Origin of the sequence: Paraburkholderia fynbosensis (assembly GCF_902859935.1) — a bacterium.
GTDB lineage: Bacteria > Pseudomonadota > Gammaproteobacteria > Burkholderiales > Burkholderiaceae > Paraburkholderia > Paraburkholderia fynbosensis.
On sequence record NZ_CADIKI010000010.1, the window covers coordinates 230,687 to 288,099 of the forward strand.

General features: G+C 64.5%; 48 protein-coding genes and 1 pseudogene (2 of these 49 running past the window's edge). 25 read left to right on the forward strand and 24 right to left on the reverse strand.

What is annotated here, in order from left to right; genetic code table 11:
* A protein-coding gene (dnaE, locus tag HV770_RS18650) for a DNA polymerase III subunit alpha (protein WP_175161875.1) crosses the window boundary here: on the reverse strand, positions 1 to 1,348 show its 5' portion. The gene continues 2,225 nt to the left of window position 1, outside the view; the window shows 1,348 of its 3,573 coding nt (coding positions 1–1,348); the start codon lies at positions 1,346 to 1,348; the stop codon falls past the left edge of the window.
* 389 nt (positions 1,349 to 1,737) lie between these two features.
* Between dnaE and HV770_RS18655 the strand changes: the two genes are divergently transcribed.
* Both HV770_RS18655 and gluQRS read left to right on the forward strand, forming a co-directional pair.
* Positions 1,738 to 2,601: a sulfurtransferase gene (locus HV770_RS18655; RefSeq protein WP_175161877.1), complete on the forward strand. Its 864-nt coding sequence runs from the start codon at positions 1,738 to 1,740 to the stop codon at positions 2,599 to 2,601.
* Positions 2,602 to 2,632: 31 nt separating this feature from the next.
* The gene (gene gluQRS, locus HV770_RS18660; RefSeq protein ID WP_175161878.1) at positions 2,633 to 3,520 is read left to right on the forward strand and encodes a tRNA glutamyl-Q(34) synthetase GluQRS; all 888 of its coding nucleotides are present in this window, start codon (positions 2,633 to 2,635) and stop codon (positions 3,518 to 3,520) included.
* Between the two features lie 116 nt (positions 3,521 to 3,636).
* On the opposite strand, the gene HV770_RS18665 is transcribed toward gluQRS, so the two are convergent.
* From HV770_RS18665 to purT, 6 genes are all read right to left on the reverse strand, one after another.
* Positions 3,637 to 5,106: a DEAD/DEAH box helicase gene (locus tag HV770_RS18665; RefSeq protein ID WP_175161880.1), complete on the reverse strand. Its 1,470-nt coding sequence runs from the start codon at positions 5,104 to 5,106 to the stop codon at positions 3,637 to 3,639.
* 394 nt (positions 5,107 to 5,500) lie between these two features.
* Positions 5,501 to 6,937: an aldehyde dehydrogenase family protein gene (locus HV770_RS18670; protein WP_175161882.1), complete on the reverse strand. Its 1,437-nt coding sequence runs from the start codon at positions 6,935 to 6,937 to the stop codon at positions 5,501 to 5,503.
* A 117-nt stretch (positions 6,938 to 7,054) separates the two neighbouring features.
* Positions 7,055 to 8,707: an acetolactate synthase large subunit gene (locus tag HV770_RS18675; RefSeq protein ID WP_175161883.1), complete on the reverse strand. Its 1,653-nt coding sequence runs from the start codon at positions 8,705 to 8,707 to the stop codon at positions 7,055 to 7,057.
* A gap of 266 nt (positions 8,708 to 8,973) precedes the next feature.
* On the reverse strand, positions 8,974 to 9,342 hold the full coding sequence (locus HV770_RS18680; protein WP_175161885.1) for an MliC family protein: 369 nt from the start codon (positions 9,340 to 9,342) through the stop codon (positions 8,974 to 8,976).
* Between the two features lie 130 nt (positions 9,343 to 9,472).
* Positions 9,473 to 9,685, reverse strand: coding sequence for a DUF6726 family protein (locus HV770_RS18685; RefSeq protein ID WP_121316920.1), 213 nt, complete (start codon positions 9,683 to 9,685; stop codon positions 9,473 to 9,475).
* Between the two features lie 165 nt (positions 9,686 to 9,850).
* Positions 9,851 to 11,065: a formate-dependent phosphoribosylglycinamide formyltransferase gene (gene purT, locus HV770_RS18690; RefSeq protein ID WP_175161886.1), complete on the reverse strand. Its 1,215-nt coding sequence runs from the start codon at positions 11,063 to 11,065 to the stop codon at positions 9,851 to 9,853.
* 292 nt (positions 11,066 to 11,357) lie between these two features.
* Between purT and HV770_RS18695 the strand changes: the two genes are divergently transcribed.
* From HV770_RS18695 to HV770_RS39770, 3 genes and pseudogenes are all read left to right on the forward strand, one after another.
* Positions 11,358 to 11,897 carry an META domain-containing protein gene (locus HV770_RS18695; RefSeq protein WP_175161887.1) on the forward strand — a complete coding sequence of 180 codons (540 nt, stop codon included), beginning with the start codon at positions 11,358 to 11,360 and terminating at the stop codon, positions 11,895 to 11,897.
* A 298-nt stretch (positions 11,898 to 12,195) separates the two neighbouring features.
* A pseudogene (locus tag HV770_RS18700) lies at positions 12,196 to 16,291 on the forward strand (FtsK/SpoIIIE family DNA translocase); the annotation flags it as partial.
* A gap of 38 nt (positions 16,292 to 16,329) precedes the next feature.
* Positions 16,330 to 16,554, forward strand: a complete 225-nt coding sequence (locus HV770_RS39770; RefSeq protein ID WP_425497451.1) for a DNA translocase FtsK — start codon at positions 16,330 to 16,332, stop codon at positions 16,552 to 16,554.
* A gap of 166 nt (positions 16,555 to 16,720) precedes the next feature.
* Here the strand turns inward: HV770_RS39770 and HV770_RS18705 are convergent, their stop codons facing one another.
* Positions 16,721 to 17,881 (reverse strand): lactonase family protein, encoded by a 1,161-nt coding sequence (locus tag HV770_RS18705; protein ID WP_425497450.1) that lies wholly within the window; start codon positions 17,879 to 17,881, stop codon positions 16,721 to 16,723.
* Between the two features lie 381 nt (positions 17,882 to 18,262).
* Between HV770_RS18705 and HV770_RS18710 the strand changes: the two genes are divergently transcribed.
* Positions 18,263 to 18,415, forward strand: coding sequence for a DUF3096 domain-containing protein (locus tag HV770_RS18710; protein WP_007175701.1), 153 nt, complete (start codon positions 18,263 to 18,265; stop codon positions 18,413 to 18,415).
* A gap of 285 nt (positions 18,416 to 18,700) precedes the next feature.
* On the opposite strand, the gene HV770_RS18715 is transcribed toward HV770_RS18710, so the two are convergent.
* Positions 18,701 to 18,946: a hypothetical protein gene (locus tag HV770_RS18715; RefSeq protein ID WP_121316915.1), complete on the reverse strand. Its 246-nt coding sequence runs from the start codon at positions 18,944 to 18,946 to the stop codon at positions 18,701 to 18,703.
* 229 nt (positions 18,947 to 19,175) lie between these two features.
* Here HV770_RS18715 and HV770_RS18720 point away from each other — a divergent pair, with 229 nt between their 5' ends.
* The gene (locus tag HV770_RS18720; RefSeq protein ID WP_175161892.1) at positions 19,176 to 21,065 is read left to right on the forward strand and encodes a glycoside hydrolase family 15 protein; all 1,890 of its coding nucleotides are present in this window, start codon (positions 19,176 to 19,178) and stop codon (positions 21,063 to 21,065) included.
* Between the two features lie 180 nt (positions 21,066 to 21,245).
* Positions 21,246 to 22,523: a polyhydroxyalkanoate depolymerase gene (locus HV770_RS18725; protein WP_175161894.1), complete on the forward strand. Its 1,278-nt coding sequence runs from the start codon at positions 21,246 to 21,248 to the stop codon at positions 22,521 to 22,523.
* 110 nt (positions 22,524 to 22,633) lie between these two features.
* On the opposite strand, the gene HV770_RS18730 is transcribed toward HV770_RS18725, so the two are convergent.
* Positions 22,634 to 23,266 (reverse strand): TetR/AcrR family transcriptional regulator, encoded by a 633-nt coding sequence (locus tag HV770_RS18730; protein ID WP_175161896.1) that lies wholly within the window; start codon positions 23,264 to 23,266, stop codon positions 22,634 to 22,636.
* 239 nt (positions 23,267 to 23,505) lie between these two features.
* On the opposite strand from HV770_RS18730, the gene rsxB reads away from it, so the two are divergent.
* The 3 genes from rsxB (at position 23,506) to HV770_RS18745 (ending at position 25,568) form a co-directional block, all read left to right on the forward strand.
* Complete coding sequence (gene rsxB, locus HV770_RS18735; protein WP_175161899.1) at positions 23,506 to 24,360, forward strand: electron transport complex subunit RsxB; 855 nt, start codon at positions 23,506 to 23,508, stop codon at positions 24,358 to 24,360.
* 20 nt (positions 24,361 to 24,380) lie between these two features.
* A complete protein-coding gene (gene nth / locus HV770_RS18740; RefSeq protein ID WP_175161900.1) occupies positions 24,381 to 25,025 on the forward strand; it encodes an endonuclease III in 645 nt (214 codons plus the stop codon).
* Between the two features lie 108 nt (positions 25,026 to 25,133).
* Complete coding sequence (locus HV770_RS18745; RefSeq protein ID WP_121319308.1) at positions 25,134 to 25,568, forward strand: DUF1841 family protein; 435 nt, start codon at positions 25,134 to 25,136, stop codon at positions 25,566 to 25,568.
* A 118-nt stretch (positions 25,569 to 25,686) separates the two neighbouring features.
* Here HV770_RS18745 and HV770_RS18750 read toward each other — a convergent pair whose 3' ends face one another.
* Both HV770_RS18750 and HV770_RS18755 read right to left on the reverse strand, forming a co-directional pair.
* Complete coding sequence (locus HV770_RS18750; protein WP_121316910.1) at positions 25,687 to 26,070, reverse strand: c-type cytochrome; 384 nt, start codon at positions 26,068 to 26,070, stop codon at positions 25,687 to 25,689.
* A gap of 60 nt (positions 26,071 to 26,130) precedes the next feature.
* Positions 26,131 to 26,499 carry a c-type cytochrome gene (locus tag HV770_RS18755; RefSeq protein ID WP_175161902.1) on the reverse strand — a complete coding sequence of 123 codons (369 nt, stop codon included), beginning with the start codon at positions 26,497 to 26,499 and terminating at the stop codon, positions 26,131 to 26,133.
* A gap of 492 nt (positions 26,500 to 26,991) precedes the next feature.
* On the opposite strand from HV770_RS18755, the gene HV770_RS18760 reads away from it, so the two are divergent.
* From HV770_RS18760 to HV770_RS18780, 5 genes are all read left to right on the forward strand, one after another.
* A complete protein-coding gene (locus HV770_RS18760) occupies positions 26,992 to 27,834 on the forward strand; it encodes an AAA family ATPase (RefSeq protein ID WP_020065319.1) in 843 nt (280 codons plus the stop codon).
* A gap of 97 nt (positions 27,835 to 27,931) precedes the next feature.
* Positions 27,932 to 29,107: a vWA domain-containing protein gene (locus HV770_RS18765; RefSeq protein WP_175161903.1), complete on the forward strand. Its 1,176-nt coding sequence runs from the start codon at positions 27,932 to 27,934 to the stop codon at positions 29,105 to 29,107.
* Between the two features lie 62 nt (positions 29,108 to 29,169).
* Entirely contained in the window at positions 29,170 to 30,390 is a 1,221-nt protein-coding gene (locus HV770_RS18770) for a benzoate/H(+) symporter BenE family transporter (protein WP_175161905.1), read from the forward strand.
* Positions 30,391 to 30,640: 250 nt separating this feature from the next.
* Positions 30,641 to 31,594, forward strand: a complete 954-nt coding sequence (tal, locus tag HV770_RS18775; protein WP_175161906.1) for a transaldolase — start codon at positions 30,641 to 30,643, stop codon at positions 31,592 to 31,594.
* Positions 31,595 to 31,844: 250 nt separating this feature from the next.
* Positions 31,845 to 32,264 carry a VOC family protein gene (locus HV770_RS18780; protein ID WP_121316905.1) on the forward strand — a complete coding sequence of 140 codons (420 nt, stop codon included), beginning with the start codon at positions 31,845 to 31,847 and terminating at the stop codon, positions 32,262 to 32,264.
* A gap of 23 nt (positions 32,265 to 32,287) precedes the next feature.
* Here HV770_RS18780 and HV770_RS18785 read toward each other — a convergent pair whose 3' ends face one another.
* The 4 genes from HV770_RS18785 to HV770_RS18800 form a co-directional block, all read right to left on the reverse strand.
* Entirely contained in the window at positions 32,288 to 33,412 is a 1,125-nt protein-coding gene (locus HV770_RS18785; protein WP_175161908.1) for an FUSC family protein, read from the reverse strand.
* A gap of 162 nt (positions 33,413 to 33,574) precedes the next feature.
* On the reverse strand, positions 33,575 to 35,125 hold the full coding sequence (mctP, locus tag HV770_RS18790; protein ID WP_175161911.1) for a monocarboxylate uptake permease MctP: 1,551 nt from the start codon (positions 35,123 to 35,125) through the stop codon (positions 33,575 to 33,577).
* Positions 35,125 to 35,364 (reverse strand): DUF3311 domain-containing protein, encoded by a 240-nt coding sequence (locus HV770_RS18795; RefSeq protein WP_175161913.1) that lies wholly within the window; start codon positions 35,362 to 35,364, stop codon positions 35,125 to 35,127. Before HV770_RS18795 ends, mctP begins: the two co-directional genes overlap by 1 nt.
* Before the next feature lie 589 nt (positions 35,365 to 35,953).
* Positions 35,954 to 36,877: a class I SAM-dependent methyltransferase gene (locus HV770_RS18800; RefSeq protein WP_175161914.1), complete on the reverse strand. Its 924-nt coding sequence runs from the start codon at positions 36,875 to 36,877 to the stop codon at positions 35,954 to 35,956.
* 298 nt (positions 36,878 to 37,175) lie between these two features.
* On the opposite strand from HV770_RS18800, the gene HV770_RS18805 reads away from it, so the two are divergent.
* On the forward strand, positions 37,176 to 37,361 hold the full coding sequence (locus HV770_RS18805; RefSeq protein ID WP_175161916.1) for a helix-turn-helix domain-containing protein: 186 nt from the start codon (positions 37,176 to 37,178) through the stop codon (positions 37,359 to 37,361).
* 20 nt (positions 37,362 to 37,381) lie between these two features.
* Here HV770_RS18805 and HV770_RS18810 read toward each other — a convergent pair whose 3' ends face one another.
* Both HV770_RS18810 and HV770_RS18815 read right to left on the reverse strand, forming a co-directional pair.
* Positions 37,382 to 37,906, reverse strand: coding sequence for a DNA-deoxyinosine glycosylase (locus tag HV770_RS18810; protein ID WP_175161918.1), 525 nt, complete (start codon positions 37,904 to 37,906; stop codon positions 37,382 to 37,384).
* Positions 37,903 to 38,610 carry a chorismate--pyruvate lyase family protein gene (locus HV770_RS18815; RefSeq protein WP_175161920.1) on the reverse strand — a complete coding sequence of 236 codons (708 nt, stop codon included), beginning with the start codon at positions 38,608 to 38,610 and terminating at the stop codon, positions 37,903 to 37,905. The genes HV770_RS18810 and HV770_RS18815 overlap by 4 nt, the downstream gene beginning before the upstream one ends.
* A 169-nt stretch (positions 38,611 to 38,779) precedes the next feature.
* Between HV770_RS18815 and HV770_RS18820 the strand changes: the two genes are divergently transcribed.
* On the forward strand, positions 38,780 to 39,283 hold the full coding sequence (locus HV770_RS18820; RefSeq protein WP_175161922.1) for an OmpA family protein: 504 nt from the start codon (positions 38,780 to 38,782) through the stop codon (positions 39,281 to 39,283).
* Between the two features lie 205 nt (positions 39,284 to 39,488).
* Complete coding sequence (locus HV770_RS18825) at positions 39,489 to 39,761, forward strand: hypothetical protein (protein WP_175161924.1); 273 nt, start codon at positions 39,489 to 39,491, stop codon at positions 39,759 to 39,761.
* 129 nt (positions 39,762 to 39,890) lie between these two features.
* Here the strand turns inward: HV770_RS18825 and htpG are convergent, their stop codons facing one another.
* Both htpG and HV770_RS18835 read right to left on the reverse strand, forming a co-directional pair.
* A complete protein-coding gene (gene htpG / locus HV770_RS18830; protein WP_175161926.1) occupies positions 39,891 to 41,789 on the reverse strand; it encodes a molecular chaperone HtpG in 1,899 nt (632 codons plus the stop codon).
* A 126-nt stretch (positions 41,790 to 41,915) separates the two neighbouring features.
* Positions 41,916 to 43,370: an aminotransferase-like domain-containing protein gene (locus HV770_RS18835; RefSeq protein WP_175161928.1), complete on the reverse strand. Its 1,455-nt coding sequence runs from the start codon at positions 43,368 to 43,370 to the stop codon at positions 41,916 to 41,918.
* A 275-nt stretch (positions 43,371 to 43,645) separates the two neighbouring features.
* Between HV770_RS18835 and HV770_RS18840 the strand changes: the two genes are divergently transcribed.
* From HV770_RS18840 to HV770_RS18865, 6 genes are all read left to right on the forward strand, one after another.
* A complete protein-coding gene (locus HV770_RS18840; protein WP_175161930.1) occupies positions 43,646 to 44,374 on the forward strand; it encodes a VOC family protein in 729 nt (242 codons plus the stop codon).
* A gap of 76 nt (positions 44,375 to 44,450) precedes the next feature.
* The gene (locus tag HV770_RS18845; RefSeq protein ID WP_175161932.1) at positions 44,451 to 45,647 is read left to right on the forward strand and encodes an aminotransferase-like domain-containing protein; all 1,197 of its coding nucleotides are present in this window, start codon (positions 44,451 to 44,453) and stop codon (positions 45,645 to 45,647) included.
* Positions 45,648 to 45,699: 52 nt separating this feature from the next.
* Positions 45,700 to 46,164 (forward strand): RidA family protein, encoded by a 465-nt coding sequence (locus tag HV770_RS18850; RefSeq protein WP_121316893.1) that lies wholly within the window; start codon positions 45,700 to 45,702, stop codon positions 46,162 to 46,164.
* A 208-nt stretch (positions 46,165 to 46,372) separates the two neighbouring features.
* On the forward strand, positions 46,373 to 47,275 hold the full coding sequence (locus HV770_RS18855) for a PhzF family phenazine biosynthesis protein (protein ID WP_175161934.1): 903 nt from the start codon (positions 46,373 to 46,375) through the stop codon (positions 47,273 to 47,275).
* A gap of 451 nt (positions 47,276 to 47,726) precedes the next feature.
* Positions 47,727 to 50,081 (forward strand): bifunctional diguanylate cyclase/phosphodiesterase, encoded by a 2,355-nt coding sequence (locus HV770_RS18860; RefSeq protein WP_175161936.1) that lies wholly within the window; start codon positions 47,727 to 47,729, stop codon positions 50,079 to 50,081.
* Between the two features lie 142 nt (positions 50,082 to 50,223).
* Positions 50,224 to 51,432: a chromate transporter gene (locus HV770_RS18865; protein WP_175161938.1), complete on the forward strand. Its 1,209-nt coding sequence runs from the start codon at positions 50,224 to 50,226 to the stop codon at positions 51,430 to 51,432.
* A 142-nt stretch (positions 51,433 to 51,574) separates the two neighbouring features.
* Here HV770_RS18865 and HV770_RS18870 read toward each other — a convergent pair whose 3' ends face one another.
* From HV770_RS18870 to HV770_RS18885, 4 genes are all read right to left on the reverse strand, one after another.
* Positions 51,575 to 52,033 (reverse strand): CopD family protein, encoded by a 459-nt coding sequence (locus HV770_RS18870; RefSeq protein WP_121316889.1) that lies wholly within the window; start codon positions 52,031 to 52,033, stop codon positions 51,575 to 51,577.
* Positions 52,034 to 52,298: 265 nt separating this feature from the next.
* Complete coding sequence (parC, locus tag HV770_RS18875) at positions 52,299 to 54,620, reverse strand: DNA topoisomerase IV subunit A (protein WP_121316888.1); 2,322 nt, start codon at positions 54,618 to 54,620, stop codon at positions 52,299 to 52,301.
* Between the two features lie 75 nt (positions 54,621 to 54,695).
* A complete protein-coding gene (locus HV770_RS18880) occupies positions 54,696 to 56,681 on the reverse strand; it encodes a DNA topoisomerase IV subunit B (protein ID WP_175161940.1) in 1,986 nt (661 codons plus the stop codon).
* Between the two features lie 520 nt (positions 56,682 to 57,201).
* Positions 57,202 to 57,413 carry the final stretch of an ATP-binding cassette domain-containing protein gene (locus HV770_RS18885; RefSeq protein ID WP_175161942.1) on the reverse strand. 1,726 nt of this gene lie beyond the right edge of the window, so the window shows 212 of its 1,938 coding nt (coding positions 1,727–1,938); its start codon lies beyond the right edge, outside the window — the gene reads right to left on this strand; its stop codon occupies positions 57,202 to 57,204.

Genomic DNA, 57,413 nt, shown 5'->3' on the forward strand with positions numbered 1-57,413 from the left:
TGTCGCGCACCGCCGCTTTCGCGGCCATCGTGCCGAACGTCGCGATCTGCGACACGGCGTCCGCGCCGTATTTCTCCTTCACGTACTGGATCACACGATCGCGGCCGTGCTGGCAGAAGTCGATGTCGAAGTCGGGCATCGACACCCGCTCCGGATTCAGGAAACGCTCGAACAGCAGGTTGTAGCGCAGCGGGTCGAGATCGGTCACGCCGAGCGCGTAGGCGACCAGCGAACCCGCGCCCGAGCCCCGGCCCGGTCCGACCGGCACGCCGTTGTTCTTCGCCCAGTTGATGAAGTCCGCGACGATCAGGAAATAGCCCGGAAAGCCCATCTTGATGATCGTGCCGCACTCGAATTCGAGGCGCTGGTAGTAGGTTTCGCGCTGCGCGGCACGCTCGGCCTCGTCCGGGTACAACTGTTCGAGACGCTTTTCGAGGCCCTCTTTCGACAGCAGCACGAGATAGTCGTCGAGCGACATGCCATCGGGCGTCGGGAACAGCGGCAGCTTCGGCTTGCCGAGTTCGAGCGTGAGATTGCAACGCTTTGCGATCTCGACGGTGTTGGCGAGCGCCGACGGAATATCCGCGAACAGCGCGGCCATTTCCTCCTGCGTGCGGAAATACTGCTCGGCCGTGAAGCGCTTCGGGCGGCGCGGATTCGCGAGAATGTCCCCCTCGGAAATACATACGCGCGCTTCGTGCGCGGTGAAGTCGTCGGGCGTCATGAACTGCATCGGATGCGTGGCGACCACCGGCAATTTCAGCGATGCCGCGAGCGCAACCGCCTGTTGCACGTATTGCTCGCCGCCCGGCTGGCCGCAACGCTGCAGCTCGATGTAAAAGCCTCCCGGGAACACCTTCGCCCAATGCAGCGCGTTGCGCTTCGCCGCTTCCTCGTTGCCGGCCGCAAGCGCGAGGCCGACGTCGCCATGCTGTGCGCCCGACAACGCGAGCAGCCCAGCGCCCAGCCCGGATTCGAGCCAGCCGGCTTCGAGTTCCGCGCGGCCGCGATACTGGTTCGTGAGCGATGCCTTGCTGAGCAGTTCGCACAGATTCAGATAGCCGCGCCGGTCCTTGACCAGCAGCAGCAAACGGGAAGGCTTGTCGCGGTCGTCCGGATTGGTGATCCAGACGTCGCAGCCGGCAATGGGTTTGACCCCTTTGCCGCGGGCTTCCTTGTAGAAACGGACGAGGCCGAACGCGTTGCCGAGATCGGTCAGGGCGAGCGCGCCCTGACCGTCTTTGGCCGCGGCCTTGACGACGTCGTCAAGACGCACGATGCCATCGGCAATCGAGAATTCGGAGTGAACGCGGAGATGAACGAAGCGGGGATCTGGCATGGGCGACATTGTAACTCCACCCTTCCGCCCTGTTCAGCGCAAAACCACGCGTTAGCCGTCCGGCTTAGGACGCGAACGCGGCAGCGCCACGGCGCGGGCGTTTCAGCATGACGCGCCGCTTCAGCGGCAGGCTCGACGTGCGGCGAGCGCAGGAGACGGCACCACGCGGCACCTGGCGGCACCACAAATTGCCGGCCGATTTGAGCTGGCGCAATCGGCTGGCCATTCGGCAGAGTCCGGGGAAACGCCGGGTTGAGGGATAATAGCGCTTTCGCCCTTTTCGACGTGGCCGCGACACCCTGGCTTCGCCCGCCTGCCCCGGGCGACACGCGGCGGCTCATCGCCCCCGCGCTTCGCCACGCCGGCCACTTCATACCGCTGCTTACCGCTGAACACACATGAGTATCGTCAATCTCGCCGCGTATCAATTCGCGACCATCGAAGACACCGCCGCCTGGCGCCCGCTCGTCACTGAACGCTGCAACGCGCTCGGCCTGCGCGGCACCGTTCTGCTCGCGCCGGAAGGCATCAACCTGTTCGTCGCCGGCGCGCGCGAACACACCGACGCCTTCATCGACTACATCCGTCACGACGCGCTGTTCGAGGGCAAGTTCGCGAATCTGCAATTCAAGGAAAGCCTGTCGGACAAGCAGCCGTTCACGCGCATGCTGGTCAAGCTCAAGCGCGAAATCATCACGATGAAGAAACCGGCGATCCGTCCGGAACTCGGCCGCGCGCCGTTCGTCGACGCCCCCACGCTGAAGGCCTGGCTGGACCGCGGTCACGACGATGAGGGCCGCCCGGTCGTGATGCTCGACACGCGCAACGCATTCGAAGTGGACGTCGGCACGTTCGACGACGCGCTCGACTACCGCATTACGAAATTCAGCGAGTTTCCCGAGGTGATCGAGAACAATCGTGCCGATCTCGAAGGCAAGACGGTGGTGTCGTTCTGCACCGGCGGGATTCGCTGCGAGAAGGCCGCGATCCACATGAAGGAAGTCGGCATCGAGAACGTGTACCAGCTCGAAGGCGGCATCCTGAAGTACTTCGAGGAAGTGGGCGGCGCGCATTATCACGGCGACTGCTTCGTGTTCGACTACCGCACGGCGCTGAATCCGCAATTGCAGGCTACCGCGACCGCGCAATGCTTCGGCTGCCGCGCCGTGGTCACGCCCGAAGCGCAGCAATCGCCGCTGTACGTTGCAGGCAAGAGCTGCCCGGCGTGTCATCCGGACAGCAAGGCGGCACGCGCGGCGTGATGGTGGCGGCGCACGAGAACGCCACCCGGCCATGACCTATCGCGGACGCTTTGCACCGTCGCCTACCGGGCCGCTGCATTTCGGCTCGCTGGTCAGCGCGCTGGCAAGCTGGCTCGACGCCCGCGCGCATGAGGGCACCTGGCTCGTGCGGATCGAAGACGTCGACCGGCCGCGCACCGTGCCGGGCGCCGCCGACGACATTCTCGCGACCCTCGCGCGCTTCGGCATGCAGGCCGACGAGGCACCCATCTGGCAAAGCCGGCGCACGGCGCGCTACGAGCAGGCGCTGGAACAGCTGAAGGCGACCGGTCTGATCTATCCGTGCGGCTGCACGCGCAAGGAAATCGCCGACTCGCTGCTGCACGCGCACGCGCGCAACACGACCCTCGCGTATCCCGGCACCTGCCGTCACGGTCTGAACGGCAAACCGGCGCGCGCCTGGCGGCTACGCGTGCCTGACGGCGCTGCTGCCGTGATCGCGTTCGACGATCGCTGGCAGGGCGAGCAGACGCAAAACATCGCCACCGAGGTCGGCGACTTCGTCCTGAAGCGCGCGGACGACCAATGGGCGTATCAGCTGGCGGTGGTGGTCGACGATGCGGATGCGGGCATCACGCACGTCGTACGCGGCGTGGATCTGATGGATTCGACGGCGCGGCAGATTTATCTGCAACGCTGTCTCGGTGTGTCGACGCCGCGGTATCTGCATGTGCCCGTCGTGACGAACGAACTCGGCGAAAAGTTGAGCAAGCAGAACGGCGCCACCGCGCTCGACAGCGACAGGCCGCTCGAAGCGCTCAGCGCCGCGGCGCGCCATCTGGGACTCGGCGATCTGAACGGCCAGGCCCACACGACGCTGGACGGCTTCTATGCCGCCGCCACCACGGCATGGGCCCGGCGAATGGGCGTCACAAAATAAAAAGCGCTTCGCCGTTGAAACCGCGAAGCGCTTGAAATGCGTGAGACGTTAAACCGCCGAAGCGTCTGAAGAACCTTGCAAGGCGTCAAAGAGGCGCTAACTCTTCCGCGCCGGCATCACGACGACGAGGTCGACTTCCTCGGCATCCCAAACCCGCCCAGCAATGCCGCCAACGGCTGCTTCGAGCCCGACTTCTGCGGCGCGGCTGCTGCCGCTTCTTCGACCTTGCGCAGCGAAGACGGCGACGGCTCATACGGCTTGAGGAAAAAGTCATCCACCGGCTGCGCGCGATGGTGATGCGGCCGGTCGAACGAGCCCGATGACGGCGCGCCCGTGCGACGGCGGCTGCCGCGCTCGTCGCGACCTTCGCCGCTGCGCTCGCGGCGCGGCGCGCGCTCTTCGTGGTGATGACGCACCGGCGCTGCAACGGTCAGGCGTTGCACATCGAGAGGCCGCTTGATCAGCTTCTCGATATCGGCAAGCTGCTTGCGCTCGTTCGGGCTGCACAGCGACAGCGCGTCGCCCGACGCCCCGGCACGCCCGGTACGGCCGATCCGGTGCACGTAATCTTCCGCGTTGAACGGCAGGTCGAAGTTGATCACTGCGGGCAGTTCAACAATATCCAGCCCGCGCGCGGCGACGTCGGTCGCCACCAGCGCTTCGATCTCGCCGCGCTTGAACGCGTCGAGCGCCTGCATACGCTCGTTCTGCGAGCGGTCGCCGTGAATCGCGGTCGCCACCACGCCGTCGCGTTCGAGGCTGCGCGCCAGCCGGCTCGCGCCGATCTTGCTGTTGCAGAACACGATCACCTGCTTGAGGCTGCGCTCGCGGATCAGTTGCACGACCGCGCCGGTCTTGTCGCCCTCGGCGACTTCGTAGACGGTCTGCGTGACGTTGGTCGCGGTCGAGTTGCTGCGCGCGACTTCGATGGTCTGCGGGTTGCGCAGATACGTGGCCGCGAGCTTCTTGATTTCGCCCGAAAAGGTGGCCGAGAACAGCAGCGTCTGACGTTCCTTCGGCAGCAGGTTCAGGATGCGCTGCAGGTCCGGCAGGAAGCCCATGTCGAGCATCCGGTCGGCTTCGTCGAGCACGAGGATCTGCACCTGGCCCAGGTTGGCGGTTTTCTGCTGCACGTGATCGAGCAGACGGCCCGGCGTGGCGATCAGGATTTCGACGCCGCGGCGCAGTTGCTCGGACTGCGGATTCATATCCACGCCGCCGAATACCACGGCGCTGCGCAGCGCCGTGTGTTTCGCATACGACTGCACGTTGGCGGCGACCTGGTCGGCGAGTTCGCGAGTCGGCGTGAGGATCAGCGCGCGCACCGGATGGCGTGCGGGCGATGCGCTCGTGCTCGCCTGCGGCAGCAGCCGCTGGATGATCGGCAGCGAGAAGCTCGCGGTCTTGCCGGTGCCGGTCTGCGCGGCGCCCATCACGTCACGGCCGGCCAGCACCACGGGAATCGCCTGCGCCTGGATCGGCGTTGGCGTGGTGTAGCCCGATTCCTTGACGGCTTTCAGGATGTCGGGCGCGAGACCGAATTGATCAAAAGTCGCAGTGCTGGGCGAGACGGCTGTGTCGGACATGGTGGCTTTCGCTAAAAATGCGCTTGGCGCGGTGCGCGCGGCAGCGGTCGAAACCGCAGAGGGCATCAGGATGAAGGCGGAGCCACGGCGTTCCGCACGGGACCCGTCAGTGCTTCGGGAAAACTGCGGCCGGCTCCGGCCGGCGGAAACACCCGCCGGAAAGGCCGGTATTGTAGCACTTCAGCAAAAACACTCATGGCGCATGTGGCGGCTTTCTGCTTACGTCGGCGAAAGCTCGTTGCGAGGGCTCGTCGCGCGAGCGCCGGCGGATCGTCGCCAGGCGGCGGCCCGCCTCGCTCGCGAGCGTAGTGCGCGCAGGCGACAATTGCGTGACAGGAGGGGCGCACGCGACCGGTGCCTGCCCTACCCCGCTCACTCCCCAGCGCGACGCCCCTCACCACGTCTCGCGCATCACCATCAAACGCATCTCCGTCATATCTTCGATCGCGTAGCGCACGCCTTCGCGCCCCAGCCCCGAATCCTTCACGCCGCCATACGGCATGTTGTCGACCCGGAACGACGGCACGTCGTTGATCACCACGCCGCCGACTTCGAGCGCGTCCCACGCCCGATGCGCATGCGCGAGCGAATCGGTGAACACGCCCGCTTGCAGACCGAAGTCGCTGTCGTTGACCGTCGCGAGGGCGGCCTCGAAATCGTCGAAGCGCTCCAGGATCGCGACCGGCCCGAAGGCTTCCTTGCGATACAGATCGGTGTCGCGCTTCACGCCTTCGAGCAGCGTGGCCTCGAACATCGCGCCGTCGACCTTGCCGCCCGCGACGATCGTCGCACCCGCCTGCACCGCGCCGTCCATCCAGCCAGCGAGGCGTTTGGACTCCGACTCGGAGATCATAGGCCCGACGAAGGTCTTTTCGTCTTTCGGATCGCCCATCACCAGCGACTTCGTTTTCGCGATCAGCTTCTCGCGCAGCGCGTCGTACACCTTCGCGTGCACCAGAATCCGCTGCACGCCGATGCAGCTCTGTCCCGACTGATAGAACGCGCCGAACGCGAGCCGCTCGACCACGTAGTCGAGCTTGCCGCCCTGATCGCCGTCGACGATCGCGGCCGCGTTGCCGCCCAACTCCAGAATCACTTTCTTCTTGCCGGCCTTCGCCTTCAGATCCCACCCCACCGCCGGCGAACCGGTGAACGAGAGCAGCTTGAAGCGCTCGTCGGTAGTGAACAGATCGGCGCCATCGCGATGCGCGGGAAGGATCGAGAACCCGCCTTTGGGCAGATCGGTTTCCGCGAGAATTTCGCCCATGATCAGCGCGCCGACCGGTGTACGGCTCGCCGGCTTCAGCACGAACGGCACGCCCGCGGCAATCGCCGGCGCAACCTTGTGCGCGGTCAGGTTCAACGGAAAATTGAACGGCGAGATGAACGAGCATGGCCCGATCGGCACGCGCTTCACGTAGCCGTGATAGCCCTTCGCGCGCGGTGAAATCTCCAGATTGACGATCTCGCCGTCGATCCGCACGCTTTCCTCGGCAGCCACCTTGAACGTGTCGATCAGGCGCGTGACCTCGCCTTTCGAATCGTTGATCGGCTTGCCCGCCTCGATGCACAGCGCGAGCGCCAGTTCGTCATAACGTTCGCGAAAGCGCTTCACGCAGTGTTCGAGCACCGCCTGACGCTTGAACGGCGGGAACGCGCGCATGGCGGGCATCGCGTCGACGGCGTGGCCGATCGCCTTGTCGATCGCTGCCGCGTCGGCCATCGCGACGCGGGTCGCCACTTCGCCGCTGAATTTATCTGTGACCTCGAGATCGGTGTTGGCAGCCACCGCCTCGTTGGCGAGGTAGTACGGGTAAGTCTTCTTCAACATGACGCGTTCTCCTTGATCCGATGCCTGACGGCAGCAGGAAGCTGCAAGAGCAGTACCAGTAGTAGCGGCGGCACCGCACGCAAGCGCCATGCCGCCCGCTTCCGGTTCAGACGAAACTTACAGTTGCGCGGACAGCCGCTTGATCTCGCGGTTGAGCACGCGCTCGTTGTCCGAGTAGTCGATCGGCACATCGATCACGTGCACGCCGGGCGTCACGAAACATTCGCGCAGCAACGGCGCGAACTCCGCGGCCGATTCGATCCGATGCCCCTTCGCGCCATAGCTCTGCGCATAGGCGACAAAATCCGGATTGGCGAGCGTCATGCCGTAGTCCGGGAAATTCATGTTCTCCTGCTTCCAGCGGATCATCCCGAACGCGTCGTCGCGCAGGATCAGGGTCACCAGATCGAGCTTCAGACGCACCGCCGTTTCCAGTTCCTGCGAATTCATCAGGAAGCCGCCGTCACCGCACACGGCCATGACCTTGCGATCCGGATGCACGATCTTGGTGGCGATCGCCGACGGCAAGCCCGCGCCCATCGACGCGAGCGCGTTGTCGAGCAGCAGCGAATTCGGTTCATGCGCGCGGTAGTAGCGGGCGAACCAGATCTTGTACATGCCGTTGTCGAGACACACGATGCCGTCCACCGGCGTGGTCTCGTACACGTCGTTGACGATCCGCACCGGGTACATCGGGAATCGGTCGTCGTGCTGGCCTTTGACCAGGTGCGACTCGAAGTGCTGCTTGATCTCCTTGAAGCGCGTGAAGTCCCAATGCTCCTGACGCTCCTTGAGGCTTTCCTTCAACTGCCACACCGCGTTGGCGATGTCGCCGACTACTTCGATCTGCGGGAAATACACCGTGTCGACTTCCGCGCCGAGAAAGTTGACGTGAATCACCGTCTTCTCGCCCGCTTCGCCGCTGCGCATGAAGAAAGGCGGCTTCTCGATCACGTCGTGGCCCACGTTGATGATGCAGTCCGCGTGCTCGATCGCGCGGTGCACGAAGTCGCCGTCGGACAGCGTCGCATTGCCGAGCCACATCGGATGCGATTCGTCGATCACGCCCTTGCCCATCTGCGTGGTGAAGAACGGTATGCCGATCTGGTCGACGAACTCGCGCAGCATCTTCGTGGTGGTCTTGCGGTTGCCGCCCGCGCCGATCATCAGCAACGGATGCTTCGCGCCGATGATCGCCTCGACCGCGCGCGCCACCGCTTTTTCCTCGGCGACGGGGCGGCGGCTGAAGCTCTTCGGGATCGGCTTGCCGTCGCCCTCTTCGTGCGCGACGTCTTCGGGCAATTCGAGGTGCGTGGCGCCGGGCCGCTCTTCCTCGGCCTGCCGGACCGCCTCGCGCACCGCCGCCGGAATGTTGCTGATCGACACGATCTGCCGCGTGTACTTGGTGAGCGGCTCCATCATCCGCACCACGTCGACGATCTGGAAATGGCCCTGCTTGCTCGACTTGATCGGCTTTTGGCCGGTGACCATCAGCATCGGCATGCCGCCCAGCTGCGCATACGCCGCGGCGGTCACGAAGTTGGTCGCGCCGGGGCCGAGCGTGGCGAGACATACGCCGGTTCGGCCGGTGAGGCGTCCATAAGTGGCGGCCATGAAGCCGGCCGCCTGTTCGTGGCGAGTGAGGATCAGACGGATTTTCGAGCGGCGCAGCGATTCGAGCAGATCGAGATTTTCTTCACCGGGGATGCCGAACACATACTCGACACCTTCGGCTTCCAGCGATTTGACGAACAGGTCCGATGCTTTCATTGAGGTCTCGCTTGATGATACGGACGCGGGCCGTGAGCCCGACCCTCGGGCTCCGGAAACGGACGATCGAAGACGACGACGGCCGCGCAGACAGCGCGCGGCATGGCACGACGGCATGGCACGACGGCACGGCGAATGCCATGCCGGACAGCTTACTACTCGAACGGAAATGATGCGCGCAAGCGGGACGTGCGGCGCCGCGGGGATGACGTGAGGCAGGCAAAGGAGAAGCGGCGGCACCGACACGGCGGGCCGCCGCATCATGCCTAGCGGACGATGGTGACGCAGTCGGAGAGAACCGGCGGCGCATTTTCGCCGTTCATCGCGTCATATAGATCGGCGCGCGGACCCTTGGTCCACCACGTGTAGCTGCCGGCCTGGTATTTCGCGCCAGACGCCGACATCGTATTGACGAACAGCAGCGGTTTGCCGTTCACCGGCACGAGCGCGAAGCTCTGGCCGTTCGCGGCGCTCCAGTAAGTGACATGCAGAATCTTGCCGGTCGCGCAGGTGTATTTGTGCGTCTGGCGGTTTTTGGTCTGAATCTGCGTGACCTGCAACGGCGCGGCCCATGCATGGCCGTCGAGCGCGGCGAGACTCGCCGCTGTGATTGCTGCAACCAGCCATGTCTTCATCGGATGCCTCGCTTGTTGCTGGTTTGCTTTGGCGTTTGATGCGGCGTTTGATGCGGCGTTTGTGGCGACATACCCAACCGGACGGAATGCGAATCGCACGCCGCCGTTGCGTCGCGCGATGACCGGACGCTCAAGGATCGATCACCGCCGCGCATGCATCGGTCGGCGCGGCGGCGACGTGCCCGACCAGCGGCACGATCTTCAGACCGGCCGACGCGACCCGGCACGGCGCGGCCGCGAGGCCGCAGCCCGCGAGCCCGGCACATAGCGCGAGCGCCACACCGAGTGCCCCGAGACGGCCGGTCATGCCGCACTGCGTAATCTTGCGCGAGTCAGGCGCCATACATACCTCGATCCCGATGAGCTCGACGATCTCGACGAGCTTCCATCATTCTGTTTATAGCGCCCGGCAAGCGCGGCCGGCGCGTAAATGGTGCCTGCCGGTTGTCGTGCATGCAGTTCGCACCTCGACACGCGTGAGCGCAGCTTCGCGCACGGCACCCCGGGCTTATTTCGCCGACACCGGCCGCACCGCCGCCGCGGCCTGCTTCGCGCGCGAGCGTGCCTGGTCGAGGTTCTCGCCGGTGGCGAGCGCGACGCCCATGCGGCGCTTGGCGAAACTCTCCGGCTTGCCGAACAGGCGCAGGTCCGCATTGGGCACCGCCAAGGCCGCCGCGACGCCTTCGAAAGCAATACCGGTTTCGTCCAGCCCGCCATAAATCACCGCCGATGCCCCCGGCGCCCGCAGCGACGTATCCACCGGCAAGCCGAGGATCGCGCGCGCATGCAGTTCGAACTCGGAGAAGCGTTGCGAGCACAGCGTGACGAGCCCCGTGTCGTGCGGACGCGGACTCACCTCCGAGAACCATACGTCATCGCCGCGCACGAAAAGTTCCACGCCGAAGAGGCCGCGGCCGCCGAGCGCGGCCGTCACCTTGTGCGCCACTTCGCGCGAACGTTCGAGCGCGAGCGGACTCATCGGCTGCGGCTGCCAGGATTCGACGTAGTCGCCCGCGACCTGCACGTGGCCGATCGGATCGCAGAAATACGTGCTGACTGCGCCGCTCGCCGGATCGATCGCGCGCACGGTCAACTGCGTGATCTCGTATTCGAAGTCGATAAAACCTTCGACGATCACGCGGCCGTGATTCACGCGGCCACCGGCCATGGCGTATTGCCACGCGGGTTCAACGTCGGCCTCGCCCCTGAGCACCGACTGCCCCTTGCCCGACGACGACATCACCGGTTTCACGACGCACGGATAGCCGACCTTGGCGATGCCGGCGCGCAGTTCGTCGAGCGAGTCGGCGAACGCGTATGGCGAGGTCGGCAAGCCGAGCTCTTCCGCGGCAAGACGGCGAATGCCTTCGCGGTTCATCGTGAGTTGTGTGGCGCGCGCGGTCGGGATCACCTCGGCGAGACCGTCGGTTTCGATCGCGGCGAGCGCGTCGGTGGCGATCGCCTCGATCTCGGGAACGATCAGATGCGGGCGCTCCTGCTCGACCAGCGCGCGCAGCGCGGCGCGGTCGGTCATGTCGATCACGTGCGAGCGATGCGCGACCTGGTGGCCCGGCGCATTCGGGTAACGGTCGACGGCGATCACTTCGACACCCAACCGTTGCAGCGCGATGATCACCTCCTTGCCGAGTTCGCCGGCGCCGAGCAGCATGACGCGCGTGGCGGAGTCAGAAAGGGGCGTGCCGATCCGTTGGCCGATCTGCATGGGGTCTCCAGAAAAAGTCGGGATGAGGGTGGGATTGGATAGAACACGATGTTAACATGCGGGCCCCTCGCCGCGGCTTGCTCGCGGCGGCCGCATTGTCCTGTCATTGTTCGTGCGCGAAAGGTGCATGAGGGGTGCATGAGGGGTGCACGAAGCGCGCACGAAGGACGCGACGGTGCCGCGCCCGTGCGCCGCCGCCATCTCACTAAAATTTCGCACGCCGTTGCGCTCGCGTGCGGCCAGCTTAGTGCGTTACCCTTACGCCTTCGCCAGTTTGAAGAGGAACGACGCCATGCTCCAAAGCTCCTCCGCGCGACGTGTTGCGCGCTTCACCCCGTCCGTGCGCGCGGCCATCGCCGCGCTGAGCGTCGCCGCGCTACTGGGCGCCTGCGCGATCCCGAAACATCCCGACTCGGCCGCCGCGGCGCCCGATCCCTACAATCCCGCCGCCGTGCAACTGCTCGACGACACGAGCTGGGTGCTGAGCGCCTGGAAGCAGGCCGACGGCACGGCGCGCGCGGTTCCGTCGGCCGACCAGGGCGGACCGATCACGCTCACGCTCTCCACCTCGAAGGGCCAGCGTTACGCGAGCGGTTTTTCCGGCTGCAATCGCTTCATGGGCACATACGCGCTGAAGGACGGCAAGCTCAGCTTCGGTCCGCTGGCCGGCACGCGCATGGCGTGCATGTCGCCGGGCGGCAACATCGAAGGTGCGTTTCTCGACGCGCTGACACGCATCGAGCGCACCGGCGTGCAGATGCGCGAGCCGCAGCAGATGCAGGTGACGCTCGATAACGGCGACACGCTGACCTTCGATCGCAGCACCAAATGAAAGGTGCGCCAGAGCGTGCCCGAGCCGGCAGCCGGCTCGCGTGCCCGCGACGTGAAGCAGTGGTACGCGCATGGGCGACTCGACGCACCATCGAACGCATGCACCCGCTTCCGGGCCGCCTCGCGCGGGGTGCGCCCGGTGTTGCGCCAGCCGTTCATTTTCGCCGATGGCAGGCCGCGCCGGTCTGCCCTCCCTTGGGACGCAAGCATACTTGCGTCGGCCTTCGAAGCCTCGTGCTTCGCCGGTTTAAACTCGACGGATTGCGTTTTTGCGCGTCCGTCATTCGTTGATGTCTAGCATGCACACGGTAGTTTTCGGCTGGTTCGGCGGGTCGGCCGTCTGGTTCATTCCTCTTTTGTGGCGCCTCGTGAAGTCGGTGCTGCCGGGCGGCGCAGGCTTGCGCGGCCCCGGCACGATCCGCCTGTGGCTCGGCTTCGTCTGCGTGATGGTGGCGAGTTGCACGCTCGAGGCGTCGCTGCTCGACGTGGCAGGTCTCAATGGTTTGGGTCATGCGCTCGCTGCGGGCTTTGGTCATCTGCTCGGGCATATCGGCACTCCGCTCGCGGCGCTTGCCCTGCTTCTCATCAGCCTGCCCTGGCTGATCGACTTCCGCTGGCGTGATTTCGCCGCGTGGGCGGACGGCGCGTTCGGTCTCGGCCTGTCGCGCGGACTGGCCAGGCGCGATGAGGAGGCGCGCCGTCATCGCAGCGTCGATGAGGGGTTGTCTTCGCACGTTTCGCCGGCCACCAATACGATGGCGCCGAAAAGCAATGGGCGCTACACGCGTCCGACCGTGTGGCGGCCGCCGGCGAGCGGACGCGGCGCGGCGTCCGGCAAGGATGCGGCGGCGCGCGGTGCCGGGTCGAGCTGGCGCGCGGGTAGCGTGACGCCGCGCAGCCAGGCAACGCAGATCGAGCCGGTGCTGCGCACGGGCGCGGCGACGACGCCGCCGCGGCAGGCGTCGATGCAGAAGTCGGCGCTGAATGCGGGTAAGGCGCCATTCATGCCGGCTGAGCCGGTCGCGCCTGCAGGGTGGTTGCGGGAGACCGCGTCGCCGCGTGCGGGGGTGTCGGTGGGGGCTGGGGCAACTGGCATTTCAGGCGCCTCTGCGGTGCCTCGCGATGGCGCGTTGCAGGTCGGCCGACGCTCGGCTGGCGAACAACGGTCGGTGGGATCGCTTGATGCGGGCGCGGATTTGGCGATGGCGGCGGGTGTGGCGGGTGTGGCCGGTCTTGCCGCGTCGGGCGCGGCAGGCGCGTCGGCGAGGGCCGCGCACGGCGTGGCGGCAGGCACGGCTGCAAGCACTGCGGCCGGTTCGATGATGAATACCGCGGCCGGCGCGAGCCATTCGGCGGCAATGCAGCGTGCAGCGGCTCCGCCCGACCGCGCTGCAGCGATCCGTCAACCGTTCCCGGCTGCCCCGCTTGCGAACGCGGTCACGCCACCATCGGCTACGCCTCGGACGGCACCGAGTTACACGCGGCCCATGGCGGCGGCGCAGAAAGTTTCGCCGCCCGCCAGCGTCCAGGAAACGCTGCGCAGCATCGCGGAAAATGCCGCGCGCTGGACCGATCTGGCCGGCGTCAGCCTCGCGCGCAGCAGCGGCGCGGAAGGCGCGAAGATGACGGCTGCGGCGCACGCCGCGCCGTCGGTCGAGGTTGACTGGCCTCGCGAGGATGCACGCCATGTCGCAGCGGCTGGGACGGCTTCGTCGACGCGTGCGGACGAGCCTTTGCGGGAGATTGCCGAGCCTGCGGTTGAGCAGCCTGTCGCGCAGTCGTTTGAGCAAACCCCCGTTGAAGCGGCGCCCGTCGAATCACCGGGGATGGAAGCCGCAGTCGATGCGCCAGTCGAGACGAATGCAGAGCCCGTCGTGCATTGGCCCATCGAGCCGCCGATCATTCACGCGCCGCTGACGGCTGCGCCCGCGCCTGTTGTGTCTGCGCATGTGGTGTCTGCGCCTGCTCTGCCCTCGTCTGCCGGGCATGCACCGGCGGTGTCTGAGCCTGCTTTGGTGGCACCTGCTGCGCCCGCTCCAGTTTTGTCCACGTCTGCTGTGGCGGCACCTGCTGCGTTGATGCCTGTCAGGTCGGCAGTCGCGGCGCCTGTCGCTGGTGGGTCTGCTGGGTCTGCTGGGTCTGCTGGGTCTGCTGGGTCTGCTACGTCTGCGCCCGCTGTGTCCGAGCCCGCTGTACCGACGTCGCCCCCCGCTGCGTTCGCACCTGCCACCCCCGCACCGCCTGCGCATGCATCCGTCACGGTCGCTCCGCAACACGCGACGCCGGCAGCGACGCCCACCCCATTCCAGATCTTCGCAGCGCAGTTGGAAACGAGCGACGAACAGCCAGCACCGAACGATTCGCCTTTCGAAGACGACCCGGCGCAATCGACCATCCACATCGACAGCCACGCGCACCCGATTGTCGAGGTCACGCAACCGGTTAGCGAACGAGTAGAGTCCGCGCACACCACCGCGCCTGGCGTCACAGCGTCCACGAATGAAACTGTCGCGGCGCACGTGGAAGAAGCCGCTCCGGTCGTCGGGTCTGCCGCCGTTCCTGGAACGACGCTGCACCCGCCCGTACCGGCCGCAGAAGTCTTTGTCGATAGGACACTCGCGCCTTGGGAAACCAAAGTCGACGCCATCGCGACACAGCACGACGCGACGGCATCGGTCGCGCCGCCGGCGAGCCACACGAGCGTTCCAGCCGAAACCGCACCGACACCCCACGACATCCCGTCGATGCACGTCGCAAGCGCGAACTCGATCGAAGCAGCAACACTGGGCCAATCAGAAACGGCGGACCTCCCCGACACGCTAAACGTAGCGCGAGCGGGAAGCAGTTTCGCACCTGCAACGCCGGCAACCACCGCAGCGAACACCACCGCGTCAGCCGCGCCAGACAGCATCGAGCAGCAGGCCTCGAACGTGGTTCGCTTCCCAGGTTTCGCTGCTCAGGCCGCATCGTTGGCGCCAGCCACCGGTATTGACGAAGCGGCCAGCGCGGAAGAGTCCGCTATCGCCGCCCGCACGATCGAACCGCCCGTCGCGTCAGTACCGTTCACACCATCGGCAACCCCGACAACTCCGCCTGCGGAACCCGCCATGCAGCGTCCCGCGCTGCGCGGCCACGTCCCGGCCAACGGCTTCGAATTCCACGCGCCCGCTGCGTCGATGGTCGAGCTGCCCACGCTCGATCTGCTCGAGCGCGCCGACACCGACGTCGAACCGGTCTCCGAGGAAAAGCTCATCGAAACCGGCCTGCTGATCGAGCAGCGTCTGCAGGAATTCAAAGTGCCCGTCACCGTGGTCGGCGCGTCGGCGGGTCCGGTCATCACGCGCTTCGAAGTCGAGCCCGCGCTCGGCGTGCGCGGCAGTCAGATCGTCGGCCTGATGAAGGACCTGTCACGCGGTCTCGGCCTCACCTCCATCCGCGTGGTCGAAACGATTCCCGGCAAGACCTGCATGGGCCTCGAATTGCCGAACGCGAAACGCCAGACGATCCGTCTGTCCGAAATCCTCGAAGCAAGCGTCTACCAGAACTCGCATTCGCAACTCACGCTCGCGATGGGCAAGGACATCACCGGCCATCCGGTCGTCGCCGATCTCGCGAAGGCGCCGCACATGCTGGTCGCGGGCACGACCGGTTCGGGCAAGTCGGTCGCGATCAACGCGATGATCTGCTCGCTGCTCTACAAGGCGACGCCCGAGGAAGTGCGCCTCATCATGATCGATCCGAAGATGCTGGAGCTGTCGGTGTACGAAGGCATCCCGCACCTGCTCGCGCCGGTCGTCACCGACATGAAGCTCGCGGCCAACGCGCTGAACTGGTGCGTCGGCGAAATGGAGAAGCGCTACCGGCTGATGTCCGCGGTCGGCGTGCGCAATCTAGCGGGCTTCAACCAGAAAATCCGCGACACCGAAGCGAAGGGCAAGAAGCTCGGCAACCCGTTCTCGCTGACGCCCGAAGCGCCCGAGCCGCTCGCGCCGCTGCCGCTGATCGTGGTCGTGATCGACGAGTTGGCCGACCTGATGATGGTCGCGGGCAAGAAGATCGAAGAGCTGATCGCGCGGCTCGCGCAGAAGGCGCGCGCGGCCGGCATTCACCTGATTCTGGCGACGCAGCGGCCCTCGGTCGACGTGATCACCGGGCTCATCAAGGCGAACATTCCGACGCGCGTCGCGTTCCAGGTGTCGTCGAAGATCGACTCGCGCACGATTCTCGATCAGATGGGCGCCGAGTCGCTGCTCGGCCAGGGCGACATGCTGTTCCTGCCGCCGGGTACGGGCTACCCACAACGCGTGCACGGCGCATTCGTCGCCGACGAGGAAGTGCATCGGATCGTCGAGTATCTGAAGCAGTTCGGCGAGCCGCAATACGAGGAAGGCATTCTCGACGGCCCCGCCACCGACGGCGGCGCCGCGCAGGACCTGTTTGGCGAGTCGCCGGATGCGGAAGCCGATCCGCTCTACGACGAAGCGGTCGCGTTCGTGGTGCGTACGCGGCGGGCGTCGATCTCGTCGGTGCAGCGGCAGTTGCGCATCGGCTATAACCGCGCGGCACGCCTGGTCGAACAGATGGAAACGGCCGGCCTCGTGTCGGCGATGAGCATCAACGGCAGCCGCGAAGTGCTCGCGCCAGGGCCGGCGGAATAGCGGGCCGGCGGGCGGTTTCTCGCCGGTTTGCAAGGGGCGGCTGTTCGGCTGCCGATGGTTGCAAGGCGAGTTGCCGAGCCGGCCGCAAGGCAAAAGAACGGGCCGCTCCAAGCGGCCCGTTTTTCATTGCACCCACACGTTCAAATCAAGCACGACACTCTGCCTTTCACGACGGCGACACCAGCTTGAAGTCCACCGGCGCGCCAAGTTCGAAGTGCTGTTTCGGCGTCGGATCGAGCAGACCGGTTTGACGATCGCGCTTGAACACGTACACCGTATCGCTGTTCTGATTGCCGACGATGAGCCAGTTGCCGGTCGGATCGATCGCGAACTCACGCGGCGACTTGCCGAGACTCGATTGATGCCCGATCTTCTTCAGATGCCCATTCGCGGGATCGACCGAGAAGATCACGATCTCGTTGGCGTCGCCGCGATTGGACGCGTACACGAAGCGCCCGTCCGGCGACAGATGGATCGCCGCCCCGCCGACCGCCCCCTTGAAGCCCGGCTGCGTCATAGGAAGCGTTTGCACCAGCTTGAGCTTGCCGTCGGCGTAGTCGAACGTACTGACCGAGGCGTTCAGTTCGCTCGTCAGATACGCATGCTTGCCGTCCGCGCCGAAGATCAGATGACGCGGCCCCGTGCCCGCCTGCTGCTGGGTATAGCCCCAATCGGTCGGCGTGACCGGGCCGTGACTGTCGCCCGGCGTGTAGCGGTACGAATACAGCTTGTCGGCGCCGAGGTCCTGCGCGAAGAGATAGCGCCCATCTGGCGAAAACACCGTGGAGTGAACGTGCGAGTTGTCCTGACGCCCCTTCACCGGACCGCCGCCCTCATGATGTACTGTCAGCACCGACGTGCCGAGCTGGCCGTCGCCCTGAACCGGAAGCACCGCGAAGCTGCCGCCCGGGTCAGCCGCCACCGAGTAGTTCGCGGTCAGCAGATACTTCTCATCCGGCGACAAACTCAGATAGCACGGATCATTGCCATCCGACGACACCTTGTTGAGGAACGTCAGTTGCCCTTGCGCGGCGTCGAAGCGAAACGCGCTGACGCCGCCGCGCTGTGTGGCCGGGCCATTGTCGCCCGGCAGTTCGTTGACCGCATAGACGAAGCGGCGGTCACGGCTCACTACGAGGAACGACGGATTGACCGTCTGCGCCACCGACACGCGCGTGGCCGCGCCCGTCTTCGTGTCGAAACGATAGACGTAGATGCCCTCGCTCTTGCCGCTGGTGTAAGTGCCGACCAGCATGTTGTAGACGCCGTCCGCGGGGACCGGGCCGGCATCTTGCGCATACGCGTGCGACGCAACAATCGAGACCATGAGCACGAAACCTTTTATTATCGAGCGGGCAGCGCGTAGAGGCGCAGGCCGCCCGGTGTGTCCTACCCCGCAAGCAGCGGCGGCAGGCGAAACGGAAGGCGGGAAAACAGATGAAGCGGGACTCGAAATGGCACGCACGGCCGCCCGGCGACGACGAAGCATAGGACCTCCTCCACATCGGTTATTGGGTCGAAGCGGTTGTAATGATGTCGCTGGTCTGCCGCGCGGTGAGTCGAGCGTTGTTCTTATCGAGGCAAGTATAAAAGCGTTGGGTCGGATCATGCAGTGAATCCGGCTGCCGGCACGCATCGGCAGCCATTGTCCCGCGTCGCGGGACGTTTCTTCAATCGCGTCTTACGCATTTCACACTACGGAGTCTTCATGAACGTCACACTCAGCCTGGGCCCGCTCGTTTCGTTGATCGCCGGCATTCTGATTCTCGTGATGCCGCGCCTGTTGAACTACATCGTCGCGCTCTATCTGATCATCATCGGCATCATTGGGATCTTCGGTGTGGGGTCGTCGCACTTCTGAGTGGGTGGCAATCGACGTGCGGCCGGGCGCAGGCCTGGCCTGGCTTGGCCTCGCTGCGTATCGTCAATGCGCAAGGAAGGCGCGACGAAGCACACGCGTGTGGCGACGACCGTCCGCACGCGCGTGGCGCAAAGCTGATGTGTGGGAAATGCAGCGTCGCCAACGCTCTCGCGCCGCATCACCATGCAACTGCGCGGCGATGGCTTAGCAGATTTTCAAACCGCACGCATGGAGCGTCGCTGCTCGCACATCGGCCGGGCGGCTTGCGCGCCCGGCCGATGTGCGTCAACCATTCGAAAGCTGGTCGAGCCGCAAGCGTCCCTGCAACGACAGCGCGCCGACGGCATAATGGCCGTCACCTTCCTGATAGCGCCGGAAGCAGGCCCGTTCGACCAGAAACGCGGCAGCGGCGAGCATGCCGTTGCGGCTTAGGCCCAGCCGGCCATGATCGAGCGGCAACATCGAATCGCCGGCGAGTTGGCTGGCGGCAGAGAGTATCGTGATGCAATCGGTTTTCGTCGGGTTCAGCATGGCTTTCGTCCTCGGAAACGGCGCCTGTGTGCGCCATGGGCAAGGCCGACTTGCTGCCCGGACGGGCTCCGGGGCTCGGCTCGAAATCCGATTGTAGGCACTGATTTGACAATTACCAACCCGCGTTTTGCCGCATTGTGTGATGAACCAATGCGCATCGCGCGAGTCCGGTAGTAACCATGACCCAGCGCGACGGCCCCGCCGCGCGTCATCACTGACACGCTCCCCTATGCCCGCACACATCGAAGACTATGCGCTCATCGGCGACGGCCATACGGCCGCGCTCGTCTCCCGCGACGGTTCCGTCGACTGGCTCTGCTGGCCGCGCTTCGACTCCGGCGCCTGCTTCGCGGCCCTGCTCGGTACGCCCGAGAACGGCCGCTGGCTGATCTCGCCCGTATCGGAAGACCCTGAAGCCGCACCGACCATCACGCGTCGCTACCGCGGCGAAACCCTGATCCTCGAGACCGATTTCGAAACGGCAGAAGGCGCCGTCACGCTAATCGACTTCATGCCGCCGGGCAACGGTTGGTCGGAGATGGTACGCATCGTCGTCGGCAAACGCGGCACCGTGCGCATGAAGATGGAACTGGTGCTGCGCTTCGACTACGGCTTTTCGATTCCGTGGGTCGACAAGCTCAAGCACGACAGCGGCATCAAGGCGATCGTCGGACCGGACAATGCGGTGCTGCGCACACCCGTCGAGGTGCGCGGCGAAGACATGAAAACCGTCGCCGACTTCACCGTGAGCGAAGGCGAACGGGTGCCGTTCTCGCTCGCCTACGCGGCCTCGCATGTGCGCATTCCGCCCGCGCGCGATCCGCACACCTCGCTCGCGCGCACCGAGAATCACTGGCTCGAATGGTCCGCGCGCGGCACCGTCGAAGGTCGCTGGGCCGACGCGATCCGCCGCTCGTTGATCACGCTGAAGGCGCTTGCCTATGAGCCGACCGGCGGCATCGTCGCGGCGCCCACCACGTCGCTGCCGGAGCAGCTCGGCGGCACGCGCAACTGGGACTACCGCTACTGCTGGCTGCGCGACGCCACCATCACGCTGCTCGCGATGATGCGCGGCGGCTACTACGACGAAGCGCGCGCGTGGCGCAGCTGGCTCGGCCGCGTGATGGCCGGCGCGCCCGAGCAGTTGCAGATCATGTACGGGATCGCCGGCGAGCGGCGGCTGCCGGAATTCGAGATCGACTGGCTGCCGGGTTATCAAGGCGCGAAGCCGGTGCGCATCGGCAACAACGCGGTCGGCCAGCGCCAGCTCGACGTGTATGGCGAAGTGATGAACGCGCTGCATCTCGCGCGCGTCGGCGGCCTGCAGGCGGACGACACCGCATGGAACGTGCAGCGCGCGCTGCTGAAACACCTCGGCACGATCTGGCAGGAGCCCGACGAAGGCATCTGGGAAACGCGCGGCGGCCGCCAGCATTTCACTTTCTCGAAGGTGATGGCGTGGGTCGCGTTCGATCGCGCGATCCGCTCGGCCGAAATGTTCAAGCTCGACGGCCCCCTCGACGAATGGCGCGCCACCCGCGCGCAGATTCACGCGGAAGTCTGCGAGAAAGGGTGGAATGCCGAACTCGACGCGTTCTCGCAGTACTACGGCAGCGACCAGCTCGACGCGAGCGTGCTGCTGCTGCCGATGGTCGGCTTCCTGCCGCCGCACGATCCGCGCATCAAGGGCACGGTGGCGGCGATCGAGCGCGACCTGATGCGCGACGGCTTCGTGATGCGCTACCGCACCACCGAATACGACGACGGCCTGCCGCCCGGGGAAGGCACGTTTCTCGCATGCTCGTTCTGGATGGTGGACAACCTCGCGCTACAAGGCCGTATCGACGAAGCCATCACGATGTACGAACGATTGCTCGCGCTGTGTAACGACGTGGGCCTCCTCGCCGAAGAGTACGATCCGGCGCAGAAGCGCCTGGTCGGCAATTTCCCGCAGGCGTTTTCGCACGTGGCGCTCGTGCACACCGGCCTGAACCTGATGAAGCACGAACAGGAAATGGCCCAGGCAACCGGACATCCTGGCCATAACGGCAGCCGCTCCGCAAAACTGAAGGCTGAGGCAACCCCCGATAGCGGCGCGGCAACATCGCCAGTAGCATGATTTAATGACAGTTTGCGTGCTACCCGCACGCAAATGCTGCATTGCACAAGTGCGCTTTGTTCGATATGATCGATCGACCTGTCGGCCGAAAATCAATGTGCCAACAATCAAAACGGCCCGCCGCAACGCCTCACGCGTGTTTGCGAAGCCCCATGCGAACCGCTTAAAAACGGAGCACCTATGCTCTATCAACTGCACGAATTCCAACGGGCGATGTTGAGCCCCCTTACCGCCTGGGCCCAGGCCGCGTCGAAATCGTTCGCGAATCCTGCCAGTCCATTGGCCTATGTGCCGGGCGCAACCCGTCTGTCGGCCGGCTATGAACTGCTGTACCGGCTAGGTAAAGATTACGAAAAACCCGAGTTCAATCTTCACCAGATTGTTAAAGATGGTCACAACATTCCGATCATCGAGCAGATCATCGTCGAGAAGCCGTTCTGCCGTCTGATGCGCTTCAAGCGTTTCGCCGACGACAGCGACGCCGTCACGCAGCTGAAGGACGAACCGGTCGTACTGGTCTGCGCACCGTTGTCGGGACACCACGCCACGCTGCTGCGCGACACCGTGCGGACGTTGTTGCAAGACCACAAGGTGTACCTCACCGACTGGATCGACGCGCGCATGGTGCCGCTCGAAGCCGGCGAGTTCGGTCTGAACGACTACGTCGCCTACATTCAGGAATTCATCCGTCACATCGGCGCGAAAAATCTGCATGTGATCTCGGTGTGTCAGCCTACGGTGCCCGTGCTCGCGGCCATTTCGCTGCTGGCGAGCCGCGGCGAAGACACGCCGCGCACCATGACGATGATGGGCGGCCCGATCGACGCGCGTAAGAGCCCGACCTCGGTCAATTCGCTCGCCACCCAGCACTCGTACGAGTGGTTCGAGAACAACGTGATTTTTACGGTGCCGCCGAACTACCCGGGTGTGGGCCGTAAGGTTTACCCGGGCTTTCTGCAGCACACCGGCTTTGTCGCGATGAATCCGGAACGTCACGCGGCCTCGCACTGGGACTACTACCAGAGCCTGCTGCGCGGCGACGAAGACGACGCGGAAGCGCATCGCCGCTTCTACGACGAGTACAACGCCGTGCTAGACATGGACGCGGACTATTACCTCGACACGATCCGCGTGGTGTTCCAGGAATTCCGTCTTGCCGAAGGCACGTGGGACATCGCCGGCGAGCGGGTCAAGCCGGGGGACATTACGAAGACCGCGCTGTTCACCATCGAAGGCGAACTGGACGACATCTCCGGCGACGGTCAGACCTATGCCGCGCACGAGTTGTGCACCGGCATTCCGGAGAGCGACAAGCGCCACTTCACCGCGGAAAAATGCGGCCATTACGGCATTTTCTCGGGCCGGCGTTGGCGCACGATTATTTATCCGCAGTTGCGCGACTTCATCCTCGAGCACAACAAGGCGCCGAAAGTGGTGAAGGAAAAAGTCGAAGCCTGAGCGAAATACGCACGCGGCATCCGTCGATAACGACGGCCTCTTCGGAGGCCGTTTTCGTTTGCAATGCCGCTGCCGTACCGTGTGCGCCGCGTGCGCGCCGACTTGTGCGTCTATTTGCGCAACAGATACGCGAGCAGCAACTCGGTGTTCATCTGTATCACTTCACTGCGTTCACTGGCGCTATTGAAATCGCGGCCGAGCGTCGCTTCGAGCGTGAAGCGGTTCGACACGATGTAATAGCCCATGCCCGACAGCGTCACGTAAAAGCGCAGCGGATCGACATTGGCGCGAAATAGCCCCGCACGCTGTCCGCGTTCGAGAATGCCGCCGAGCGTCGCGACGATCGGCGAGATCATTTCGCGGATACGCGTCGACTTCTGCATGTAGCGCGCTTCATGCAGATTCTCGTTGTTGACCAAACGCAGCAGTTCGGGATGATCGCGGTAGTAATCCCACACGAAATGCGCGAGACGCGTCACGGCCTCGACCGGCGCGACGCCGTTCAGTTCGAGTGTGCGTTCCGCTTCGTTGAGCGCACTGAACGCGTGCTCGAGTACCGCGGTGAAAAGCTGCTCCTTGCTACCGAAGTAGTAATAGAGCATGCGTTCATTCGTTTCCGCGCGGCGGGCGATCTGATCGACGCGTGCGCCGAATAGCCCACCATTTGCAAACTCTTCGGCCGCCGCAAGCAGAATGCGGCGCCTCGTGCCTTCAGGATCTCTTTTGATTTTCGGCTGATTCATGGTGGCATCGTCTTCGTGAGCCGCGTTATCCGGATCGCGCCGCCGGCCTCTCCTCGGGCCTTGCACCGACAGCGTTGAACGGGCGCGCCATGGTTGGGGAACACACCCTTTTCTGCGGTCTTTCGAAAAAGCGCTTCGATTATGGCACATGGATTGCGAATGGCAATTGGGGAAATCGGCGATAATGTGCTATTTAGTTCAGGCTGCGTGGCAGCAAGGCAAGCCCCCGCATCGTGACCGTGACAGACATTAAAATACTTGCGGATCGCATAGAAGATCTGCTGCCCCAAACGCAATGCACGAAGTGCGGATATCCCGCATGTCGTCCCTATGCCGAAGCCATTGCGAACGGCGAGGCCAATTACAACCAGTGTCCTCCCGGCGGCGCCGAAGGTATTGCACGCCTCGCCGCGTTGCTCGGTAAGCCGGTAATTCCGCTCAATTCCGCCAACGGTATCGAACGCCCGCGTCCGTTGGCGGTTATCGACGAACAGGTTTGCATCGGTTGCACGCTGTGCATGCAGGCCTGTCCGGTCGACGCGATAGTTGGCGCACCGAAACAGATGCACACCGTGATTGCCGAACTCTGTACCGGCTGCGATCTGTGTGTGCCACCGTGCCCGGTCGACTGCATCGCGATGCCGTCCGTCACCGGCGACGCGACCGGCTGGAACGCATGGACACAGAGCCAGGCCGACGCCGCGCGCGCGCGTCACGACCGTCGTGAAGCCCGTCTGGCGCGAGAGCGGGAAGCGGCCGAAGCGCGTGCTGCGGCGCGTCGCGCCGGCGGTGCGGGCGCGACGCTCGCTCCGGACGTGACGCAAGCGGCTCAAACAATGCAAGCCGCCACCGCTACGGCGCCAGCGGCGCCCACCGTTGACGACGCCGAAGCGAAGAAACGCGCGATCATCCAGGCCGCGCTCGAGCGCGCTCGCAAGAAAAAGGAAGAACTGGCCGCCAAAGGCCAAGGCCCGTTGAACACCGAACGCGTCAGCGCCGACGTGCAGGCGCAGATCGACTCCGCCGAAGCGCGCCGCCGCCGTCTCGGCCTCGTCGCCGACGACGACACCGACACGCCGTCCAACCCGCGCTGAACGCACCCGTCACGCTCCGCATGAACGCGAACAAACGCCGCGCCATCTACGAAACGCTACAGAGCCTCAACCCGCATCCAACGACCGAGCTCGAGTACACCTCACCGTTCGAACTGCTGATTGCCGTGCTGTTGTCGGCGCAGGCCACGGACGTGTCGGTCAACAAGGCGATGCGCAAGATGTTCCCGGTCGCGAACACGCCGCAGCAGGTATTCGATCTCGGCGAGGAAGGCGTGACCGCCTACATCAAGACGATCGGGCTGTACCGGACCAAGGCGAAGAACGTCATTGCGACTTGCCGCATTCTGCTCGACCAGTACGGCGGCGAAGTGCCCGAGGACCGTGAAGCGCTCGAAAGTCTGCCGGGAGTGGGCCGCAAAACCGCCAACGTGATTCTGAACACCGCGTTCGGCCATCCGACCATCGCGGTCGACACGCACATCTTTCGGGTTGCCAATCGAACCGGGCTCGCGCCCGGCAAGGACGTGCGCGCGGTCGAAGCGGCGCTGGAGAAATTTACGCCCGCCGAGTTCAGACACGACGCGCACCACTGGCTGATCCTGCATGGCCGTTATGTCTGCAAGGCGCGTCGCCCCGAGTGCTGGCATTGCGTGATCGAGCCGCTTTGCGAGTTCCGTCCGAAAACGCCACCGCCGGATCTCTGAGCCGCCTCGCGAGGCGCGGCGAGCCGCCAGCAGCGCGCGCCGCCGCGGCGTAAAATACCGGCCGCGCGCTTGCCTCGCGCGTCCCCACTCAAACGCACCGGTTCCATGATGTTCAATCCCAGCCGCGACGAAGTCCGCCTCTTTTTCACCGACACCTGGCGCAAGCAGCGTCAAGGCGAGATTCTGACGCCGCTGGAGGCGATCGCCGCCGACTGGATCGTCGAGCACCCCGAATATCACGCGGACCTCAGCGATAGCGGCGCCGCCCAGGCGCAGGATTACTCGCCCGAACGCGGCCAGACCAATCCATTCCTGCATCTGTCGATGCATCTGGCGATCAGCGAACAGTTGTCGATCGATCAGCCACCGGGCATTCGCGCGGCGCACGAGCGGCTCGCGTCGCGCCTCGGCTCGACTCACGACGCGCAGCACGCGATCATGGAGTGCCTCGGCGAAACCATCTGGGAAGCGCAGCGCACCGGCACGCCGCCGGATACGGACGCCTATCTGCAGCGCATCGAGCGGCGCGCGACGCGTGACTGAGCGCGACTGAACGCCAAACCGCGCCGCCGCTCCCAAAACAAAACACCCCGCCAGGGCGGGGTGTTGTTCGAATCCGGAAAGCAGCGCGGCAATGGCGCTCAATCATGACGCGGCGCGCTTACTTCTTCTGCACCAGATCGCCGTCCAGCGATTCGATATAAGCCGCGAGATCTTTCATGTCGCTCTGCGACAGGCTCTGCACCTGCGCCTGCATGATCGCGTTGTTGCGGCCGAGGTGCGGATTGCCCGTGCCCATCTGGTATTGGCGCAACGCCCAGTAGATGTAGTCGGCGTGCTGACCCGCAAGCTTCGGATACTCCGGGCTCACCGGCTTGTTCAGATTGACGCCGTGGCAAGCCGCGCAGTTGTGGCTGTCGGACAGCACCTTGCCGTTGCCTGCGTCGGCGGCGTGCGCGAGATTCGCTGCAGCCAGACCGATCACTGCCGCCGACGCGCAAGCAGCCTTGAACACCGTATGGAGTGCCTGTTGGGGCTTAATCATGAATTCTCCTATCCCGCGAATAATTGATAGCCGGGTGACTGGATGGACGGCCGCGGCCGATCACTTGTCGGGATTGTTTTTCGAAGAGGCATTTTGCGCCGCGTAGTAAGCGGCGATGTCGGCAATGTCCTGATCCGACAGCGAGGCGGCGATGGCATGCATCGTTTCGAAATGGCGGTCGCCCTTCTTGTAGCCGCGCAACGCGTTTTCGAGGTAGGCCTGATTCTGGCCGCCGAGCATCGGCACACGGTAGACCTCAGGATAAGCCGTACGGTATTGGGGGATGCCGTGGCAGCCGATACACATCGCGACCTTGGCCCGCCCTGCCTTCGCGTTACCAACGACATCCGCTGCCTGGGCGCTGACCGCGTAGCCCGTGAGCACCGACAGCGCTGCGATCACGACGTGTTTGCCGACGAATTTATTCATAGCATGTAACCTGGCATGAGGGGAACGGGCGCCCAAAAAGGCAACGGCCCGCGCCGTTCTTCTTATAGGGTAGCCACGCAGGCCAAAAAAATCGGGCTAATTGTACCGCGACGCCGCGCAGAACGTCCACCGCGCGGGGCCAGCGGCCCGCCCGCCGGCTGCAAAGCCACGGCCGGTGCCGCTTGACTCCGGCACGCCGGCCGCGCAAGGCCTGACGGGTGCCCGAGCGTACGGTCCGCGCAGTCCGGGGCACCGGCTCGAACACCGGCAAGCACAGCTCAGGCTCGCACGAGCCCCACCAGGCGGACCCCAAACGAACACCAAACGAGCACACGGCCCGCCCGTGCGCAACACATGCATCAAGCATGCGACGCCCGTTTTGCCGGGCCGCGCATCGGGCTGAACCTCGGCTGACACCATACGCGAGCCGGTTTCAGGCCAACAGGGCTTCTGACTTATACTGGGTTTTTTCCCGATCAAGAGCATCTCGCCATGCGTTTCGAAGGCTCATCGCAGTACGTCGCCACCGACGACCTCAAGCTCGCGGTCAACGCCGCGATGACGCTGAAGCGCCCGTTGCTGATCAAGGGCGAACCGGGCACGGGCAAGACCATGCTCGCCGAAGAGGTCGCCGCCGCGCTCGGCATGCCGCTGCTGCAGTGGCACATCAAGTCCACCACCAAGGCCCAGCAGGGTCTGTACGAATACGACGCGGTGTCGCGCCTGCGCGACTCGCAGCTCGGCGACGAGCGCGTCAAGGACATCCGCAACTACATCGTCAAGGGCGTGCTGTGGCAGGCGTTCGAGTCGGACGAGCAAACCGTGCTGCTGATCGACGAGATCGACAAGGCCGACATCGAATTCCCGAACGACCTGCTGCGCGAACTCGACCGCATGGAGTTCTACGTGTACGAGACGCACGAGCTGATCCGCGCCAAACAGCGCCCGCTCGTGATCATCACGTCGAACAACGAGAAGGAGCTGCCAGACGCGTTCCTGCGCCGCTGCTTCTTCCACTACATCAAGTTTCCCGATCCGGCCACGATGCAGCAAATCGTCGAGGTGCATTACCCCGGCATCAAGAAGGAACTGCTCGCCGCGGCCATGCAGAGCTTTTTCGAACTGCGCAACGTGGCGGGGCTGAAGAAGAAGCCGTCCACCTCGGAGCTGCTCGACTGGCTCAAGCTGCTGCTCGCCGAAGACATTCCGCCCGAAGCGCTGCGCTCGTCCGACCAGAAGCAGATCATTCCGCCGCTGCACGGCGCGCTGCTGAAGAACGAACAGGACGTGAGCCTGTTCGAACGGCTGATTTTCATGAACCGCAACAACCGTTGATCGGGCGAGCCACGTCGAAGGGCGGCCGCCGGGTCGATTCCGGCCCACCGACGCCCGACGCGCCGCACCGGTCATTCGCCGCTGGAGGGGACACCGCATGCTGATCGACTTCTTCTACTCGCTGCGCGCCGCCAAACTGCCGGTGTCGGTGAAGGAATATCTGACGCTGCTCGAAGCGCTCAAAGCCAACGTGATCGCGCCGTCGCTCGACGAGTTCTACTACCTTTCGCGCATCACGCTGGTCAAGGACGAGCAGTATTTCGACAAGTTCGATCAGGCCTTCGGCGCGTATTTCAACGGCGTCGCGAAAGCGTCGGAACTGGCGTTCGACGTCCCGCTCGACTGGCTGAAGAAGAAGCTGCAACGCGACCTGTCGCCGCAGGAAAAAGCACAGATCGAGGCGATGGGCGGCCTCGACAAGCTGATGGAACGCCTCAAGGAACTGATCGACGAACAGAAAGAGCGCCACGAAGGCGGCAACAAGTGGATCGGCACGGGCGGCACGTCGCCGTTCGGCAACGGCGGCTACAACCCGGAAGGCGTGCGCATCGGCGGCGACGCGGCGGGCAACCGCACGGCGGTGAAGGTGTGGGAAGCGCGCGCGTATCGCGACTACGACGACCAGGTCGAAATCGGCACGCGCAACATCAAGGTCGCGCTGCGCCGTTTGCGCCGCTTCGCGCGCGAAGGCGCCGCCGAAGAACTCGATCTGCCCGACACGATCCGCAGCACCGCCGCGAACGCCGGCTGGCTCGATCTGAGGTTGGTGCCGGAGCGGCACAACAAGGTGAAGGTGCTGATGCTGCTCGACGTGGGCGGCTCGATGGACGACCACATCAAGCGCACCGAAGAACTGTTCTCGGCCGCGAAGGCCGAGTTCAAGCATCTCGAGTTCTATTACTTCCACAATTGCGTGTACGACTTCCTGTGGAAGAACAACCGCCGCCGCCACGCCGAGCGCATGCCGACGTGGGACGTGCTGCACAAGTTCACGCCCGACTACAAGCTGATCTTCGTCGGCGACGCGACGATGAGCCCCTACGAAGTGCTGCAGCCGGGCGGCTCGGTCGAATACAACAACGCCGAGGCGGGCGCGGTGTGGCTGCGCCGTCTCGCGGATCATTTCCCGCATCACGCCTGGCTCAATCCCGAGCCGGAAGGTTTGTGGGCGTACCGGCAATCGGTCAGCGCGATCCGCGAAGTGCTCGGACACCGGATGTACCCGCTCACGCTTGCCGGGCTGGAAAGCGCAATGCGCATGCTGAGCAAATGACGCTGTCGTACCGCTGCCGTATCGCTCTCACTGATTACCCGCAACTTTAAAAAAGCATCTGCATGAGCCTTTCTTCATCGCCCGGGTTGCCCCCTGCCGCGACACCGCCGCGGCGCCTCAACCCGCTCGCCGATACCTCGCTCTCCACCGTCGTCGCCGGCTTCGTCGCGATGATGACGGGCTACACCAGTTCGCTCGTGCTGATGTTCCAGGCGGGCCAGGCCGCGCATCTGAGCGACGCGCAGATTTCGTCGTGGATCTGGGCGCTGTCGATCGGCATGGCCGTGTGCACGATCGGCCTGTCGCTGCGCTTTCGCGCGCCGATCGTGATTGCGTGGTCGACGCCCGGCGCGGCCCTGCTGGTGTCGTCGCTGCCGCATGTGGCGTATGCGCAGGCGATCGGAGCGTTCATCGTCTGCGCGGCATTGCTCACGCTGGTCGGCCTGACCGGCTGGTTCGACACGTTAATGAAGAAAATCCCGGCCGGCATCGCCTCGGCCTTGCTGGCGGGCATTCTGTTCGAGATCGGCATCGAGATTTTCCGCGCCGCGCAGTTCCAGACTGCGCTCGTGCTGACGATGTTCTTCACCTACCTGATCGTCAAACGGCTCGCGCCGCGCTACGCGATCGTGACGACGCTGTTCGTCGGCACGGCGGCCGCGGGCGGGCTCGGGCTGCTCGATTTCAGCCACTTTCACGTCGCGCTCGCGCATCCGGTGCTCACGCTGCCAGCGTTCTCGGTGGCGGCCAGCGTGAGCATCGGGATTCCGCTGTTCGTCGTTGCGATGGCATCGCAGAACGTACCGGGCATCGCCGTGTTGCGCGCGGACGGCTACACCACACCGTCCGCGCCGCTGATTTCGACGACCGGCATCGTGTCGCTGCTGCTCGCGCCGTTCGGCTCGCACGGCATTAATCTTGCGGCGATCACGGCGGCGATCTGCACCGGCCCCGAAGCGCATGAAAACCGCGACAAGCGTTACACCGCCGCGGTTTGGGGCGGCGTTTTCTATCTTCTCGCCGGCATCTTCGGCGCAACCATCGCCGCGTTGTTCGCGGCGTTGCCGAAGGCGCTGGTGGTGTCGGTCGCGGCGCTCGCGCTGTTCGGCTCGATCATGGGCGGCCTGACCAACGCGATGCAGGACGTGAAGCAGCGTGAGGCGGCGCTCGTGACCTTCATGGTGACGGCCTCGGGGCTCACGCTGCTGTCGATCGGCTCGGCGTTCTGGGGGCTGGTGGCAGGCGTGCTGACACAACTGATGCTGACCGCCCGGCGCGCGTGACGGTTTGGCGTGACGAATTGGCTCGACGGGGCCACATCGCCGAAAATCCCGTGAACGGATCGCCGAAGCCGAGTGTCAATACCCAATCAGGCGATCCGCCATAGAATAGAAGTATCCGGCAACGTTTCCCGGCAGCATCACGGGGACGCTGCAGCGTGACCCGCGGCCGCCGGCGCCGATTCCCTCCCGTCAGCCCGGCGGCGATCTCATTTCTCCTTAACCACGGCGCGCGCGCCCTGAAGGCCCGAACATGACAACCGCACTCGATCAACTCAAGCAATACACCACCGTCGTCGCCGATACCGGCGACTTCCAGCAGCTTGCCCAGTACAAGCCGCAGGACGCGACCACCAACCCGTCGCTGGTCCTGAAGGCCGTGCAGAAAGACGACTACCGCCCGCTGCTCGAAAAGACCGTGAAGGCGCACGCGTCGAAGCCGGTCGGCGCGATCATCGACCAGTTGCTGATCGCTTTCGGCACCGAAATCCTCAAGATCATCCCGGGCCGCGTGTCGACCGAAGTCGACGCACGCCTGTCGTTCGACGTCGAGGGCTCGATCGCCAAGGGGCGCGAACTGATCGCGCTGTACAAGGACCACGGCATCGGCCGCGAACGCGTGCTGATCAAGCTGGCCTCCACCTGGGAAGGCATCCGCGCGGCGGAAGTGCTGCAGAAGGAAGGCATCCACTGCAACATGACGCTGCTGTTCTCGCTCGCCCAGGCTGCGGCCTGCGCCGAAGCGGGTGCGCAACTGATCTCGCCGTTCGTCGGCCGCATCTACGACTGGTACAAGAAGAACGCCGGCAGCGCGTGGGACGAAGCGAAAGACGGCGGCGCCAACGATCCGGGCGTCAAATCGGTGCGCCGCATTTACGCGTACTACAAGAAGTTCGGCTACAAGACCGAGGTGATGGGCGCGAGCTTCCGCACGCCGGGTCAGATTCTGGAACTGGCCGGCTGCGATCTGCTGACCATCAGTCCGGATCTGCTGCAGAAGCTGCAGGACAGCACCGACAAGGTGGAACGCAAGCTGTCGCCGGAAATGTCCAGCGACGCGAACATCGAGCGCGTGCCGGTCGACGAAGCGTCGTTCCGTTTCCTCGTCAACGACGAGGCGATGGCGACCGAAAAGCTCTCTGAAGGCATTCGCGCCTTCGCCGCGGACGCGATCAAGCTGGAAAAGCTGATCGAAGCGCTGCGCTGAGCTTTGCCTCGCGCGCCGCGTGATTCACGCGGTTGACGCGGCCAATCGAGCGGCCTTGGACCTCACGGTTCAGGGCCGCTCGCCGTTTACGGGCCGGCGCTATCGTTCGCGGCCGCCCGCGTCACCGTTTTCCCTACGCAATAACGTCACAATCGGCGCGAGGATGGACGACTACAATCGATTCCACGCCCGCTCCCCGGCGCCGCTGGCTCCGGGCTGACGATGCGCACACCTGTTCCGGGAGACGATCATGGAAGTTCAGCCCTACGTGTTTTTCAACGGACGTTGCGAGGAAGCGCTCGCGTATTACTGCGAGAAGCTCGGCGCCGAAGTCACCTTCAAGATGCGCTTCAAGGAGGCGCCGCCGGATTCGGGACACCAGCCGCGCCCCGATCTCGAAGAAAAAATCATGCACGCGAACGTGCGGATGGGGTCGACCAGCTGGATGGCGTCCGACGGCAATGGCGATCCCGCGGCCAGTCCGATGAGCGGCTTCAGCCTGTCGCTGACGGCCGACGATGCCGCATCCGCCGAACGCTACTTCAATGCGCTCGCCGACGGCGGCCAGACGGTGATGCCGTTTCAGGCCACGTTCTGGAGCAAGGGCTTCGGGATGGTGGTGGACCGCTTCGGTCTCATGTGGATGGTGACGGTGCCGGACAAGCCTTAAAGCGTCGTCGTCGGCGGCGCGCCCTACCCCTTCAGCAAACTGCGCGAATGCCGCTCAATATTCCAGTTCGGCTCGGTCTCCAGCAGCAGCGCGCGTAGCCGCTCGACCTGCTCCGCAAGCCGCTGCCCGAGCCAATACGGCCCTTGCAGATCGGGCGGCAGCCGGAGCGCCGCGTCACCCGACGTCTGCCCGAGCGGCGACGCGGCCGGAATGCCGAACTGCGTCGCGCGTCCAAAGCGCAGTCCGCGTGCGATCGCCAGCAGAATCGCGCGCACCGCACGGACCTCGACGCCGCATCGCGCGGCATACGCGGCGCGCGCCACGGCGTCGGCGTGCATCAGCGGACCGGTCGCGAGCAATTCCAGCGCGCTGAGCACCGAGCGATGCAGCCGCTGAATCTCTTCGAGCTTCGCCTGCGGCACGTCGATTTCCTTTGCCACCGACGGCATCAGCGAGCGCAACTGCACCAGCCGCTGGTTGATTTCCAGAAAGCGCTTGACCTGCTCCTCTTCGCTGACCGTCTCTCCATCCAGCAGCCGCGCGTAAATCGACGCGCATTCGCGCAGATTGGCCGCAAGTCCGTAGCGCCACGAATACGTCGCGTGCAACGGCAGCGCGAACGAAAACGCCAGCGCGATCACGATGCCGATCAGCACGTTCAGCGTGCGCCACAGGCCGACGTCGATCAGATTGTCGCCGTGACCCGCGACGATGCACATCGTGATCGCCGTCAGCAGCCCGACATAGCCGGACGAGCCGATCGCGAACCAGGCGCAGATCGACGCGATGATCGCCATCAGCACATAGGTGAGCGGCAGCGAGCCGACCAGATTCTGCTGCACGATCAGCAGCAGCCCGATCGACGCCCCGAGCAGCGTCCCCGCGGCCCGCTCCGCCGCCTTCTTGCGGATATTGCCGTGATGCTGCAAGCCGCCGATCACCACCAGCAGCGTCACCGACGACCAGATGCCGTGCGGTATATCGATACCGCTGGTGGCGAGAATCGAGAACAGCATCGCGAGGCCCACGCGCAGGCTGTGCAGCACCTTCGCGTGGCGATAGCGGTAGTAAGGCGACGTCACCGCGCGCACCATCCGGCTGAGCGCCGAGCGGCGTGGAATCACGGTATGGGAATCGGCAGATGCCATGGCGGCGCGACCCACGCTTGGAAGGATAGTTTCGCTATCCTGCCCTGGAGTGCCTCGTAAAGACAAACGCCCGCAAACTTTCGTCTGCGGGCGCTGCGGTTTTCAGCTGTATCGACCACCACGCCCGGCCGAACCAGGCGTCGCGGCGCCATGCCGTTGTGCTCAGCCTTCGACCACGTCCAGATAATCTTCCGGACGGGTGCGGTCTTCGCCGCGCTGCATGCCGAACGCGCGCACCAGCAGGCTCACCACCACCGACACCACCAGGTTCACGATCAGCGACCACACCGCCGCATAGCCCGGGATCGCCATGCCGAACAGGTGGATCGTGAAGATCGAGCTGGCCAGCTTCAGCGAAACCGCCATCCACGTGCCGGTGCCGATGCCGACCGCCCAGCCGATCAGCAGGCCGCGGTAGTCGAGCACGCGCGTGTACAGGCCGAGCACGATGGCAGGCAGCGTCTGGATGATCCAGATGCCGCCGAGCAGCTGCAACTGGATCGCATACGTGAGCGGCAGGCCGAGAATGAACGCGACCGCGCCGACCTTGACGATCAGCGAGACCAGCTTCGCGACGTTGGTCTCCTGCTCATGCGTCATGTTGCGGTTGACGAACTCCTTGTGCACGTTGCGCGTGTACAGGTTGGCCGCCGCGATCGACATGATCGCCGCCGGCACCAGCGCGCCAATCCCGATCGCCGCGAACGCCACGCCGACGAACCACGATGGGAAGAAGTGCAGGAACAGCGCCGGCACCGCGAAGTTCGGGCCGAAGGCCTTGAAGTACGGCACGAATTCCGGCATGTCCTTCACGCCGGCCGCGAGCGCCATGAAGCCGAGCAGCGCGAGCAGGCCTAGCACCAGCGAATAGGCCGGCAGGAGCGCCATGTTGCGGCGGATCGTGTTGCCCGACTTCGACGACAGCACCGCCGTGATCGAATGCGGATACAGGAACAGGGCGAGCGCCGAGCCTACCGCGAGCGTCGCATAGGCGCTATAGCCGTTCAGGCTCGACACGTCCGGCGACTTCAGCAGCAGCTTGGCCGGCGGCACCGCGCCGAAGATATGGCCGAAGCCGCCCAGTTGCGGCGGAATCACGATGATCGCGGCGAAGATCGTCACGTAGATCAGGACGTCCTTGACCACGGCGATCATTGCCGGCGCGCGCAGGCCCGACGTGTACGTGTACGCGGCGAGAATCGCGAACGCGATGATCAGCGGCAGATCGCCGACGAAGCCCTTGGTGTCGAAACCGAGCGCGCCGATCACCACTTCGATGCCGACCAGTTGCAGCGCGATGTACGGCATAGTCGCGACGATGCCGGTCACGGCGATCGCCAGCGCGAGCATGCGGCTGCCATAGCGGGCCGACACGAAGTCCGCCGACGTCACGTAGCCGTGACGCTTGGCGATGCTCCACAGTTTCGGGAACACGACGAACGCGAACGGGTAGATCAGGATCGTGTAGGGCAGCGCGAAGAAGCCGGTTGCACCCGCGCCGAACACCAGCGCCGGCACGGCGATGAAGGTGTACGCGGTGTACAGGTCGCCGCCCAGCAGGAACCACGTGACGATGGTGCCGAAGCGCCGGCCGCCGAGGCCCCACTCTTCCAGATGGGCGAGATCGCCGCGCCGCCAGTGGGCCGCGACGAAGCCGAGAATGGTGACGCCGATGAAAAACAGGACGAAGACGAAAGTTGCGATGGCGTTCATTATTGCGTGCCCCCTTCCGAGCGGCCCGTGTAGCGCGATTTGGTCTTGAAGTACACGAGCGCCGTGATGACGGCGCTGATCAGCACCCACAGGAGCTGATACCAGTAGAAGAACGGGAAGTCGAACAGCTGCGGTTCGATCCTGTTGTATGACGGCACCCAGATCATCGCGATCCAGGGCAGCAGCAGCAACCAGAGCCAGTGCTTGCTGGCTTTGTTCGCGTCGGCGTCGTGAGCCATGACGTCTCCTCTTTCCTATTTTTGAATTGTTGGCCCGTGTCTTTGACGGGAGGTGGATCCCACAGCGGATGGCCACGGGCGCCCCGAAGAAAGCTCCGAAAGAGTATAGGAGCCGCGAACGCGCGGTCAAGCAGGGACGACCCGAGGCGGGAGCGTGCTGTGAGATGGGGACAATCGCGATGGAGTAAGACTCGGAGTCAGGCGCGGGGGTGCGGCGATGACTTGAGAGGAATGGCCAAGATAGGAGCGATGCTTGTTCGGCGGGGGCTTGCTGTATGCGGGGCGTGCTGTGCAGGCATGGCGGCGCGAGGAGCTGATGTGTGGCGCTGCGTGCTGATATGGGCGTTGTCGCCGCGTAAAGGCTGCTGGAGCGTCGCAGCGGTCGTCGATTAAAAGAGCTCGCCTGCGGCTGTGATGGGGGTGCTGCGGGTCCTTCAGCTTTGCCTGGGCGTTGCTGACATGACACACCCGGAGCAATCAAAGTGCCCGGCTACGCCGAATCTCCGACTCTCGTCCAGCACCCCGAAGCATTCCCCAGGCAGCCGGAACGCCAGGAGCCGGCACCTGCCCGGCCCGCGCGCTCGCCCACTCAGATAGAAAACGACATGCCCTTCTGCCCCGTCGATTCCTGCAAACCCTTGATCCACTTGCGCGCCGGCAAGCCGAGTTCTGCTTCGATCAGCTTCGCGCGCGTTTGCAGCGCGGTGAACGGCACGTCGAGCGCCGGACCCGAGAACGCAATCGCGATGCGATTGCCGTCATGCACTTCCGGCAGCGCGACTACGCGGCCGTCGAACGCTTCGTTCAGACGCTTCATGTTGCGCACGAAGCTTGGATGATCGCCGAACAGATTCACCGTCACCACGCCCGCATCGGTCAGACACGCGCGCACCGCGCGATAGAAGCCGACGCTGTCGAGCACCGGGCCGCGCGCGGTCGCGTCATAGACGTCGATCTGCAACGCGCCGATCGTGCCGTGATTGGCGCGGTCGTTGACGAAGTCCCACGCATCGGTTTCGTGCACGGTCAGACGCGCATCGTCGTGCGGCAGTTCGAACATCGTGCGCGCGGCCACCACGACCGCCGGGTTCACCTCGACCGCCTCGACCTTGGCGCCCGTCAGGAAGCGGTGCGCGAATTTGGTCAGCGAAGCCGCGCCGAGACCCAGCTGGACGATGCGCTTGGGCGTTTCGATGAATAGCAGCCAGGCCATCATCTGCTGTGCGTATTCGAGTTCGATGTGATCCGGCTTGCGCAGACGCATCGCGCCTTGCACCCATTCCGTGCCGAAGTGCAGAAAGCGCACGCCGCCTTCTTCCGAGAACGTCACCGGGGCGAAGCGCGGCTTGCGCGGCGCTTCGATTTGCGGCGCGTCGTGCAGATCGTCGTCGAGCGCGGCGCGCTTGCTGCGTGTGGTGGTCTGCGTGGTTTTCTGCTTGCCGACGAGCGCGTCGGTGTCACGGTTGCGGAAGGCGCGCGCCTCGGCCGAAGCGCGCTTGATCAGTTTCGTCATGTGAGGATGTCGCGCCAGAGACGCCATTTTTGGTCGAACGAGAGCATAGCATTCGCCGAGGCTCCGGTTGCCGATCCAGCGCGGTGTCGACGGGCCAACGCAACGCGGAGCGCTCGCGCGTCCCCTCGTCTGCCCGCTTCGCCGCGCATCGAACCCAAGGCCGAGCTATGCGTGGATCTGGCCGGCAGCCGCTGGTTCGCGACGTGACCCGCCAAGGCGACAAACGCGGCGGCGGCGGCCCAGTCCGGCAGCATGGACGGACTCACGCCCGAGGCTACCGGCAGCGGTCACGAAAGATATGCCGACCGGCGCGGCGACCTTGCCGTGCGCCATCACCGAGGGCGTCGGGAAAGTGACGAGCAGCGCGCCCGCATGCGGACATAACCGGCCAGGCCAGTTCGCGGCCGCGCGCCGGCGTCACTTCGGCTATTCGCCGAGCGATGTGCGAAAGCGCGAGCCGGTGCCCGACGAGCCGTCGGTCTGAATTTTCTTCTGTTCGTTCGACTACCGCAGCCGCGCAGACTCGCCGTCCTCATGCAGGCAATCGTGGATTTTTCGCCAGATTTCGAGCTTGGCCGCATACGGTATCGTCGCGTGCGCGGGGCTGCTCGATGGAAGCCTGAGCATGCGATACCCGCTCATGCGCTTGCCAAGGGCTCGCTCGCCGATCTTCGCCGCCGTGCCGCCATTGAACGCAACGCAGGCAAGCTCGGGCAGCGTCCCGATAAGGCCGATCAGATCGTTGCTCGCATGATCGCGAATGTTGCTGTCGAGACTGCCGGAGCGGCGCGCCTCAGCGACCACGTCCCATAGTCCGATGCGGTGTTCGAGAAGCGTGCGCAAACGGTCGTCGTATTCCATCGCGCTCAGCTTTGCGCCGATGACATCGCCGACCAGATGCCAGAACCGGTTCTGCTTGTGTGCATAGTACTGCCCGTGCGCCAACGACATCTCACCCGGCAAGCTCCCCAGAATCAACACTCGTGTACGAGCGTCGACGACCGGCGCAAAGCAGCGTTTGAACGTCATGAGCGCTGGCCCTCGTCACGGCATCGCGCGAGTGGCCGGCCGTGTTCGCGCTGGCGTGCAAAGGCGGTATGCGTGGCGTGCCCGAGGTCCTCGCGTGAAGCGAAACCGCGTTCGTCGCGCGAAGCCACGGAAGCCGCGGAAGCCGCCACACATTCCCACAACGCCGGCAACATACACTCCGTCACCATCAAAGGCGCGCCATACCGCTCGAACACCGAGCGCCGCGCGACGAACGCGTGCGGCGCACGCGCAACCCCAGCGCCAATTTCCCGCGCCGCGAGCCAATACAGCGGATGACGCGCCCCCACCCTGCGGCTCACCAGCGACGAGCGCGCAACGCTGCTGTCGCTATACAGCAGCTCCGCGAGCGGGCGCGTGCGCAAGCGCCGCGTCGCCTGCCACACACCGACGCTCGCCGCGCGCGGCGTCACGCTGTGCGCCGCGACGAACGGCACGCCAGCCACCGCGAGCACCACTTCGCGCACCCACACGGGCGCACGCGGCGCGAGACCGAGCGCGGCGGCCTCGTCGGCCCATGGGAGCGCGACGCCTTCGCGGGTGACGCGCACCGTGACCGGGCCGAGCGCGCGCAGATGCGCGGTCAGCGAACCACCCCGGGTCAACCAGTCTTTCTGGGCGGCGCTAAAGCCGGGTGAGGGCGCGACACGCCAGTGGGCGTCGGCGGCATCGAAACGGATAGACATGGTGTCGGATTATAACGGCCTGGCCATCGGGAGATTTCTCACGCAACGGCGTGTCGCCGCGTGATGCGCGCCCACCCACGTATCGCTTTCGGAAGTATCTGATTTCTCCTCTTTGCGACGCACGATAAAACCTTCGTGCTTCAACCAAAATATCAAGGAGAAAGAAGAGATGAAGACATTCCTGGGCACAACCGCATGCGCCATGTCGGTGTTGCTGATGGCAGGCTGCACCGCCCCGCTCGATCGCGACAAGGAAACCTCGCTGAACAAAGCGGTCGGCATCGAAGTGACGCGCACTGCGGACGGCGTCGCGGTGAAGCTGCCCGAAACCGCGTTGTTCGATTTCAACCAATCCGACGTGCGCGCCGATTCCGGCGCGGTGGTCGATCGCTCCGCCGTGCTGCTCAAGCGCAGCCGGAAGCCGGTCATCGTCGAGGGCTATACCGACAATGTCGGCACGCTCGAATACAACCAGCAGTTATCCGAAGCGCGTGCGACCTCGGTGGGTTATGCACTCGTCGCACGCGGCGTGGCGCAGGATCGCATCCGCACGAAGGGCAACGCGTATAACCACCCGGTGGCGAGTAACGATACGCCCGAAGGCCGCGCGTTGAATCGCCGTACGGAGATCATCGTGCGCGGTGAGAGCCTCGATACGTTGATGGGTAAATAAATAGCCTGGAAATAGCGAATGAATCTTCAAGCTTCTTAGTTCACGAGCATCGACTTAAGACAAACCATGACTTTCATATTCAACATCCCGATCTCAATTTAAGGTCGTTGATTAATTATGTTTAGCTAACCATAATTAATTCAGGCCGACGCCGACTGAAACTTCGGCCCGTCGGCCGCTTCCATAAAACACACTAGGAGTCACATTGAACGTCGAAAACCATGCAGAAACTTCTGCGCGTATCGCTCATCTTGCGGCGCTCGTTTTGCGGCGCATCGATGCTCCGCTTCACGAGAAAGAACTGGCCGGCTCGGCACTAGCGCAGCACCACACGTCGAAGCAAACCAGCAACGCCATCGGCAGTCTCGCGGCCAAAGTGCTCGCCGACCACACGTCCAGCCATGAGGCAAAAGAACTGGCCGGCTGCGTGCTGGCGCAAGTGCGTCATCTGGTGGCAACGGCTTGCACCGCTCGATGAATCGTCGCAGACCGTTCGGGCTGACACTGCCGAGCCGCCATCGTACCGCCGCGCAGGGCAAAAAAAATGCGCTGCCGAAGCAGCGCATTTCTCAACAACAAGCGTCAGTGCAACGCCGTCGGCTCAAGCTCAGTTCGCGCGAGCCAACAGAAGCGCATTGGTGCGCTTCACGAAGCTCGCCGGATCTTCCAGCGCGCCGCCTTCGGCGAGCAAGGCCTGATCGAACAACAGGTGGCACCAGTCGTCGAAGTTCGCGCTGTCCGCGTGCAAGCCCTTCACCAGCGCATGTTCCGGATTCACTTCGAGAATCGGATGGAACGACGGGGCTTGCTGACCTGCGGCCTTCAGCATGCGTTGCAGGTAGCCGCTCATTTCGCCATCGTCGGCGATCAGGCATGACGGCGAGTCGGTCAGACGGAATGTCAAGCGCACGTCCTTCGCTTTGTCCTTCAGCACGTCCTTCATCTTCTCGACGAGCGGCTTGAATGCTTCGCCCACCTTTTCCTGCGCCTGCTTTTCTTCGTCGTTCAATGCGCCCAGATCGAGATCGCCGCGCGCCACGCTTTGCAGCGGCTTGCCGTCGAATTCGGTCAGGTACGAGAGAATCCACTCATCGACGCGATCGGTCAGCAACAACACTTCCACGCCCTTCTTGCGGAACACTTCGAGGTGCGGGCTGTGGGCAGCGGCCTGCCAGGTATCGGCGGTGACGTAGTAGATCTTCGTTTGCTCGGGCTTCATGCGCGCGACGTAGTCGGCCAGCGACACCGTCTGCTCCGGCGTTTCCGTATGCGTGGACGCAAAGCGCACGAGCTTCGCGACGCGCTCGCGATTCGCAAAATCTTCGCCGATGCCTTCCTTCAGCACCTGGCCGAATTCCTTCCAGAAGCCGGCGTACTTTTCGCGATCGGCTTCGTTTTCCGAGTTGGCCAGTTCTTCGAGCATCGACAGCGAGCGCTTCGTCACGCCTTCGCGGATCGCCTTCACGTCACGGCTTTCCTGCAGGATTTCGCGCGACACGTTCAGCGGCAGATCGCTCGAATCGACCACGCCCTTCACGAAGCGCAGATACGCGGGCAGCAGTTGCTCGGCGTCGTCCATGATGAACACGCGCTTCACGTACAGCTTCAGTCCGCCGCGCTGCTCGCGGTTCCACATGTCGAACGGCGCGTGGCTCGGCACGTACAGCAGTTGCGTGTATTCGCTGCGGCCTTCCACACGGTTATGCGTCCACGCGAGCGGGTCCTGATGATCGTGCGCGAGGTGCTGGTAGAACTGCTTGTACTGCTCCTCGGTAATATCGTTCTTCGCGCGGGTCCACAGCGCGCTCGCCTGGTTGACGGTCTCGTCCTCGTCCTTGGCGACCATCGCGCTCTTTTCCGCGTCCCATTCTTCCTTCTGCATCAGGATCGGCAGCGCGACGTGGTCCGAGTACTTCTGGATGATCGACTTCAGACGATGCGCCGACAGCAGCTCGTCCTCATCGGCACGCAGATGCAGCGTGATGGTGGTGCCGCGCGCGGCGCGCTCGATCTGCTCCACCGCGAAGTCGCCCTCGCCCGCGCTGACCCAGCGCACGCCTTCCGAGGCCGGCAAACCGGCGCGGCGCGTTTCGACCGTGATCTTGTCCGCGACGATGAATCCCGAATAGAAGCCCACGCCGAACTGGCCGATCAGCGCCGCATCTTTCTGCTGGTCGCCGGAAAGCTTGCCGAAGAATTCCCTGGTGCCCGAGCGCGCGATCGTGCCGAGGTTCGCGATCGCTTCGTCGCGGCTCATGCCGATGCCGTTGTCGTCGAGCGTGACGGTGCGCGCGTCCTTGTCGAACGACACGCGAATTCGCAGGTTCGGATCGTTCTCGTACAGCGCGCTGTTTTCGATCGCTTCGAAACGCAGCTTGTCGGCCGCGTCGGACGCGTTGGAAATCAGCTCGCGCAGAAAGATTTCCTTGTTGCTGTACAGCGAATGGATCATCAGTTGCAGAAGCTGCTTCACTTCTGCCTGAAAGCTCATGGTTTCTTGTGCCATGGTCGGACTTCCTCTCTGTTGCGAATGGGGTTCAGGTCAGGCGGGATACTCGGCAGCCCGCGCCGTTCGGTGCGGGCTGCCGGGCCACCAGATCGTCCGCCTAGCTGGGGACGATCCGGCACGGTTTCAAGAGGCGCGCCGCGTGACGCTGTCGAGATAGCGGCACAGAAACGTCGCCAGTTCCGGGTCGCCGCAATTGGCGATATTGAAGCGCATCCACGTCGTCGGCGACTGCTGCGGCGAAAACAGGCTGCCGGGCGTCAGCAGGAAGCCGCCTTCGTGGCCGGCGGCCGCCAGCGCACCCGCGTCGACGCCCGTATCGACCCACAGGAACATGCCGGCCGCGGGCGTCAGAAACAGCTTCATGCCGGTCTTTTCCAGCATCCGCACGGACTTTTCGCGCACGCCGTCGAGCCGCGCGCGCAGCCGCTCGACATGCCGCCGATAGTGGCCCTCGGTCAGAATCTTGTACAGCACGCGCTCGTTGAGCTCGGGGCTCGTCATGCCGACCAGCATCTTCTGGTTGCTGACCGCCGTCGCCACCTCCGGCGCGCACGCGATGAAGCCCACACGCAGATTCGGCGCAAGCGTCTTCGAAAAGCTGCCGAGGTAGATCACGCGCTTTAACTGGTCGAGGCTCGCGAGGCGCGTGCCCGGATGGCTCGGCGGGCACAGATCGCCGTAAATATCGTCTTCGACGACGATGAAATCGTACGCTTCGGCGAGGCGCAGAATGCGGAACGCCTGGGCCGCCGTCAGCGACGTGCCCGTCGGGTTCTGCAGCACCGAGTTGATCACCAGCATTTTCGGCCGCCACGTCTGAACGAGCGTTTCGAGCGCGTCGAGATCGGGGCCGTCCGGCGTGTACGGCATGCCGACCAGCCGCGCGCCTTGCGACGCGAAGCAGCCGAACATCTGAAACCAGGCCGGATCGCCGACGATCACCGCTTCGCCGGGCTTCACGTAGACGCGCGAGATCAGATCGATCGCCTGCGTGACACCCGACACCATCACGATCTGCTCCGGCGACGCGCCGATCTCCAGCTCTTCGAGCCGCGTCTGCAATTGCTGGCGCAGCGGCAGGAAACCCTGCGGCGTGCCGATGCCGAGCATCTGCGCGCCGCTTTGCCGCCCGAGCGTGCGCAGCGCGTTGGTAATCAGTTCGCCGTCGAGCCAGCGCGCGGGCAGATAACCGAGACCGGGGCTGCGCTCGGGGCGCGTGCCGGTGTACAGCATGTTGCGCAACAGCCAGACCACGTCGATCTTGGCCGGCGCGGCCACGCCCTCGGCAGGCGGGCGAATTTCCATGAGCGGCGCACCGGCGAGCCGTTCACGCACATAGAACCCGGAGCCGCGCCGCGACTCCAGATACCCTTGCGCCACCAGCCGCTCATACGCCTCGACCACGGTGAAGCGCGACACGCCCTTGTCGAGCGCGAGCTTGCGGATCGACGGCATGCGCATGCCGGGGCGGAACACGCGTTCCTCGATACGGCGGCGCGCCCACTGCACGAGCTGCTCGACCAGCGTCAGCGCTGACGTATCGTGCGGGGCGGGAATCTGGGCAAGCGAGACGGACATGGCGGGCTCCAACTGTACCGAACAGTATCGAATCGATTGTACCGTTACTGTGCCGGTCGCTGCCGTTACATTTGAGTTCAACACAGGATGGTGATGCAGCGCCAGAGCGGGTGGACGACGGTTGGGCCGCTCGCAAACGATCCGGCAACCCCGGTCAGACACTATCCGCATGGCCCGCCGATCCGGCAAACGGTTATGCTTACGGCCCCGGCAGCAGCGCCGTCACATCTGGCGTGCACCGGCTTACCGCAGAAAACCGTTTTCCTCGCTCCGTCATGACAGCTCATCCGCTCCGTCTCGATCACCTCGTGATTTCCGCGCGCACCCTCGACGAGGGTACGCAGTACGTCGCCGACACGCTCGGCGTCGCGCCGGCCGGCGGCGGTGCACATCCGCTGATGCGCACCCACAACCGGCTGCTGAATCTGTGGGGCGGGGTCTATCTGGAAGTGATCGCGATCGATCCGCATGCCGCGCCGGCGGCCGCTCCGGCCGTTTCAGCCGCCCCCGCCGCCGCATCCACCGACGGCAGCGCGCCGCGCCCTCGCCTGTTCGCCCTCGACGACCCGGCGACGCACGCGCGGCTCGAAAACGGCCCATACCTGTCGCACTGGGTCGCCCGGGTCGAGCGGCCGAAGCAGCTGACGACATGGCAAGCGCAGTATCCGCAGCGCATCCCGCCCATCGTGCCGATGACGCGCAGCGATTTCACCTGGGGCCTGTCGGTGCCAGACGACGGCGCTTTCCCGGCCTGGCAGGGCGCGGGCGACGGCGTGCTGCCCTCGCTGATCCAGTGGGACTCGCTGCGACATCCGTCGGATGCGCTGCCGCCCACGGGCATCGCCCTGAAAGCGCTAAAAGCCGCGCATCCGCAAGCGGATCTGGTGCGCGCGCACTTGCAGTGGCTCGGCGCCGCGCATCTGCTCGAACTGCGGCCCACCGACGGCGCCGCGGCGCTCGTCGCCGAATTTGAAACACCCGATGGTCTGCGGACCCTTGAATAAGCAGCGCGCGCGGGTCGCCGACTCGCGCGATAATTGAAGTCTTGACCGGTTCCAGAAATACCAAGCAGAGGAGAGCATGGACCAAAGCGACCTGAAAGCCCCGACGTGGCAATTGTCCGAACGCGCGCGCAAGCTCACGAGCTCCGCGATCCGCGAGATCCTGAAGGTCACGGAGCGGCCCGAAGTCATTTCGTTCGCCGGCGGCCTGCCTTCGCCGGCCACCTTCCCGGCCGAGCGCATGCGCGAAGCCTCCGACCGCATTCTGCGCGACACGCCCGCCGCGGCGCTGCAATACAGCGCGACCGAAGGCTACGCGCCGCTGCGTGAATGGATCGCGCAGCGCTATTCGGTCAACGGCGCACAGATTCGTGCGAGCCAGGTCCTGATCACCACCGGCTCGCAGCAGGCGCTCGACCTGCTCGGCAAAGTGCTGGTGTGCCCGAACAGCCCGGTGCTGGTCGAAACGCCGACCTACCTCGGCGCGCTGCAATCGTTCTCGATGTACGAGCCGAGCTACGTGCAGGTGGCCACCGACGAACAAGGCCTGATCCCCGAAGCGCTCACGGCGGAACTGACAAAGGGCGCGCGTCTGCTGTACGCGCAGCCGAACTTCCAGAATCCGACCGGCCGCCGCCTGCCGATCGAGCGCCGCCGCGCGCTCGCCGAGTTCGCGAAGACCGCGCCGTTCCCGGTGATCGAAGACGATCCGTACGGCGCGCTCGACTACGCGGGCGAACCGCTGCCCACCATGCTGTCGATGGCGCCGGAACACATCGTCTATCTCGGCTCGTTCTCGAAGGTGCTCGCGCCGGGCCTGCGGGTCGGCTTCATCATCGCGCCCGAGGAATTGATCTTCAAACTCGTGCAGGCGAAGCAGGCCACCGATCTGCACACGCCGAGCTTCACGCAGCGCATCGTGCACGAAGTGATCAAGGACGGTTTCCTCGACACGCACGTGCCGACCATCCGCGAGCTGTATCGCAACCAGTGCGACGCGATGCTGTCCGCGCTCGAGCGCAACATGCCCGCAGGCGTGAGCTGGAACCGTCCGGAAGGCGGCATGTTCATCTGGGTGAATCTGCCCGCGCAGATCGACAGCATGAAGCTGCTCGAAGAAGCCGTCGCGCAGAACGTCGCGTTCGTGCCGGGTGGTCCGTTCTTCGCGAACGAAGCGCAACACAACACGCTGCGTCTGTCGTTCGTCACGGTGCCGCCGGCAAAGATCGACGAAGGCATCGGGCGCCTCGGCGCGCTGATCCGCGCGAAGCTCTGAGCACACGCGGCGCGGCCCGCGTGAGCAAATTCCACTACTGATCGAGGACACCATGGCTCAAACGAATGTGTACGACAAGCTGAAGGAATTGGGCATCGAACTGCCGGTCGCCGGCGCACCGGCAGCCGCGTATGTGATGAGCGCACAAAGCGGCAACACGGTGTACCTGTCCGGCCACATCGCGAAGAAAGACGGCAAGGTGTGGACGGGCAAGCTCGGCGCCACGCTCGGCACCGACGAAGGCAAGGCCGCCGCGCGCTCGATCGCCATCGACCTGCTCGCCACGCTGCATGCGCACGTGGGCGATCTGAACCGCGTGACGCGCATCGTCAAGCTGATGAGTCTCGTCAACTCGACGCCCGAGTTCACCGAACAGCATCTGGTCACCAACGGCGCGTCCGAACTGGTCGCCGACGTGTTCGGCGAGCGCGGCAAGCACGCGCGCTCGGCATTCGGCGTCGCGCAGATTCCGCTCGGCGCGTGCGTCGAGATCGAGATGATCGCTGAAGTCGAGTAACGAATACGCATGAGCAGCCGCGCGGCGAAAGCCGCCGCGGCAATCCAGCGGGCATAAGCCGGCGTTCGCCGGGTAGTCCGTTCAGAACGCGTCGCGAGGTGCCTGTCACCCACGGCGCGTTTTGCATTTGTGCAAAGGTGGATCGTTGCCGCGCCAGCGGATAGAATCCGCGAACCTTACTCAATCGTTTGATTCGCTGGACCACGCCATGCCCGCCCATACCGTCCGTTTCAAACAGGTCGACGTGTTCACGTCGGTGCCGTTCAAAGGCAATCCGCTCGCTGTCATATTCGACGCCGATGGGCTCGATGCGGATCAGATGCAGGCCATCGCCCACTGGACCAATCTGTCCGAAACCACCTTCCTGTTGCAACCGACCGACCCGGCCGCCGACTATCGCGTGCGAATCTTCACGACGCATGGCGAATTGCCGTTTGCGGGCCATCCGACGCTAGGCACCGCGCACGCGCTACGCGAAAGCGGCTATCAGCCGAAGCAGGCCGGCAAGCTGGTTCAGCAATGCGGCGTGGGACTCGTCGAACTCGAAGCATTGAGCGGGCCGGACGAGACGACACAAAACGCATGGGCATTCGCCGCGCCGCCCGCGCGGGTCACACCGCTCGCCGCGCATCGCCATGCCGAACTCGCCACGGCTTTACGTAGTGATGCGATCGATTTCAGCGCGACGCCCTGCGCGGTCGACAACGGCGCACCATGGCTCGTGGTGCGTTTGAATTCGGCGCACGATTGTCTCGCGCTCGACCCGGACGCCGCCGCACTCGCTGAACTCGTGCATTCGGTCGACACGCACGGACTCGCGGCGTACGGCCCTCATGACGCCGGCGGCCCCGCCACTTTCGAGGTGCGCTGCCTGATGGCCGGCGGCGGTTTCGGCACCGGTGAAGACCCGGTGACCGGCAGCGCCAACGCCGCGCTGGCCGGCCTGTTAAGCGCGCAGCAACGTCGTCCGGGCACGCGCTATTCGGCGCGCCAGGGCACCGCGCTGGGCCGCGCCGGTCAGGTTTCGGTGCATTACGACGATGCGCGTGGCAAGACGTGGATCGGCGGCTCGTCGGTGACGATCGTCGATGGTACGTTCCGCTTGCCGTGAGCGACACGCGCTGAACCGGCTCGAACGCGGCGCGCCCCAGCTTGCGTGCTTGACCACAAGCGCCGCATGGTTTTAACGATTGATGCACACTGCATTGCGACGAGCGGCCCCTCAGAGACCTGGCACACCTGAACACCGATTCCGATGAAACTGTCCAAACCATCACGAAGCCGCAGCCGCAAGGCTCGCCGCTCCCCTTGCAAAATCAGCGGAACCGCACCGCGCGCCGCGGCAGCGTATACCCGATGCCCGGACGCTTCCTTAATCCAGTGGCATTAAGTAATATCGAAACGTACCCCGCTGACCTGTGGTCGGTCAGGTCAGGCACGGCACCACGCCTTCTCCTGCGCAGCAGTTCCGGCACCTTGGTCACCATGCAGCCATCCATGAAATCAGCGCAGTCGATGCTCGCGTGTTTGCAGTCGGTCGGCACTCAGGCACGGGCCGCACGATGAGCCAATCCCGCTTCTCGGAGCCGCGCGAAGCCAAGCCTCCCCGTGATCCCGCCGTCTCGCGCCGGCGCGCTCTGCTCGTCATCCCCGCGCTCGGCGTGCTGGTCCTGATTCTGCTTTGGGCCGTGATCTTCGCGCGTCTGTCGGTCGAGAAGGAAGCGACGTATCGCGAAACCATGGCCTCCGCTGCGATTCTCTCCGCGGCGTTGGAGCAGCATACGATCAAGGCGATTCACCAGGTCGATCAGATCACCCGCTTCGTCAAATACGAGTTCGAGAAAACGCCGGATCATTTCGATCTCGCCAGCACGGTAGAGAAAGGTGTCGTGCAAAGCGAAACTCTGGTGCAGGTGTCGTTGATCGACGAACACGGCAAGCTGAACGCCAACACGGCCGAACTCAATCCTAAACGCATCGATCTGTCCGATCGCGAGCACTTCAAGGTCCACGAGCACGAGAACGACGACCAGCTGTTTATCAGCAAGCCCGTGCTCGGCCGCATCTCCGGTCACTGGACCTTGCAGATGACGCGCCGTCTGAATCATCCGGATGGTTCGTTCGCGGGCGTCGTCGTGGTCTCCGAAGACCCCAGCTATTTCACCAGCGACTTTTACAACAACGCGGCGATCGGTCATGAAGGCGTGATCGCCGTGATCTCGGACAACGGCGCCGTGCTCGCGCGGCGCACCGGCAGTGCCAACAGCACGAACGGCGCGTTCTCGGCGAGCGGCACTTATCCAACCTCGGAGCATGTGTCGGGCACCTATGTCGATTCGATCGACAACGTCACGCGTATCGTGTCGTACCGGCACATCGACGGTTATCCGCTCGGCGTACTGGTGGGTCTCTCGCAAGCCGAAGAATTCGCGGACTACAACCACACCCGCAACGTCTATCTGATGATGGCGGGCTTCATCTCACTCGCGATGCTGAGTTTCTTCGCCGTCGCGACCGGGTTGATCGGCAAGCTGCTCGGCCGCGAGCGAGAGATGACGCATCTGGTCGAATACGATCTGCTCACCGGCCTGCGCAACCGCTATGCGACGCTGCAAACGCTGCGACACGACGTGGCGCAGCCGGCCAACCTCGGGCGCCTCGCGATTCTGTTCATCGACCTCGACAACTTCAAGACCGTCAACGACACGCTCGGCCACAACGCCGGCGACATCGTGCTGCAGATGACGGCCTCGCGGCTCGCGTCCGCAGTCGGCGAGGACGGCGCGCTGAGCCGCATCGGCGGCGACGAGTTCGTCGTCGTGATCAAGGGCGACGACGTCGAGAAGCGCGCGGTCGCGCTGGCCGAAGCTGCCGCCGACGCGTTCGCGAAACCCTTCGAAGTACGTGGCAGTTCGTTCGTGCTGCATGCGAGCATCGGCATCGCGCTGTATTCGGTGGCCAACGAGAGCGAAATCGACCTGCTGAAGAAGGCCGACCTCGCGATGTACAGCGCGAAGGACGCGGGTAAGAACTGCTATCAGTTCTATTCGCCGCACCTGTCGCATCGCGCGGATCATTTGATGAAGTGGGAGCAGCAGTTGCGCGTGGCGCTCGCCGAAGGGCAACTGTTTCTCGCCTATCAGCCGAAGATCGATCTGATGCGCCGCTGCATCACCGGTTTCGAAGCGCTGGTGCGCTGGAACCATCCGCAGCACGGTTTGATTCCGGCCAACGATTTCATTCCAGTCGCCGAATCGACCGGCCTGATCGTGCCGATCGGCGACTTCGTGATCGAGACCGCCTGCCGGCAACTGGCGCTCTGGCAGCAGCAGGGCTACGACACGCTGTCGCTCGCGGTGAACATCTCGGCGGTGCAGTTCTGGCGTGGCGACCTGTACGAAACCGTCTCGCAAGCGATCGAGGAAACCGGCATTTCCGCGCGCCGCCTCGAACTCGAAATCACCGAGACGGCGATGATGGAATATCCCGAACTCGTGTCGGAGAAGATCTTCGCGTTGAAGCGCCTCGGTGTGCGCATCGCGCTCGACGACTTCGGCACCGGCTATTCGTCGCTGTCCTATCTGAATCGCTTCTCGGTGGACACGCTGAAAGTGGACCGTTCGTTCGTCCAGGCCATTCCCGGCGACCGCAGCGTCTGCGTGATGGTCACCGCGATCGTCAATCTGGCGCGCTCGCTGGGGCTCACGGTGGTGGTCGAAGGCACCGAGACCGAAGAGCAGATCGCCTGGCTCGCCGCGCTCGGTCATATCGAGGCGCAAGGCTTCCTGTTCTCGCGCCCGGTCCCGGTCGAGGCGATCCCCGCGCTGCTCGACCGCTTCGGCGTATGCGGAATGACTGGACGCCGCGACGCGCAGGAAACCGACGACACAAGCAGCGTGTCCAGCACCAACGAATGAGCACGCTGGCCGCAATGCCACGGCGCACCGCGGCGTCGAAAAACGGGCTACATTCACAGTGAGCTACGACGCCGCAGCGCGTCGCCTCATACAACGATGATCCTAAGGGACGGGCGCCCGCGAGCCGGACGTCCGCGGCGCCATGCAGACGATCATGAGCCAGGATGCAGTCAAACGAGGGGAACGGGAACCGCTATGGACGCTGTTCAGGGTCGTGTTTGCCCTGTCGGCGTTGTCGTGGGGTGGCCTCGCGCTGATGGCGCAACTCGAACACCACTACGTCGAACGCGAGCAACGACTCTCGCGCGTCGCCTTCTCCGATCTGATCGCGCTCGCGTGGATGGTGCCGGGGCCCGTGGGCTGCAACGTCGCCGTGCAACTGGGGCATGCGCTGCGCGGACGCGCCGGCGCGTGGGTCGCGGGCATCGCCAGCGTGCTGCCCTTCTTCATGCTGATGACGCTGTTCGCGATCTTCTACCGCACGCCGCTCGTGCGCGCCGCGGCTTCGCAAACTTTGCTCAATCATTTCAGCGTCGTGCTCGCCACGCTGATCGCGCTCACCTGGTATAAGCAGACGCGCGCACTGGTGCGCGGCAGGCTCGAATGGATCGCGGCGGTGCTCGGCTGCGTGGCGCTCGTCTATGCACGCAGTCCCGCCGCTTATGTGGCGATGCTCGCGGCGGCTTTCGGCGCGGGCTGGGCCGTGAGCCCGGTGCGCAACGCGCGCCTCGTCGTGTCGCTCAGGCGCGGCGACTGGCAGATGCTGGCCGCCTTGTGCGTGCTGCTTGCGCTGTTCGCGCTACCGCTGCCGCATCGCTACGAACTGGCGCTGTTGTGGCCGCGCCTCGCCGGCGCCGGGATGACGCTGTTCGGCGGCGGCTTCTCGGCGCTGCCGGTTCTCAAGACGCTGTTCGTCACGCCGGCGATCGGCGTATCGGATAACGACTTCACGCTGGCGTTTTCGCTGTCGCCGTTATCGCCGGGACCGCTGTTGAACGTCGTACCGTTCTTTGGCTATCTGGTGGACGGCTGGGTGGGTGCGCTGATTGCGACGCTCGCGCTATTCGTGCCGTCGGGCTGCCTCGTCGTGCTCGCGCAGCGGCATCTGCATCAGTTGAAGACGAATCCGCGCTTCGAGCATGGCATGCGGATTCTGCGCGCGGCCACGACTGCGTTTCTCGCCGTCGCCGTGCTGCGCATTGCCGCGCATGTGCCGTTCAAACCGGTCTATCTGCTGACCGCGCTGTTCTCCGGCATGTGCTTCGCGAAGCTCAAGGTGCCGGTGTACGTGGTGTATGCAACGGTGGCGGTGGTGTGCGGGTTGTGGCTGGCTTATGACACGCTGCCTTGAGCAGCAGCGGCGGCAGCGGCGGTGGAGATAAAGAGCGTGGCGGTCGAGGTGATCGACGAGGTTACCAACGAAGTGATCCGCGACGCCACAAGCGAAGCGACAGCCGAAGCGACCATCGCGACCGCCCCGGCAAGCCCTGCCCTCAGAACCCGCGCGACAACACCGCGACGCCGATCGTCACGACGCCGAGCACGATATTGATCAACACCAGACGTCGTACCGTGCCCACCGCTTGCGCGCCGTCCGGCCATTTCTGCGCCTGCACCGCGCGGCGAATGCGCGGGAAAACGGCAAAGCGGATGTGGCCGAAGATCAGCATCATCACGATGCCGAGGCCCGCCATAGCATGCAACGGCCACGTGGCGTGACCGCCGCCGAACTGCATGAGCAGAAAGCCACCGGTCAGGAGAATCACCAGCACGGCGGCGGCGACCCAATTGAAGAAGCGGCCGAACACCGACTCCCACAACGGCAAGCGCAATTGCGGCGACAGATCGGCAATGGCCGGACGCAGACAGAAATGCGCGAAGATCATCCCGCCTACCCACACCGCGACCGCGAGCAGATGCAGAAAGAGTGCGAGTTCGATAGCTTTGTTCATGTAGTTTTCCTCTCCCGACGACGACACCGCACCGCTTAGGACGATTGGTACTCGCAGCGGCCACTGAGCGCGTTCGACCGCGCGTCATGCACGCAGTTCCGCACGCCCGAGGCTTTGCCGTCGATTTTGTAGTTGTTATTGCAGCGCGCCCGGTGCCGCGACGACGCCGCTCCCCGACCTTGCTACTTCGCACGCACTTTTTTACTGCGCACGGCGGGCGCCTGCATGCTAGCAGACGCCCGCCGTGTTTAAACGTCAAACTTCATCAAGCCAGCACCGGACGCATACCGTCGAGCTTCATCTTGCTCTCCGGCGCGCGTCCCTTACGCGCGCGCTTGCCGACATGCGGCGCGAGCGCGGCAGGGCCGAGCTTCTCTTCGTCCATGCGGCCGCCACGGCGCGTACCGATCAGCACCACACCCGCATGGTTGATCGCCAGCGCCTGGAGCAGCGTTTCGTTGTCGTCGAGCGCCATTAGCGTGACGCCGCGCCCCCCGCCCGAGAGGGTCTTCATCTCGTCGAGCGCGAACACCAGCAGACGCCCGCCCGACGACAGACACGCGATGTGCGTCGCATCCGGCAGCATCGGCATCGGCGCGAGCGGCGCGGCGCCGGCGTCGATCGTCATGAACGACTTGCCCGCCTTCACGCGGCTCACCATGTCGCCGACCTTCGCGACGAAGCCGAAACCGTTGCTCGATGCGAGCAGCAACGCCTGGTCCGCGGACGCCGCGTAGTAATGCATCAGGTGGCTGCCCGACTCCAGTTCGATCAGCGACGTGACCGGCACGCCGTCGCCACGCCCGCCCGGCAGCAGCGCCACCGCCACGGAATAGACACGGCCGTTGCTGCCCCACGCGACCAGCGTGTCGGGGGTGCGGCACTGGAAGGCCGCATAGAGCCCGTCGCCTGCCTTGAACGTGAAGCCTGCCGCGTCGAGACCGTGGCCCTTCAGCGCACGCACCCAACCCCTCTGCGACACCACCACCGTGACCGGTTCGTCGACCACGCGCGCTTCGAAGGTCGCGCGCTTTTCCTGCTGGATCAGCGTGCGGCGTTCGTCGCCATACTGTTTCGCGTCGGCTTCGATTTCCTTGATGAGCAGACGCTTCATCGCCGACTCGCTGCCGAGCAGCTCTTCGAGCTTGGCCTTCTCGTCGCGCAGTTCGGACAGCTCCTTCTCGATCTTGATCTTTTCGAGCCGCGCCAACTGACGCAGACGGATTTCAAGAATGTCCTCGGCCTGGCGATCCGACAAGCCGAACGCGGCCATCAGCGCAACCTTCGGTTCGTCCGACTCGCGAATGATGCGGATGACTTCGTCGATATTCAAAAAGACGATCATCCGGCCTTCGAGGATGTGAATCCGGTCGTCGACCTTCGACAGGCGATGCCGCGTGCGGCGCGTGACCGTCGCGAAGCGGAACGCGATCCACTCGTGCAGGATTTCGCTCAAACCCTTCTGACGCGGACGGCCATCGCCGCCCACCATCACCATGTTCAGCGACGCATTCGATTCGAGGCTCGTATGCGCGAGCAGCGAATTGACGAACTCAGTCTGGTCGATACGGCTCGACTTCGGCTCGAACACGAGGCGCACCGGCGCGTCCTTGCCGGATTCGTCGCGCACCGCGTCGAGGAGCGCCAGCATGGTCTGCTTGGTCTGCAACTGCTCCGGCGTGAGCGTCTTCTTGCCGAGCTTGATCTTCGGGTTGGTCTGCTCTTCGATTTCTTCGAGCACCTTCTGCGCGGCCGTATTCGGCGGCAGTTCGGTGATCACGAGTTGCCACTGGCCGCGCGCGAGCTCTTCGATCTTCCAGCGCGCGCGCACTTTCAGGCTGCCACGGCCGGCTTCGTACGCCGCGGAGATTTCCGCTTCGCTCGAAATGATCTGGCCGCCGCCCGGGAAGTCCGGACCTGGAATGTGCTGCATCAACTCGGCATGCGACAGCTTCGGATTGCGAATGAGCGCCACTGCCGCGCCCGCGACTTCGCGCAGATTGTGCGACGGAATTTCCGTCGCCAGACCCACCGCGATACCCGACGCGCCGTTCAGCAATACGAACGGCAAACGCGCGGGCAGCGTCTTCGGCTCCTGGAACGAGCCGTCGTAGTTCGACATGAAATCGACCGTACCCTGGTCGATTTCGCCAAGCAGCAGTTTCGCGATCGGCGTGAGACGCGCTTCCGTGTAACGCATCGCCGCCGCGCCGTCGCCGTCGCGCGAGCCGAAGTTGCCCTGGCCGTCGATTAACGGATAGCGCATCGAAAAGTCCTGCGCGAGACGCACCAGCGCGTCATAGGCGGACTGGTCGCCGTGCGGGTGATACTTGCCGAGCACGTCGCCGACCACGCGCGCCGACTTGACCGGCTTCGCATTGTCGGCGAGCCCCATCTCGTTCATCGCGAACAGGATGCGGCGCTGCACCGGCTTCTGGCCGTCGCACACGTCCGGCAGCGCGCGGCCCTTGACCACGCTGACCGCATACTCGAGGTATGCGCGCTCCGCATAGTTGCCGAGCGTCAGAAAGTCGCCTTCGGGGGGCGCCGGCTCGTTGAAAAGGTCGAGAGTGTTATCGTCGTCCATCTAGATTCCGTATCCGTGTTTGGCTTGAAGTTTTCGTGCGAACCCAGAGCACTGGGCAGATTAAAGAACCTGCGCTCAGATGTCCGCTTCCACTTCGTTGCCCTTTTCTTCGAGCCAGCTGCGGCGCGACGCCGCTTCGCCCTTGCCCATCAGCATCGTCATGCGCGCGACCGTGGCGTCGTAGTCGAGATCGCCCAATGCGACCGGCTGCAGGCGCCGCGTGTCGGGGTTCATCGTCGTGTCCCACAGTTGTTCCGCGCTCATTTCGCCGAGACCCTTGAAGCGGCTGATCGACCATTGCGATTCGCGCACGCCGTCCTTGGTCAGCTTGTCGAGGATCGCTTCGAGTTCGCCTTCGTCGAGCGCGTAGAGCTTCTGCGCCGGCTTCTTGCCGCGCGCGGGAGCGTCCACGCGGAACAGCGGCGGCCGCGCGACGCACACATGGCCGCGCTCGATCAGTTGCGGGAAATGCTTGAAGAACAGCGTGAGCAGCAGCACCTGGATGTGCGAGCCGTCGACGTCAGCGTCCGACAGAATGCAGATCTTGCCGTAGCGCAGATTCGACAGATCGACCTTCTCATCCGGGCTATGCGGATCGACGCCGATCGCCACCGAGATGTCGTGCACCTCGTTGTTCGCGAACAGGCGGTCACGCTCGGTTTCCCACGTGTTCAGCACCTTGCCGCGCAGCGGCAGGATCGCCTGGTATTCCTTGTCGCGGCCCATCTTCGCCGAGCCGCCCGCCGAGTCGCCCTCGACGAGGAACAGTTCGTTGCGGCCGATTTCCGTCGATTCACAATCGGTCAGCTTGCCCGGCAACACGGCTACGCCCGAGCTCTTGCGCTTCTCGACCTTCTGGCCTGCGCGCGTGCGCGCCTGCGCCTGCTTGATGACGAGGTCCGCGAGTTTCTTGCCGTGCTCGACGTGCTGATTGAGCCACAACTCGAGCGCCGGCCGCGCGAACGACGACACCAGCTTGACCGCATCGCGGCTATTCAGGCGTTCCTTGATCTGCCCTTGAAACTGCGGATCGAGCACCTTCGCCGACAGCACGAACGACACCCGCGCGAATACGTCTTCCGCGAGCAGCTTCACGCCCTTCGGCTGCAGGTTGTGCAATTCGACGAAGCTCTTGACCGCCTGGTATAGACCGTCGCGCAAACCGGATTCGTGCGTGCCGCCCGCGGGCGTCGGAATCAGGTTGACGTACGACTCGCGCATCAGCGTGCCTTCCTCGCTCCACGCGACGACCCATGCGGCGCCCTCCCCCTCGGCGAACGTCTCTTCGCTCGCGCGCGAGTTTTCGACGTAGCGCTCGCCTTCGAACAGCGGGATCAGCAGATCGCTGCCGTTCATGCCTTCGAGCAGATAGCCGCGCAGACCGTCTTCGTATTTCCAGCTTTGCTGCTCGCCGGTCTTCTCGTTGATCAGCGTGACTTCGACGCCCGGCAGCAGCACCGCCTTCGAGCGCAGCAGGCGTTGCAGTTCGCCGAGCGGCAGGTTCGGCGAGTCGAAGTATTTCGGATCGGCCCATGCGGTGACGCGCGTGCCGGATTTTTTGTCGCCTTTCGTGGCGGGCCGCACTTCGAGTTGCTTTGCGACGTCGCCGTGGGCAAAACTCAGTTCGGCGACTTTGCCGTCGCGCCATACGGTAACGTCCAGCCGCGTGGACAGCGCGTTGGTGACCGACACGCCGACGCCGTGCAGGCCGCCCGAAAACGTGTACGCGCCGCCGGCGGCCTTGTCGAACTTGCCGCCTGCGTGCAGGCGCGTGAAAACGATTTCGACGACCGGCACGCCTTCTTCCGGATGCAGGCCGAACGGAATGCCGCGACCGTCGTCTTCGACCGACACCGAATGGTCCGCGTGCAGCGTGACCGTGATTTGCCGGCCGTGGCCGCCGAGGGCCTCGTCCGACGCGTTGTCGATGACTTCCTGAATGATGTGCAGCGGATTCTCGGTGCGGGTATACATCCCGGGCCGTTGCTTGACCGGCTCCAGGCCCTTCAACACCTTGATCGACGCTTCGCTATACGCGGCGTTTGGCTTTTTCGTAGACATGGTTGACTCGGGTGCGTCGGTTCATCGTTGTCCACAGGTCCTGTGGACAGGTCCGTGGACAATGCGTTGAGTTTTCAAAAAAAGCAAAACGAAACAACGGGGTTAGGTGGGGTGCCCGCGGTGCGGGCAAGCTGTTTTGTCGCGCGGCTTCCCGTTGGCGCGCTCGACGGCGTTCATCGCGCATGAGCACGCCGGTGCGAACACGGGGGAAGCCTGTTCGCGGGGTATTTTACTGATTTCGATAACCGCGGCAATTCACGATGCGCAGGCTTGGCCGTCCGGATAAGGCGCGGCACGCGCGCGACGGACCAACCAGAAGCACACGGCACGGCAGTTCCGTGGCCAAAGCGTGACGGTTATCGGAGCCTCGCGCAAGCTGCATTTTCTGCGGCCCTTATGCCGCGCTTTCTTTCTGTTGCGCCGTCCAGGCAGTGCACCGCCCGCTGGAGCGCATCGCGTTATGTCGCCGCGCTCTGCCGCGTTCCGCCGCGCAGCCCCCCGAGCCCGCGCGGCCTTTGCTTCACTTACGCCGCTTTTCCAGCTCGTCCCAGCGTTCGAGCGCGATCAGGAGTTCTTCGTCGATCGCTGCGTAGCGCCCGGTCAGACGCGTGCCTTCCTGCGCGTCTTTTGCGAAGATCGAGCCGTCTTCGAGCTGCGCGCCGATGGTCTTCTGCTCGGTTTCAAGCGCGGCGATCTTCTCCGGCAACGCGTCCAGCTCGCGCTGCTCCTTGA

What these genes read in the sequence shown, in the direction of transcription:
- HV770_RS18655 (WP_175161877.1), top strand. Translation starts at nt 1,738, where the DNA reads ATGAGTATCGTCAATCTCGCCGCGTATCAATTCGCGACCATCGAAGAC.
- gluQRS (WP_175161878.1), top strand. Translation starts at nt 2,633, where the DNA reads ATGACCTATCGCGGACGCTTTGCACCGTCGCCTACCGGGCCGCTGCAT.
- HV770_RS18665 (WP_175161880.1), bottom strand. Translation starts at nt 5,106, where the DNA reads ATGTCCGACACAGCCGTCTCGCCCAGCACTGCGACTTTTGATCAATTC.
- HV770_RS18670 (WP_175161882.1), bottom strand. Translation starts at nt 6,937, where the DNA reads ATGTTGAAGAAGACTTACCCGTACTACCTCGCCAACGAGGCGGTGGCT.
- HV770_RS18675 (WP_175161883.1), bottom strand. Translation starts at nt 8,707, where the DNA reads ATGAAAGCATCGGACCTGTTCGTCAAATCGCTGGAAGCCGAAGGTGTC.
- HV770_RS18680 (WP_175161885.1), bottom strand. Translation starts at nt 9,342, where the DNA reads ATGAAGACATGGCTGGTTGCAGCAATCACAGCGGCGAGTCTCGCCGCG.
- HV770_RS18685 (WP_121316920.1), bottom strand. Translation starts at nt 9,685, where the DNA reads ATGGCGCCTGACTCGCGCAAGATTACGCAGTGCGGCATGACCGGCCGT.
- purT (WP_175161886.1), bottom strand. Translation starts at nt 11,065, where the DNA reads ATGCAGATCGGCCAACGGATCGGCACGCCCCTTTCTGACTCCGCCACG.
- HV770_RS18695 (WP_175161887.1), top strand. Translation starts at nt 11,358, where the DNA reads ATGCTCCAAAGCTCCTCCGCGCGACGTGTTGCGCGCTTCACCCCGTCC.
- HV770_RS18705 (WP_425497450.1), bottom strand. Translation starts at nt 17,881, where the DNA reads ATGGTCTCGATTGTTGCGTCGCACGCGTATGCGCAAGATGCCGGCCCG.
- HV770_RS18710 (WP_007175701.1), top strand. Translation starts at nt 18,263, where the DNA reads ATGAACGTCACACTCAGCCTGGGCCCGCTCGTTTCGTTGATCGCCGGC.
- HV770_RS18715 (WP_121316915.1), bottom strand. Translation starts at nt 18,946, where the DNA reads ATGCTGAACCCGACGAAAACCGATTGCATCACGATACTCTCTGCCGCC.
- HV770_RS18720 (WP_175161892.1), top strand. Translation starts at nt 19,176, where the DNA reads ATGCCCGCACACATCGAAGACTATGCGCTCATCGGCGACGGCCATACG.
- HV770_RS18725 (WP_175161894.1), top strand. Translation starts at nt 21,246, where the DNA reads ATGCTCTATCAACTGCACGAATTCCAACGGGCGATGTTGAGCCCCCTT.
- HV770_RS18730 (WP_175161896.1), bottom strand. Translation starts at nt 23,266, where the DNA reads ATGAATCAGCCGAAAATCAAAAGAGATCCTGAAGGCACGAGGCGCCGC.
- nth (WP_175161900.1), top strand. Translation starts at nt 24,381, where the DNA reads ATGAACGCGAACAAACGCCGCGCCATCTACGAAACGCTACAGAGCCTC.
- HV770_RS18745 (WP_121319308.1), top strand. Translation starts at nt 25,134, where the DNA reads ATGTTCAATCCCAGCCGCGACGAAGTCCGCCTCTTTTTCACCGACACC.
- HV770_RS18750 (WP_121316910.1), bottom strand. Translation starts at nt 26,070, where the DNA reads ATGATTAAGCCCCAACAGGCACTCCATACGGTGTTCAAGGCTGCTTGC.
- HV770_RS18755 (WP_175161902.1), bottom strand. Translation starts at nt 26,499, where the DNA reads ATGAATAAATTCGTCGGCAAACACGTCGTGATCGCAGCGCTGTCGGTG.
- HV770_RS18760 (WP_020065319.1), top strand. Translation starts at nt 26,992, where the DNA reads ATGCGTTTCGAAGGCTCATCGCAGTACGTCGCCACCGACGACCTCAAG.
- HV770_RS18765 (WP_175161903.1), top strand. Translation starts at nt 27,932, where the DNA reads ATGCTGATCGACTTCTTCTACTCGCTGCGCGCCGCCAAACTGCCGGTG.
- HV770_RS18770 (WP_175161905.1), top strand. Translation starts at nt 29,170, where the DNA reads ATGAGCCTTTCTTCATCGCCCGGGTTGCCCCCTGCCGCGACACCGCCG.
- tal (WP_175161906.1), top strand. Translation starts at nt 30,641, where the DNA reads ATGACAACCGCACTCGATCAACTCAAGCAATACACCACCGTCGTCGCC.
- HV770_RS18780 (WP_121316905.1), top strand. Translation starts at nt 31,845, where the DNA reads ATGGAAGTTCAGCCCTACGTGTTTTTCAACGGACGTTGCGAGGAAGCG.
- HV770_RS18785 (WP_175161908.1), bottom strand. Translation starts at nt 33,412, where the DNA reads ATGGCATCTGCCGATTCCCATACCGTGATTCCACGCCGCTCGGCGCTC.
- mctP (WP_175161911.1), bottom strand. Translation starts at nt 35,125, where the DNA reads ATGAACGCCATCGCAACTTTCGTCTTCGTCCTGTTTTTCATCGGCGTC.
- HV770_RS18795 (WP_175161913.1), bottom strand. Translation starts at nt 35,364, where the DNA reads ATGGCTCACGACGCCGACGCGAACAAAGCCAGCAAGCACTGGCTCTGG.
- HV770_RS18800 (WP_175161914.1), bottom strand. Translation starts at nt 36,877, where the DNA reads ATGACGAAACTGATCAAGCGCGCTTCGGCCGAGGCGCGCGCCTTCCGC.
- HV770_RS18805 (WP_175161916.1), top strand. Translation starts at nt 37,176, where the DNA reads ATGCCGACCGGCGCGGCGACCTTGCCGTGCGCCATCACCGAGGGCGTC.
- HV770_RS18810 (WP_175161918.1), bottom strand. Translation starts at nt 37,906, where the DNA reads ATGACGTTCAAACGCTGCTTTGCGCCGGTCGTCGACGCTCGTACACGA.
- HV770_RS18815 (WP_175161920.1), bottom strand. Translation starts at nt 38,610, where the DNA reads ATGTCTATCCGTTTCGATGCCGCCGACGCCCACTGGCGTGTCGCGCCC.
- HV770_RS18820 (WP_175161922.1), top strand. Translation starts at nt 38,780, where the DNA reads ATGAAGACATTCCTGGGCACAACCGCATGCGCCATGTCGGTGTTGCTG.
- htpG (WP_175161926.1), bottom strand. Translation starts at nt 41,789, where the DNA reads ATGGCACAAGAAACCATGAGCTTTCAGGCAGAAGTGAAGCAGCTTCTG.
- HV770_RS18835 (WP_175161928.1), bottom strand. Translation starts at nt 43,370, where the DNA reads ATGTCCGTCTCGCTTGCCCAGATTCCCGCCCCGCACGATACGTCAGCG.
- HV770_RS18840 (WP_175161930.1), top strand. Translation starts at nt 43,646, where the DNA reads ATGACAGCTCATCCGCTCCGTCTCGATCACCTCGTGATTTCCGCGCGC.
- HV770_RS18845 (WP_175161932.1), top strand. Translation starts at nt 44,451, where the DNA reads ATGGACCAAAGCGACCTGAAAGCCCCGACGTGGCAATTGTCCGAACGC.
- HV770_RS18850 (WP_121316893.1), top strand. Translation starts at nt 45,700, where the DNA reads ATGGCTCAAACGAATGTGTACGACAAGCTGAAGGAATTGGGCATCGAA.
- HV770_RS18855 (WP_175161934.1), top strand. Translation starts at nt 46,373, where the DNA reads ATGCCCGCCCATACCGTCCGTTTCAAACAGGTCGACGTGTTCACGTCG.
- HV770_RS18860 (WP_175161936.1), top strand. Translation starts at nt 47,727, where the DNA reads ATGAGCCAATCCCGCTTCTCGGAGCCGCGCGAAGCCAAGCCTCCCCGT.
- HV770_RS18865 (WP_175161938.1), top strand. Translation starts at nt 50,224, where the DNA reads ATGCAGACGATCATGAGCCAGGATGCAGTCAAACGAGGGGAACGGGAA.
- HV770_RS18870 (WP_121316889.1), bottom strand. Translation starts at nt 52,033, where the DNA reads ATGAACAAAGCTATCGAACTCGCACTCTTTCTGCATCTGCTCGCGGTC.
- parC (WP_121316888.1), bottom strand. Translation starts at nt 54,620, where the DNA reads ATGGACGACGATAACACTCTCGACCTTTTCAACGAGCCGGCGCCCCCC.
- HV770_RS18880 (WP_175161940.1), bottom strand. Translation starts at nt 56,681, where the DNA reads ATGTCTACGAAAAAGCCAAACGCCGCGTATAGCGAAGCGTCGATCAAG.